The organism is Streptomyces sp. NPDC037271, from assembly GCF_055603605.1.
The window spans coordinates 1-40,949 of record NZ_JBVJVN010000039.1 but is presented as its reverse complement, the minus strand read 5'-3'; the positions used below and the strand labels follow the sequence as shown (position 1 = coordinate 40,949).

Sequence of the window (40,949 nt, the reverse complement as noted above, 5' to 3'; positions counted from 1 at the left end):
TGCGGATGCACGCCCTGCGCCTTCGCCCATTCCGTCAGATTCACACTCTGACAACGACACTCACTCATACATGGTCACGCTCACCTACTCGACTTGGACGCCCAGCAGGTGAAGACCCCTTCGTGCTGCTGCTGAAGGTGGTCAACTCGCAGGCGTACGGCCCCGATGCCGTCGAACTCGTCGGGGACGTGACGCGGGCGGCGACCAGCCCCCTGCGGGCACCGGCGCCGGCATCCCGCAACTCCCACCGGGCCTGAGTCCGGTGCGCAGCTGACCTTCCCCTCGTCCGCTGACGGCCCGACGTGGTGTCCGATCCGCCGCGCGAGCAGTGATCTCCGGCTGCACCCTGCGCATGCCTCTGTACGTTCGTGTGTGCCCTGACCACCGCAACGTATCGGCACAATCGGCATGTATGCCTACGACACGCGCCTTCCGGTCATTAGCCCTATTTAAGGTGCTCGGGGAGTCGAAGGTTCATGCTTCCGCGACTTCTCCGTAGAGCTGCGAGAGTTCGGGCACTCCGTCCTCCGCCCACGCGTGGCCTGACGCCACCACGTCGAACTCCCGGCCGGAGGCGAGGCGGACGACGGGCTGCCCGTCGGACCGGATGGACCAGGCGGCGCCGGGCACGGTGCGCACGATCACGGTGCCGAGGTACAGACCGGCGTCGTTCCCGAGCCAGGCGAGGATCTCCTCGTCGCTCCGCCAGCGGGGCAGCATCTGGTCGAGCTGCTCCAGCGAGACCTCGGAGTCGTCGAGCCGGACCCCCTCCCGCAACGCCTGCGAGCGCAGCAGGTCGCAGTCGGCCAGCAGGTCACCGATGCCCTCGGCGTCATGAGCCCGGGGATCTTCGCGCCGCTTGCCCAGGAAGGGGAAATTCATACCGCCAGACTGTCATTCGTACCGCCATGTGCACCACAGGGCACGCAGGAGCGAGGAGCAACGAGGGGCGAGGAGGGGCGAACGGAAATCCGGAGGGGCGCTGGAGCGGCACGGGAGACCCGGGCGGGGCGACAGCCCGGGCAGGGCGACAGCCCGGGCAGGGCGACAGCCCGGGCAGGGTGCCTACACGTCCAGGTCCACCACGACCGGCGCGTGGTCCGATGCGCCCTTGCCCTTGCGCTCCTCACGGTCGACGTAGGAGTCGGTGACCGCCTTGGCGAAGGGCTCGTTGCCGTACACCAGGTCGATGCGCATGCCGCGGTTCTTGGGGAAGCAGAGCTGGCGGTAGTCCCAGTAGGTGAAGGGGTGGTCGTACTTCAGCGGGCGCGGGACCACGTCGGACAGGCCGGCGCCGCGCAGGGAGGCGAGGGCGGCGCGCTCGGCGGGGGTGACGTGGGTGGAGCCTTCGAAGGCGGCGGGGTCGTGGACGTCGTCGTCCGTCGGGGCGACGTTGTAGTCGCCCAGGATCGCGAAGGGGCGGCTGCCGGCCGCGTCGCCCTCGACGGCCGCGCGCAGCGCCTCGAACCACTGGAGCTTGTAGGCGTAGTGCGGGTGCTCCACCTCGCGGCCGTTGGGCACGTACACCGACCAGACGCGGACGGGGCCGCAGGTGGCGGAGATCGCGCGGGGCTCCTGGACGCCGTCGTAGCCGGGGTCGCCGGGCAGGCCCTTGACCACGTCGTCGAGGCCGACGCGGGAGAGCACCGCCACGCCGTTCCACCGGCCGGTGGCGTGCACCGCCGCCTCGTAGCCCTTCTCGCGCAGCTCGTCGAAGGGGAACTGCTCCTCGGCGACCTTGGCCTCCTGGAGGCAGAGCACGTCGGTGCCGCTGCTCTCCAGCCAGGCGAGCAGCCTCGGCAGGCGGGCGGTGATCGAGTTCACGTTCCAGGTCGCGATGCGCATGTCCCACAACCTACCCGGCGGCACTGACAACCCGGCCCCGGTCCCCGTCTCGCCGGGGCGCCGGGGCGCGCGTCACACCCGGGCGGAGTCCCCGGGGCTCAGGCGCAGGTGCTCCGAGCCTCCCAGCTGCCCGATCTGGCGGTCGTAGATCGGGCGGGCGAGGTCGGTGAGCAGGGCGTCGTGGATGTCGTAGGCGCGCTGCGGCTTCACCTCACGGACGTAGTCGATGACCTCGGAGATCTTGTTCCACGGCGCCATGACGGGGAGCATCAGCGTCTCGACCGGGTGGCCGGGGACGGTGAGGGCGTCGCCGGGGTGGAAGATCTTGCCGCCGTCGACGAGGAAGCCGACGTTGGTGACGCGCGGGATGTCCGGGTGGATCACCGCGTGCAGCTCGCCGTGAACCTGCACGTCGAAGCCGGCGGCGGTGAAGGTGTCGCCGTGGCCGACGGTGTGCACGCGGCCCGGGAACGCCGCCGAGATCTTCTCCGCGACGGACTTCAGCGTCCAGATCTCGGCGGTCGGGTTGTTCTCCATGGCGGCGCGCAGCCGCAGCTCGTCGAAGTGGTCGGGGTGCTCGTGGGTGACGAGGATCGCGTCCGCGCCGAGGGCGGCGTCCTCCTCGCTGAATCCACCGGGGTCCAGGACGAGCGTCCGCCCGTCCTTCTCCAGGCGGACGCAGGCGTGCGACTTCTTGGTGAGCTTCATGACTCCATCCTGCCGCCGCACACCGGTCCCCGGCTCGGCGGGCATCACTCCGGCGGCGTGGTCTCCTCGCGGATGACCTGCTGCGCCACCCGGAAGGCGCCGTTCGCGGCCGGTACGCCGCAGTAGACGGCCGCCTGGAGCAGTACTTCCTTGATCTCGGCCGGGGTGAGGCCGTTGCGCAGGGCGGCCCGGAGGTGGGGCGCGAGTTCGTCCAGGTGGCCGCCGGCGACGAGGGCGGTGAGGGTGACGCAGCTGCGGGTGCGCCGGTCCAGGCCCGGCCGGTCCCAGACCTCGCCCCACGCGTACCGGGTGAGGAACTCCTGGAAGTCCCCCGAGAACTCGTCCGCCTGCGCCAGCGCCTGGTCGACGTGCGCGTCGCCGAGCACTTCGCGGCGCACCTTGAGCCCCGCCTCGTACGGGTCGGGCCGCCCCTGCCCGGGCACCTGCGGAGGTACGGCGGGCGGGGCGATCTCCGCGATGGGCGACGCGGCCTGCGGCGGGGCCAGGGCAGGCTGGACGGGGGCGGTGGAAGCCGCGGGCGCCGCGGAGAGCGCCGGTGCGACGGCGTGGGCGGTCGGGACGGCGATCTGACCGGTGGACGTGTCGTGGGCGGTCTGCCAGGCGGTGGTGAAGTGCCGCACCAGCAGGTCGGTGACGGCCGCGGGCTGCTCGACCGGGACCAGGTGGGAGGCGCCGGGGACGACGGCCAGGCGTGCGTCGGGGATGCCGGCGACCAGGGTGCGGGCCTCGGCGGGGCCGGTGACCTGGTCGTCGGAGCCGACGAGGACCAGGGTCGGGGCGCCCACGCGGCCGAGTTCGCCTCGTACGTCGAACGCGGCGAGCGCCTCACAGGCGGCGATGTAGCAGCCGGGGTCGGTGGTCCGCACCATCTGCACGGCCCACTCGGTGATGGCGGGCTGGGCGGCGGCGAACCCTCCGGTGAACCACCTCTCCGGCGCGCTGCGGGCGATGGGGTCCAGGCCGTTGGTGCGGACGATCACGCCACGCTGACGGAACTCGTCGGCCGTACCGAAGCGCGGCGAGGCGGCGATCAGCGCGAGGGAGGCGAGGCGTTCGGGGTGGCGAAGGGCCAGTTCGATGCCGACGGCGCCACCGAAAGCGCAGCCCGCGTAGCCGAAGCGCTGCACGCCGAGTCCGTCGAGCGTGGCCAGCAGGCGTGTGGTGAGCTCGGTGACGGAACCCGCCGGGTGGGCGGGGGCGCCCCCGTGTCCGGGCAGGTCGAAACGGAAGACCCGCCACTGCTGAGCCAGCTCGGGCACCTGCCGGTCCCACATGTGCCATGTGGTACCCAGTGAGGGACCCAGGATCAGGACCGGGGCGTCTTCTGGCCCGTCAAAGCGGTATTGCAGGGTGTTCGGTGGTGTCTCACTCACGCCCCAGACCCTCTCACGTCTCACGGACGCCCCTATAACGCGGGGGCGCGGGAAACCGGTCTGACCAGGTTGAAGACCTCGCGGGCCGCGTATCGCTTGAGGCATCGGATGATCTCACGGCGGGTCTTGCCCTCCTGGGTGCGGCGTTCGTAGTACGCCTGGGTGCGGGGGTCGTGGCGCAGGCGGGTGAACACGATGCGGTGCAGGGCAGCGTTCGCCTGACGGTCGCCGCCGTAGTTGAGCCGACGCGTGCGCCGTCGGCCGGAGGAGTACTCGATGGGGCTGACTCCGCAAAGGGCAGCAAAGGACGCCTCAGTGTTCAGGCGCTCGGGATTGTCCCCCATGGTGATCAGGAGAGTGGCGGCACTGTCCGGGCCGATGCCCACCGGTACGAGCAGTTGCGGCGCGTGGCGTTCGACGAGCCGGGTCAGGCGTTGGTTCAGCTCGTTGATCTGTCCGGTGAGCTGCTCGATGCGTTCGGCGAGCATGCGTAACGTCAGGTGGGTGGCCTGGGCCACCGCGTCCTCGTCTCCCCCACCATCGGGTGGGCTGAGGGTCGCACAGGTGCGGAACAACTCGGCATTGCCCAAGCTCGACAACCGTTCCCGCAGGGCGGGGTCGGCGATGACCAGGACGGCCTTGAGCTGGTTGATCGCCTGAGTGCGGGCCTTGACCGCGGAGTCCTTGGCGAGCTTGAAGATCCGGGCGCTGTGCACCGGACCGTCGCCGGACTTGGCCCGAGCCCGGGCACGGCCACTGAGCACGGCCCGCGCTGCGGCCTGCGCGTCGAGTGAATCCGACTTGCCGAGCAGACGGCGGGCCGACCGGTCGGGCCGGTTCACTTCGAACACCTGGATCTGCTGGGCCAGCAGGTAACGGGACAGACCCGCACCGAAGGTGCCGGTGCCCTCCACGCCGGCTCGGCGCACCGTCCCCCGCTTGCGGGCCCACACGAGCAGTTGTCGGTAACCGGCCGCCGTCGCCGGAAAGGACTCGGTGCCCAGGATCTTCCCGAGCGGGGAGATCACGGCGGCGACGTGAACCTTGCCATGCGTGTCCACGCCCAGGACGACCTCGCGCCGGACGGGCGGATCCGTGCTTGAGGAGGTGCTGCGCTGTCGGGTCGTCATGATGGTTCGCCTCCCACGTGGTGACGTGATGGGTGGATGGCACCGGCCCGCTCGGGCGGTCTGAACCGTGATGGCGCCTGGAACTCGGCAAGGCCCCTATAGGGACACGCCCTGTGGCTCGGTAGCAGGCAGCATCCCGCAACGGCAGTCGACAGGTCCGTGACTGGACACTTCGGTCAAAGATCTCACGAGTCAGACCTCCGTCCGGAACGGCATCGCGCAACCGTCCCATCGTTCCCGGCGCACCGGCACGTCCCGACCACAGCCGGATGGCTTCGCCCGAACCAGTGCCCAACCTGGCCGGAGAAGGCTGAGAATGAGTTGACTCCTCGCCCACTCGCGACCGGCAATGACAGACAGCCGCCTGGCCCGCCTTACGGTTGTCCTTCATCGACCATCACACGAACGGCTTCGAGTCCTCTTTCTAGTACACGGGGCAGGGGCTGGTGGCAGGTGGAGCAGATGCCGGTCCAGCACCTCAGGAAGCCCTGGAGGCCGTCGAGGATCTGGTAGAGAGTGAGCCCGGTGTGGGTGCTTTTGGGGCCAGCCGCTATTCGGTGAGAAATGCGCGGGCGACGGTCACGAGGGTGACGTGGCGGTGCCGGCCAAGCCAGGACCGGCCTTCGAAGTGGTCCAGCCCCAGGCCGTGCTTGAGCTCGCGGTAGTCGTGCTCGATGCGCCAGCGGACCTTGGCCAGTCGAACCAGGTCGGTGATCGGAGTGTCGGCCGGCAGGCTGGACAGCCAGTATTCGGTGGGCGCCTCGGCGCCTTCGGGCCACTCGATCAGCAGCCAGCAGTCGGGCAGCACCCCGTCCCACCAGCCCTGTTCGGCCGAGGCGGCAGCCCGGATCGGCCGCTCGACGGCTTTGCCGGCCGGGCGGACGCCCACGACGGCGAAGCGGGAACGTAACTCTCCTCGCGGGCCCTGCCGCCAGGTGAGGGAGGTTAAACGCTGCCTGTCCGAGATCGGCGGCAAGGGCTGCCACCGAGGGAGCCCGGTGACGGTAGCGGGGCTGAGGCCGGCCGCCAACAGGACCCTTGCGGTCCGGAGCCACGGACTGGACGTCGAACGGGTGGGCACTCACGTCCGCACGGACGGCCGACACAGATCAGCCGTGATGGGGCACACGCTGAAGCTGTACAGCATCAATTCCACGGAAATCCGCGCCGATGGACCGAAGGGCTCCGGCGGTGTGACATCGGCACAATGTTCCGGTTCAAGGGACTGGAGTACCAGCGGCTGATCAACGCGGGCCTGACCGAAGGGCTCGTTCCGCGTGCGGGCGTGAGTCGGCTGCTGATCGCGAAGCCACGTGCTACCAGCACAAGGTGCAGCGGGCCAGATCCCTGCTCTTCGTGGCCACGATCCTTCGAGCGCCTGAAGACCGTTCTGGAACCCGTCGGTGCCGCAGCCCTGGCCGCCCTCGTGTCCGGCCGCCTGGACCACCGCTCGCGCCGGGTGGGCGTCATCACTGCGGGCGACAACGTGAACACAGATCGCTCGGCGCGTCTGCTCGGCGGCTGATCCGCCGGTCAGTCCTGCCGGCCGAGAACCGCCTCGCCGAGGTGGGTCAGGCGATGCAGGGTCAGGTTGTCCCGGCGTTCGGCCGCGATCAGCCCGGACCTACGCAGCACACCAAGGTGGCGGCTGACAGAGGGGTGGGAGAGGTCGAGCCGACGTGATATGTCACCGATGGCCACGGGTGACCGCAAGGATTCGAGTACGTTCGCGCGTGTCTGCCCGAGTAACTCGCTCAACGCGGCAGCACGGTCGTCCTCCTGCTGCTGCCAGAGTCCGGCCGCGGCGTCGGTTGGAGGCGAGACGTTGTAGACAAGGACGGGCGCGCCCTGTCCGCCCGTCTCCGCATCGACGACCATCGGCTCGGGCGCGAACAGTGACGGGGCGATGACCAAACCTTCGCCGAGAAGGTCGGTCTTCAGTCCTTCCTGATTGTTGTCCACACGAAGGACCGGCGCACTCCAACTCACCGAAGGGTGAAGGTTGTTCAGGACGTTCTTCACGCCGCCGGACAGAACGGCCCGCCCTCTGGCCTCGCGTTCCAGTTCCAGGTAGTTCCGGATGCGCCCCCAGAACGGCTTCACCGCGACCGAGCTGAAGCGGCGCGCGTCGATGTGGAGGGCCGCCCGCGGTTCCCGCGGCGAGCCGCTGCCCGGCGCACCGGAAACACCGGGCCTCCGCAGTCTGCGCCGCACCTTCATGCGCCATTCCGCGAACTCGTCCGGACGGGCGTCCACGTACCTCAGTTCGGCGAACCGGGATTCGAGGTCCGGTCCGAGTGAACCGACGAAGCGGATGCTGGTGAGATCCTCCACCGTGAGATGCAGGCGGACCAAGGCGATGTCTCCTCAACTCGACTCTTGCGCTGCTTGCACTTCGGCGGCACCGGCCAAGGGCCGGACGCGGACTTGACGTCCGCACGCGTCGGGCGGCCGGGGCCTGGTTCAGGGCAGCGTGGGGCGGGACCGGCCACGCCGGACAGAGGGGTCGAGGGGTCCGCCCGCACCGAAGCCGGGAAGCCGCGCCCGGTCCACGTGGACCGTATCCGCGGCGAACTCGCCAGGCTCTGATGTGGCCGCCATTCCGTGATCCCCCTGTCAGCCGGTGTGGCGTTGATGCGTCGACGCGACCGTACGCATGCCCTCGGCGGGCCGCCCCACGCTCCGTGGTCAACGGAGTCGGTGCACGAAGCAATGGACACCCGGCACAGGGGCCGCCGCAAGCACTCGGGACCGTACTCAGCGGATGACAGAGTGTCAACTAATCCGCTGGGGCCCCGGTTTACTGACCCTTACCTGGTCACCGCTGTGCGCGGCCCCCTACACGCCCGTCACTTCCGACGCTTGTCGAGTTTGAGCCAAAGGCCCTCGAAAAGCCGGACGACTGCTTCCAAGGCAGCGGCCAGCCGCCTAAGTTAAGGGCCATGTTCTGTCCGCTGGACATGGAGAACAATCGTGCGCGGGAGTTGGAGACTTGGTCAGTAGCAACAGCGGTGACAGCGGCCAGGCGGACTCGTCACCTTTGGCTCGGCGACTCGAAGACATCGTCAACGCGTACTACCGGGGCAACCGTCCTCCCTACAGCAAGATCGCTGAGGAGATCCGCAAGAGCACCGGGCGCCACTTCTCGGCCACCTACCTGTGGGAACTGGCGACCGGCCGAAAGCGGAACGTGACACGCGAGCATCTCCGCACCCTCGCAGAGCATTTCGGCGTCACCCCGGACTACTTCACCGACGAGGAGGTGTCCGAGAAGGTGAGGCGCCAGATGGAGTTCGCCGTCGCTCTGGCGAACAACAAGGTGCGTACGCTGGCCTTTCGGGCCGATGGGCTGTCCGAAGCGGGCCTCGACGCCCTGCTCGCCCTCGTGAACGCGATGTCCGATGACTCCCAGTCACGGGAACGTCCACACCGCGCCGACCAATAGGACTCATGCGAGAAATCGGGGTAGCAACGACAAGTGAGACCACGAGGGTCACGCCCGCTCACGCAGGCGCCCAAGCGGCTTTCAGCCTTTCCGTCGCCCTGGTCGGGGGGTGACGGAGGATGAGGAAATCAAGCGAGTACGCCGAGTTGCAGCGCCGGTGTGCAGCGATCCTGCGCGATCTCGGAGTGCACCGGTCACTGTCTCTGGACGCGATCCGTGAACGGGTGGAGGAGCTGAGAGAGCGTCCGCTCGTTCTCAAAGAACTTCCCGAACAGGCGGCGGTCGCCGGAGCCTGCGGTCTGTGGCTGGGTACGGAAGATGCCGACTACGTCTTCTACGAGGCCCGCACCGCGCCCCTTCACCGGGAGCACATCATCCTGCACGAGATCGGCCATGTGCTGTGTGACCACCATCGAGGCGTGACCGGACACGGCGAGGAACTGACGGGACGGCTTCTCAGCGACCTGACACCTCATCTTGTCAAGCGGCTGATGGCACGCACCAGTTACACGACAGCCGAGGAGCAGGAAGCAGAGATGATCGCCAGCCTGATACAGAGCGCCGGCACGAGCAGGCGCGCAACCGGACCGCTCGGACGGATCGGCGCGTTCCTCGGAGTGACGGTCGATGTCGACAAGTGAGCTGGCGTCCCAGGTCGGGGTCGGCAGCGTCTTCGCCCTGTGGTTCGCGCTGGTCTGTCGGGCCCGGCCGGCCTTGCGTCAGCCGCACCAACGGGGGCTGTGGCTCACCGTGCTGGCCGCCACCATCGCGATCACGCTGTTCCAGCCCCGGATCGTCGCGGGGCTCATGAACGCCGGCGTGGACCTTCACACGGTCACTCTGACCCGCAACCTGATCGGCGTCCTGAGCGCCGGATTGGTCCTCGTCTCCATGGTCGACACCGCCCACGCTCGTCACCTTCGACGTTCCGTAACGGTCGCCCTGGCGGTGCCCATCGGAACACTGCTGATCCTCGACCTGCTGCAGTTGGGCCGGCCGGGCGACGGGATCATGTCCGTACAAGGACCGGCCGACCCGGCTGTCGCCTACTGGCTCATCCTGATCGTCGCACATCTGATCGGTGACGCCGTTGCCCTCGTGGTCTGCTGGGCGTTCAGCCTGCGTTCGCCGGACCGCGACCTCGTCTGGTCGCTGCGGCTGTTCGCGGTGGGAAGCGTCTTCGCCATCGCCTTCTGGTCCGGTTACCTCTGGCTCCTCTACGACGGCACTGCCGCCATGCTCCCCTATCTGTCACTGGTCATCGGCGTCCACGGCTTCATCCGGGCTGCGTCCCTGCTGGTCCCCATGGTGACTGCTGTCGTTCGGTCGTGGACCGCTCTGCGGGTCACCTGGTGTCTGTGGCCGCTGTGGCGCGACCTCATCCAAGCGGTGCCCCACGTGGCACTCGCCAGCCCGCAGCGAACCCGGTTCCGGGAGGTGCTGCTGCCGCGTTCGCCGTTGGCGCTACAGGCGCACCGGCAGACCATCGAGACGTACGACGCGCTCCTCGATCTCCAGCAATACGTCCGGCCTGGCTCTTACGAGGAGGCGCGCCGGTACGCCCGGCGGACAGGGGTACGGGACGACCGGCTCGCCACTGCCGCACTCGCCGGAGTACTCGACCAGGCCCGGCGCGCCAAGCTCGCGGGCGCCCCGCCGTCCGGCTCCGGCCCTCTGCCCGGCGTGGTGCACGGCAGTCCGGAGACACTGCTCGGGATCGCCCGGATGTGGCCGCCCATGGCGGACGCGCTGCCCGTTCACGGCCAGCCCGCTCCGGCCCGGCGGCCCTGATCCGCCGCGCACGACGGGTCCGGAGCCGGCCGCCGCGGTCGGGCGGTGGCGGTCATGGTGTGTCGGGGACCTCGCTGCCGCGTGGCGCGACGTGGAAGTCGAAAGCCAGCGTCCCGGGGTCCAGGGCCGTCGCCCCGCCGTCAACGGTGAGAACGGCACCGTTCACGTACGACGCCGCCGGCGACAACAGCCAGGCTACGGCCTCGGCGATCTCACGCGGCTCACCCGGTCGCCCCAGTGGCAGCAGCCTGGTCACTTCCTTGTAGGCGGCCCGAGTGCCACCTCCCCCCAAGTCCGCTTCCTCAGCGAAGCGCGTCATGCGACGGTCGGCCATCTCGCTGCGCACCCAGCTCGGGCACACGATGTTGGCTCGTACTCCCTGACGCCCGTAGTCGACGGCGACCGAACGGCACAGCTGGAGCAGGGCCGCCTTGGACGTGGCGTATGGAACGTTGCTCGTGCCGTTACGCAGGGCGGAGACCGAAGCAACGGCGACCACCGCTCCGCTCGACTCCAGCAAGTGCGGGATCGCCGCGCGCAGGAGCAGCAGAGGGCCGGTGACATTGGTACGCATCACCACCTCCCAGTCGTCCAGCGACAGATCGCCGACGGCACCGCCCCGGCCGATGCCCGCGTTGAGTACCACCCCGTCGATCCGTCCGTGGGCGGCCAGCGCCGCTCGGACGAGGCCGTCGGCGGCCTCCGGATCACCGACGTCCGACGGATGTGCGAGTACGCCGATCTCCCGTTCCAGGCGCCGCAACGGCTCGCTCCGCCGACCGGAGACAACCACCTGGTGCCCCCCTTCGCGGAGCAGCCGGGCGGTGGCCTCTCCAATACCCGAACCTCCACCGGTCACGATGACAACTCGCTCGTCAACCACTGCCTTCCTGGCTCCTTTCGGATCGCATGACACGTTTGAGACTAGGCCCCGGTGATTCTTCACTGGCAACTTCGCGCCAGGCTGGCCCTCCGGGCCCCTGCGGTCGGGCCGCTGCGGGGGCCGTCACGCCGCCGCCTCGGTGATGGCAGTAGGGAAAACCCGCCCCCGCACTCTCCTGTCAGGTCTACTGCCTCAACCCTGTCCCCCTGCTGCACTGGGTCGACCTGCTCCCGAGCCTCGACGAGGTCTGACCGACATGTCCCAGTTCACCGATATCCGCCTTCCCGTCGTCCAGTTGGTCAGGGTCTCCGTCGACCACCGCGGAGACACCGGCCACGGGCCTGCCCTCAGCGAGGCCAGTGTGGGCTTCCCGGAGCGAATCCTGACCACGGTCGTGGGGTCCTCCGGCGCGGGCAAGAGCACCCTCCTGCGGTGCGCTTCGGGGGTGGAGCGACCGAGCCGGGGCAGGATCTTCCAAGGCTCACGGGCACTGGAGGCCATGGACGAGCGGGAACTCATGGAGCTGCGCGGGCGTTACGTCCCGCATCCGCCCTTGCTGCCTCCGGCGCTCACCACGTACGAGTACGTGGACCGGAGGGTGCGAGTCACCACCGACCGTACGGCCCGGCGGGCCGCCGTGCTGGAAGCGCTGCGCCACGTGGGCCTGGAGAAGGAGGCCGACCGCAACCTCGCCGGTCTCTCCCCAGAGCAACGGGTACGGGTGGCCATGGCCGGAGCTCTGCCTGCCGGACCACGAATCCTGTTCGTCGACGAACCGACGGACTCGCTCGACGGAGCCGGTGGTCAGCGGATCATGGGTGTGCTGCGCGCCTTGGTGGAGAAGGCCGGACGCACCGTCGTCGTGACTACCCGCGACCCGGTGGTGGCCGCCTGCGCGGACCGCGTGATCTTCCTCGTCGGCGGCCGTGTCGTCGGCAAGATCGACTGTCCGACGGCCGACGAGGTCGCCGCCGAACTCGTACGGCAGCAGCCCTGACAGCAAGCTCAGTCCAACCCGTACGGAGTCCGGCACCCAGGGTGCGCTTCGAGGCGTCAGGCTCATGATGGTGGGGAAAACCCGACCTCCAGGTCTCGACTTGGCTGTCATGACCTGGGGCAACGCCCCCGGTGCAATGGACGGGTGCTGAAACGAGGCGTTCAACTCCGACCGTATACAAACAAGTTGCTGTCCGCGGGTTGGCTTGTGGCTGCCGTGTGGGCCGCCGTCTTCCCGTTGATCACAGCGCCTGAACCGCACCGGCTATGGGGCGCGAGCGCGTGCGTGGGGTATCTCTGCGCGGCGGTCGCCGCGTTGTCAGCGCGCCCCTACGGCCGGTCCGTCTCGGTCGGGTGCGCCGTCGGCGGTGCCGTCGTCGTGCCGCTCGCTCTGCTGCTCCTGACCGGCGCAGCACAGAGCGAAGTCGGCGTGGTCGAGCGCTCTGGTCTGCTGACACTGCATCAAGCGACGCCCTACCTGGCCGATCCCCGGTCAGTGGCTGAGGTCACCCCGTACCTGCCGGGGATGGCGGTGTTCGGTTTGCCGCGTGCGGTGCTCGGCGACAGCGGCCCGTCGGCGGCACTGTTGGGTGACGCCCGGCTCTGGTGTGCCGCGGCCTTCCTGGGCTGTTTCTGGGCGGCTCGCCGGGCGAGCCGTCTTCCGGCCGGCAGCTCGCCAGCGTCCGGCGGGGGCGGGCTGAGCCGCCACGCCATCGGCGCTTTCGTCGCCTCACCGGTCGTCGCGCTCCCGCTCTGCGTCAGTGGTGTGGACCTGCCGTTGACCGGGCTGCTGTTCCTGGCCCTGGCGTACGCGGCACGCCGCCGACCGGTGGCCGCCGGCCTGGCTCTCGCAGCCGCCTGCTCCCTCAAGTGGACGGCATGGCCGGCAATCGCGGTGGCCGTCTCGTTGCTCGCTCACCGGGGCGGCAGCCGGGAGGCTGTGCGCGGGGCGGCCGTTGCGGTGGTGGGCACCGCCCTGCTCGTTCTGCCGAGCGCGCTGCTGGCGCCCGGGCCTCTGATGCAGCAGGTCTTCGCGTTCCCGACCGGGCGTGGGCCGTGGGAGACTCCTGCTGCCAGCCCGCTGCCGGGCCGACTGCTCGCCGACCTCGGCCCAGCCGGCTGGTACGCGGCGGTCGGGCTGCTGCTGGTGGGCGGGCTGGCGGTCGCCGCTTCCCTCCTGCTCCGGCCGCCGGGCGGACTGGTGCCGGCAGCCGACCGGCTCGCCGTCGGCCTGTGTGTGGCGTTTCTCCTCGCGCCGGCCGGCCGCTTTGGGTACCTCGCGCTCCCCGCCGCCTTGGCCGTGCTGGCCCGGATGGCGGCCGGCACCCGTCGAGCGGATCCCGTGCATGGCCGCGTTGTCCGGTGCGTACGGCTCCCGCTCCCGCGCCCGCTCCCTGTTCCAGCGGCATGGAGTGTCCGGTGAAGGGCCGTCGTATCGCGGCGGTGGCCGCTGCCCTGCGGTGGAGTGCCCACCGGTTCCCCTTCGTGGAGGACGAGGTGGCAAGCCTGCGGGCGTTCGTGCCGTCGGGCTCGGTGTGCGTGGACGCGGGCGCCGAGTACGGGCTGTACACCTGGGTGTTGGCCGCCCTGGCCGGGCCGTCCGGCCGGGTGCACAGCGTCGAGCCGCTCCCCGGCCCCTATCGCTGGCTGCGGAATACCGCGCGACTGCTGGGAGCCCGAAATGTGACCGTGCACCGGGCGGCCCTCGGCGCATGGTGCGGACGCGGAAAGCTCAGTGTGCCGGTACGGCGAGGGCTGCCGGTACACGGACGGGCCTACCTCACCGACGGCGCGAACGGGCCGGGTCCCAATGCCGAGTTCCGCGACTCCCGCACCGTCGTGACCCCCGTCCGCACCCTCGACCAGCTGGTCCGCGAGGTCGGCATACAGCGGCTGGCGTTCGTCAAGGCCGACGTCGAGGGTGCCGAGCTCGGGCTCCTTCAAGGCGGTTCGGCCACTCTGCGCAGACACCGTCCCACGCTGTTACTGGAGATCGAGCGGCGTCACCTGGCGAAGTACGGAGCCGAACCGGCCGACGTGCTGCGACACCTACGGGGCATCGGCTACCAGGCCCACCGTCGGAGCCACGGCCGCTGGGTGCCCGTCGCCCGCGTCACGGACGACCGCCGCAACTACCTCTTCACCGCCTGACACCCAATCACCCTCCGTCCCGAAGGCAGCGTTCTCCATGGGCACCACTTTGATCGTCACCAACGACTTCCCGCCCCGCCAGGGCGGCATCGAAACCTTCGTCCACGCCATGGCGATCCGCGTCCCCGGACATGACGTGGTCGTCCACACGTCCAGCGAACCCGGCGCCGCCGCGTTCGACGCCAGGCTGCCGTTCCCGGTCGTCCGGGACCCGGCCCGCACACTGCTGCCCACCCCGACGGTGACCCGGCGCACGCTGGAGATCGCCCGCCGGCACGGCTGCGACCGGGTCTGGTTCGGGGCCGCCGCCCCGCTCGCGGCGATGGCACCGGCGCTGCGGCGCGGCGGAATCCGGCGGATCGTCGCCACGACGCACGGTCACGAGATCTGGTGGGCGCGCACCCCGGGCGCCCGTCGGGTGATGCGGCGCATCGGCGACCACGTGGACGCCGTCACCTACCTAGGCGAGTACACCCATCGCCGCATCGCGCCGGCGCTGGGGCCGCGGGCCGAACTGGTGCGACTGGTCCCGGGTGTGGACCCGACGGCGTTCCTGCCCAAGCCGGACCGGGCCCGGCAGGTCAGAGAACGACACGGACTCGCGGGCCGCAAAATCGTGCTGTGCGTCTCACGGCTGGTCCGGCGGAAGGGTCAGGACATGCTGATACGGGCGCTGCCGGCCGTACGGCGGACCGTGCCTGAGGCCGTACTCGTCATCGTAGGCGGCGGGCCTGACGAGGAGCGGCTGCACAGGCTGGCGCGCCGCCACGCCGACGGTCACGTGGTGTTCACGGGCGGGTTGGACCACGCCTCGACTGCTCCCTACTACGCGGCGGCCGACGTCTTCGCCATGCCATGCCGGACCCGGAAGGCCGGACTGGAGGCGGAGGGCCTGGGCATCGTGTTCCTGGAGGCGGCCGCCGGCGGCCTGCCTGTGATCGCCGGTGACTCGGGCGGTGCGACCGACGCGGTCCTCGACGGGGTGACCGGCGACATCGTAGACGGCACGGACCCAGGAGCCGTGGCCCGGGCTGTGTCGGCGCTCCTGCGCGCACCGGAACGGGCCGCCGCGATGGGCGAGGCCGGCCGCGACTGGGTGGCTTCCCACTGGTCATGGGACACGTCGGCCCGACGCCTGACGCGGCTACTCGGCACCGACGCCGATCTCGCGTCGGTCGTATCCGGCCGGGACGACGGAAAGAGCTGACGGCCTACCCGCGGACCGGGCGGTCTGGTCAGGTTCGCGGGACCTCCCCGCGGAGGTGGGCGAGAACGGCGAGGACGCGCCGATTGCCCTCAGCCGGATCGAGATCCAGCTTCATGAAGATGTTGCTGGAGTGCTTGACCACAGACGCCTCCGTGATGGTGAGCCGTCGGGCAATGGCCTGGTTGTTGAGTCCCTCCGCCATGAGGGCAAGAACCTCACGCTCACGGGGTGTCAGCCGCTGCAACGGCTCCTCAGCGGTCCGCTGCTGGAGCAGTACGCGGACCACTTCCGGGTCGATCACGGTCTGCCCGCCGACGACGCGGTCCAGCGCGTCGAGGAAGTCGGTGACCTCCCCCACCCGGTCCTTCAACAGGTAGCCGAGGCCCCCCTCGACCGGCGAACCCCCCGTGAACAGTTGGGTCGCGTAGGCCGTGGCGACGTACTGAGACAGCACCAAGACCGGCAGGCCGGGGTGCCGCCCGCGCAGCTCGAGTGCTGCCTTCAATCCCTCATCGCGGAAGCCGGGCGGCATCCGCACATCGGTGATGACCACGTCGGGGCGGTCTGCGTCCACGGCACGCGCCAGTTCCGCCGCGTTCCCGGCCGAGGCGGTCACCTCGTGTCCGACCCGGGACAGCAGCTCCACCAGACCAGCGCGCAACAGGACCGAGTCCTCGGCAAGCACTACGCGGAGCACGGCACCTCCACCCGGAGTTGCGTGGGTCCGCCGACGGGGCTGGTCACGATGAGTCTTCCTTTCAGCACGGCCAGTCGGTCCGCCAATCCCTGCAGGCCGGCCCCAGCGACGGGGTCCGCGCCGCCATGGCCGTTGTCGGTGATGAGCAGCACGAGTTTGTCCTCTCGCAGACGGCCGACGACGGTGACCCGGTCGGCGCCACTGTGTTTGGAGGCGTTCGTCAGCGCCTCGGTGACGGTGAAGTACGCCGTCGTCTCGACGGCCGAGGGCAACCGGTCCGGAAGGTCGACATCGACGGTCACCGGGATCGGGTTGCGCAGGGCCAGTTCGGACACGGCCGCCGACAATCCGTGATCCGTGAGGACCTGGGGGTGGATACCGCGCACCAGGGAGCGCAACTGCTCCAGGGCCTGACGGGCCTCGCCTCGGGCTCGGGCGACGAGCGGTGCGGCGCCCGAGTCCTGGTCGCGCAGCTCCAGCTCGGCCAGTCCCAGGGTCATGCTGAGCGCCACGAGCTGCTGCTGGGCACCGTCGTGCAGGTCCCGCTCGATGCGCCGTCGCTCGGCCTCGAACGCGTCGACCAACCGGGCCCGGGAACGCGTGAGTTCGATGACCCGGCTGTTCAAGTCCTCGTCCCGCGCGGACAGCAGAGCCTGTGCGACCCACACCTGGGTGCCGGCGAGCAGTCCGCCCACGTACGCCGAGACGAGCAGCCCGAGCAGGCCGGCGGCGCTTCCCGGCAAGGCGGCGACGGGGTCGGAGACCGTCCGGCCGGGCACCAGCATCACGGTGTCGGGTGCGATCCCCCACACAATGACCGGCGTTGCCGTCAGCAGGACCGACAGGCCGAGCAGGGCGGTGAAACCGATCCCGGTGGCGGTGAAAACGATCCCCAGGGCGAGGGTGTACCCCAGCTCCCGCCAGGTGGCCCGCTCGCGGAGCCGGGTGCGCAACCAGGGCAGGACGCCCGTACCGGGCAGGGAACCGTGCGGGTCGAGGAGCGGTTCTGGTTCGACCAGTCGCAACCGGCGCCGTTCCAGGGCAGCGACGGGAATGCCCAGGACTGCGACCCCCATCAGGATGATGAGCCCGACGCCCACCACGGACAGCCCGATCCCGACGAAGAGGAGGACAGCCAGGAGGAGCAGCACGCCGAAACCCACGACGGTCCCGCTCAGCACGAACGCCCAGCACCGCAGCGGCCAGGCGGAGAGGACGAAACGCAAGGGACGTCTCCGCACGGCCTTCCATACGGCGACGGTCATGGTGCGTGTCCCTCCGGGGCCGTTCACGTGCGGGTCCACCGCCACTCTAACCGCCCGGCGGCCTCCTCCAATGGTAGGGAAAACCCACCCCCCAGGACTCCTTGCAGGCCCACTGACCCGGGCGGTCCGCTCTGCTGGACTGGGAACATGTCACTGCTCACCGACATCCAGCTCCCGGCTATCCAACTGGCAGCCGTCTCCAAGAGCTACCCGGGGCCCGCGGGTCGCATCCCCGTCCTGTGCGAGGTCAGCCTGGGCATTTCACGCCGGGCACTGACCGCCGTGATGGGACCGTCCGGCTCCGGCAAGACGACGCTGCTGAACTGCGCGGCCGGACTGGACAAACCCGACAGCGGCAAGGTCCTGCTCGGGGACACCGACCTCGCTGCCTGCACCGAGCGAGAGCTCACAGTGTTGCGCCGTGGCCGAATCGGCTTTGTCTTCCAGCAGTTCAACCTGCTGCCGATGCTGAGCGCGTATGAGAACGTGGCGCTGCCGCTGCGCCTGCGGCGGCGGTCGGTCAAGCGGGCCCGGGTCATGGAGGCGCTGCGCGAGGTAGGTCTGGCGGACAAGGCCGACCGGCGGCCCGCGCAGCTCTCCGGCGGACAGCAGCAGCGGGTGGCGATCGCACGGACCCTGGTGGCCGAACCGGAGATCGTCTTCGCCGACGAGCCGACCGGCTCCCTGGACCGGAGCAGCGGCCGGCAGGTCATGGACCTGCTGCGCGCCGTGGTGGACCGGGCGGGGCGCACGGTGGTCATGGTGACCCACGATCCTGTGGTGGCGGCGTGTGCGGACCGGGTGGTGTTCCTCTCGGACGGCAAGGTCGTCGGGCGGCTCGACCACCCGACGGCGGACGCCGTCGCCCGCCGACTGAGCGAGTGGGAGCGGTGATGTGGCGGATCTCGCTCCTCTCGGTGCGGCACTACTGGGCCCTGTTCGCTGGTACGTTCGTGGCGCTGACGCTGGGCGTGGCACTCGTCGGGACGTCGGCCTCGGCACTGGCGGCCACCTGGTCGGTACCCACGTCGCCGCAGGCCGGGAACGCATCGGTGACCCTGACCGACGGGACAGGCACGGCACACGTCCTGACCAGCGGTGACGTGGACCTGGGCGGGGTGCAGAGCGTGCTGGCGATGGCAGGCGTGGTGTCCGCGTTCGTCACGGTGTTCGTCGTCGCCGGCACCTGCGCGTTCGGAATCGCCCTGCGCCGCCGCGACATGGGGTTGCTGCGCCTGACAGGCGCGGGCGGGGGGCAGGTGCGCCGGATGGTGCTCGGCGAGTCGCTCGCGGTGGCGGTGCCGGCCGTCCTCACCGGATGCGCGGTCGCCGCCGTGGCCGCTCCCGTCACCGTGGGGGCGCTGAACGGCACGGGCTTGGCACCGGTCGATTTGCGCCCGGGACCGTTGCTCGGACCGCTCTTGTTCGCTGCGGGCAGCGGACTGTCCATGGCCGTCCTGGGAACGCTGGCCGCATCTCGCCGCGCCGCCCGGGTGCGCCCGTCGGAGGCGCTGCGCGAGGCGGACCTGGACGCCAGAACCATGACGGCAGGGCGCTGGGTGACGGGCTTGCTGACGCTGGCGACCGGTGTGGTGATGGTGGTGCTGGCACCCGGCGCCGGGGCCGAGGCGGCGACTCCGCTGGCGCTGTTCGGCACGATGGCGCTGGCCGTGGCCGCCACGCTGCTGGGCCCGGTGTATCTCCCCCCACTTCTGCGGCTGATGGCGCTGCCCTTGCGCTGGGCCGATCCGGTGGCCGGGCGGCTGGCCGCGGAGTCGGTGCGCACGTCGCGGCGGCGCACGGCGTCCCTGGTGGGGCCGGTGCTGGCGATCCTTGCCGTAGTCGGCGCGTTCACGACGGTGCTGTCCACCACCGGAGCGGCGACCGAGGCGGACGACCGGGCGCGCACGATCGCGCAACTCGTTGTGGAGCCCGCTCGGGGCGACACCCTGAGCGCGGACGTCTTGAAGGCGCTGCGGGCCGATCCGAGGGTGGCGGCCGTTTCGGCGCCCGCCGAGCTGGAGGTGGCCATGTCCGGACCACACTCGGTGTGGAAGGAACAGGCGGCGGTCGCGGACCCGGCAACCATGGCCCGTACGCACCGGATCTCCGTGGTGGGCGGATCGCTCGCCCCGCTGCGACCAGGCACGGTCGCCGTGTCACGGGAGTTCGCCGACTGGTACGGGCACCGCGCGGGATCGAAGGTGACCTACGGGGTCTTCGGCGGCCGGCCGGTCCAGGCCCGGGTCGCGGCGGTACTGGAAGGAGGGTCGGCCATGCCGTCGGTGCTCCTGCCGAGCGGTGCGGCGGGCACGGCAGCGGCCCCGTCGCGCGCTTCCGTGCTGCTCGACGGGAAGGCCGTTGACTCGCCGGGGACGGTGGCCGCCGAACTGACCGCGCAGGTGGGCGCCGAACGGGTACGGGTGGTGCCGTCCGCCGAGTGGTTCAGCGAAAAGGCGACCGACCAGGACCGGCTCAACAAGCTGGTACTAGGTGTGCTGACGGTGCCCTCGTCGCTGTACGCGCTGATCGCCGTGGCGGGCACGCTGGTCATGTCGTACAGCAGGCGCGGGGGCGAGATCGCGGGCATGCGGATGCTCGGCGTCAGTGTGGCGCAGGTGCGCCGCATGGCGCTGTGGGAGGCGCTGTCCACCTCCGTTCTGGGCGTACTGGTCGCGGCTGGCGTGGTCGCCGTGGGAGCACGGGCCTACCAGGGAGCACTGGAGGTGTTCGGCGGTGAAGCCCCTCTGAGTGTGGAATGGGGGATGCTGGCGACGCTCACGGCGGCGTGCGTGCTGGTGGGCGTGGTGGTAAGTCTGGCGGCAACAGGACGTTTGCTGCGGCAAGCCGGTGTGAAGATGGTCGCTTCCCGTCAGTAACGGTGTCGGACCGTGGCCACGGGGTGTTCGGCGTAGCGTCGCCGACCGCGCCCCCCTATGCTGATGCCCCCCACACAACTTTTATTGCGTCATCCCTGGGCGGCTACGTGCCCGGCGGCCGGTCGGCACTATCCTAGTAAGCAGGAGTTCCCATGCGCGTCGCGATTGCCGAGGATTCCGCGCTCCTGCGAGCCGGCATGGCGAGGCTTCTGGCGGACGAGGGGATCGAGGTGATCGCTTCACTGAGCGACGCCACAGGGGTGCTTGAAGTCGTCCGGACCAGCCGACCACATGTGGTCATCATGGATGTCCGTATGCCGCCCACATTTACCGACGAGGGAATTCGTGCCGCTCTGGACATACAGAAACTCGGCGCGGACACGGCGGTCCTGCTGCTGTCCCAATACGTGGAACCGACGTACGCCGAGGAGCTGATCCGGAACGCACCGGCGGGAACCGGGTACTTGTTGAAGCAGCGCGTCGGCGACTTCGAGGAATTCCTGTCCGCCGTGCACCGGGTCCAGCGCGGAGAAACCGTTCTGGATTCCGACATCTTCAAGCAGTTCGTCGGCAGTCCGCGGGAGAAACGCGCCACCGAGTTGCTGACACAACGTGAACGCCAAGTACTTGAGCTCATGGCGACCGGGCTGACCAACGGCGGAATCGTGAACCGACTCGGTATATCCGAACGTGCGGTGGAAAAGCACGTCACATCGATTCTCGGCAAATTGCGGATTCCCAACTCCGGGGAGAATCACCGCCGAGTGCTGGCGGTACTGGAATACCTGCGGGGCCTGGAGAGGCTCAGGGACTGAACCGGCTGACGCACCGTGGTCCCCAGTCCCGTGACATTTCCGACTCCTCACCGTGTGACCGCCGGCCTGATCTACCTCTCCGTGGGCAGCCTGGTCGGCCTGCTGCTCGTGCCCCTGCTGGCGGCCTCCCTGGCGCTACGCGCCGCCTCGTGGCTCCTGCTAGTCGGCCTGCCGACCGCGATCCTCGCCTCCATGCGAGGTGCCGCGGCGATCGTCTGGTGGGTCCGTGCTGCGATGATACGGCGACCGCCCGGTGCCGACCGAGCCGCGGGCGGGGTTTTGCTGCAGGTGCCGAAACGGATGGCGGTCCTGCGTGAGGGCATGTCGTTCAGCCTGCCGCTGCTGCACGCCGTCGCCGATCTGGAGCGCCTGCTCGCCCACTCGGTCACCGGCGACCCGGGAGACCCCTCGCACCGGTTCGCCGAGGGCGACCGGGAGGCGGAGCGGGAGCACCGGTCTGCAGAGGCCAGATGGGACGACGTCGGCTACCTCGGGCTCCTGCTGCTCGGCACGGTCTGGCTGCTGCCGTTGGCGGCCCTCGCCTTCCCGGTGGTCACGTTCACCGTGGCCCTGCCCATCGGGCCGCCCGAGCAACTCGCGCTCGGCCCCAGCAACACGCTCCTGGTGTCCGGGGCGTTCACGCGCGCGGCGGTCGCCGTCGCATCCGTGCTCCTCTTCTCGGCGCTGCTGGGCCTGCTCTTCTGGATGGGCAAACTACGGGCCCGCATGGTACGGCGCATCCTCAGCCGGATCGACGAGGCCGAGGCACAACTGAGGGAACAGGCGGCGGAGCGCCAGCGCATCGCGGCTCTGCGGGTGAACGATGCCGACTACCGTCGTTTGGAAAGGGATTTGCACGACGGGGCACAAGCGAGACTCGCGGTTCTCCTCATGCGCCTCTCCCGTGCGAAACACCGCCGGAGCGCCGACGCGGAACACCTTTCGAATCTCCTCGACGAGGCACACCAGGAAATCAGCAGCGCTCTCGACGAGATCCGGGACCTGGTGCGTGGAATTCAGCCTCCCATTCTGAGCGACCGCGGTCTCGACGCAGCCGTCACGGCACTGACGGAGCGTTTCCACGTACCCGTGATCGTCCGCAGCACACTGGATCGCCGCCCGGACGTGAGCGTGGAGTCGACGGCGTACTACATCATTGCCGAATGTCTGGCAAATACGGTCAAGCACGCCTCCGCCACGCGCATCCACGTGAGCCTGGATGAACGCGACAATCAACTCGTGGTCAGCGTGACGGACGACGGCAGGGGCGGTGCGGAGCGCGCGGGCGGATCGGGTCTGCGCGGGCTGGAGGACCGGGCCGCCGCCCTCAACGGGCGGTTGGACCTGAGTAGCCCGCCCGGCGGCCCGACGGTGGTGACCGCCACTCTCCCGTGGTCAGCACACCCCGTCTGAACTGCACGTTTTCTTTAAATCGAAAGCCCTTGCCCTTCTTCGGACTCGTGATCGACGATGTCGAGGTACGGCTACCCGCACCCACAAGGTACGGGTAGCCGTACCCGTGACGTCTATCAAGGGGGAGATGTGGAAGCGGCTCTCGCGGCGGACCTACTGCACGGGCTCGCGTACGACCACTCGGTTCCCGGCGCCCAGTTGACCCTCCACCGGGCCGGGGAAAGCCTGTCGGTGACCACAGGTGTGACACGTGCCGACACGACCCGGACGGTGACCGCGGACACCGCCTTCGCCTTGGGTTCGGTGACCAAGGCGTTCACGGCCACCGTCGTCGCCCAACTCGTAGCACAAGGCGATCTCGAATGGGACGAACCCGTCGCCGACTACCTGGCGGAGTTCGACGGGGCGGTGGACGAGAACATGTCCGCCATCACCCTGAGACATCTGCTCGGTCACACTGCCGGGCTGGTCGCCGACCACGAACTCGACGATGCACAGGAATTCTCCCTGGCACGTTACACGGCGAGCGTCGCAACCACGTCGACCCTCCACGAACCCGGTCACTGTTTCTCCTATTCGAACACCGGTTACAACATTGCCGGACGCGTGATCGAGACGGCCGGTGACATGAAATGGCAGGCGGTGGTCGAGAATTCCCTCTTACGACCGCTCGGCATCCACCCGGTGTTCCTGAGCGGTGGCTCCGCCGAAGGTCTGCGCACGGTCGCCGACGGCCACGCCGTACGGCCGGGCCGCGAGCGCGCCGCACATCCCGTCGGCCTGTATGTGCCGGCCGGCTGGGCCCCGGCGAGCGGCCTGGCCGGCAGCGCCGACGACCTGGTCGTACTCGCCGCCCTGCACCTGGGCACCCACCCCGACGCCGACACCCTGCTCCCCGCCGCGGACCGTGCCGAGATGGCGGCCCTCGATCCCCACGCCGACGCCTTCGGCATGGCCGACGGATGGGGTCTCGGCCTCGCCCACTACGCCTCCCCCGTCGGCCCCTGGCTCGGACACGACGGAACGGCCGACGGGGGCACCGCCCACCTGCGGTTCCATCCGCGCACCGGCACCGCCGTCGCGCTGACCACCAACGCGACCACCGGCACCCTGCTGTGGGCCGACCTCGTCGACACACTGAGGGAGCACGGCATACCTGTGGGCGACCACCGGCCCACGGTCTCCACCGCGCCAGCCGTGACGACGGGCCTCGACCGCTTCACCGGCGACTACCGCAACGGCGACACACGCTTCACCATCCGTACCCGCCCCGACGGCACCTCCCTGTGCCTGACGGACACCACCGGCCTCACCGCCGACCTCGCGCTGCACGGCGACCTGACCTTCACTGCTCGGCGCACGGACACCGACACCGCCCCCTACACCGGCCGGTTCGTCACCGGTCCTGCCACCGGTGACGTGGTCCTCATGCAACTCGGCGGCCGCTCCGCCCGGCGAACACCGACCGTGTAGCCCCTCGCCCGCCGCGAACACACACCGGTCACCCGCCACCGCGCGCCGGCCGACACCGCACCCTCTTCGCTCCGTCTTTCCGACTTCTCCGGCTTCCGCACCCCGCCCTGGCCCACCCGTGCCCGGAAGCCGTCCCGTTCCTGGAGGTACCAACGTGGCTCGCGCCGACGCGCCGGTAAACCGGGCAGTGCCCGACCAGATCGAGTTCTGGCGGGCCCGACTGGACGCCGTCCCGCCGCTGGAGCTCCCGACCGACCGGTCACGACCCGTCGTCCGGTCGGCCGGCACCGCGGTCCACACCCACGAGCTGCCCGACCCCGCCGCCCGTGCGCTGACGGAGCTGGCCCAGCGCCATGCCAGCAGCCGCACCGCCGTTCTCGCAGCCGCCGTCACCGCCCTGCTCACCCGCTACTCCGGGCAGGAGGACGTAGCCCTCGGCACCATCTCCCCGCGCACCGGGCACCCGGTCGTCCTGCGCACCGGCGTCGACGCCGCGGCGCCGTTCGCGGCCGTGCTGCGCGACACGGCCCGCGCCCTGACGGACGCCCTTGCCCACGACGGCGTCCCCTTCGCGGATCTTGTGGAGGCCCTGGCCCCCGCACCGGACACCAGCATCACGCCATACATCCAGGCCATGGTCGTCGATGTCGACGAACTGGTCGGCGAACAGCGGGACTTCGATCCTTTGGACCTGTCCGTCGAGGTCACCACCACCGGGCGGCGCCTGTGTGTCCGGTACAGCACCGCCCTGTTCGACGACGCCACGGCCGCGCGCCTGGCGGGCCACCTCGCGGTCCTGCTGGCCGGCGCCGCCGATAGCCCGGGATCGCCCCTCACCACGCTGCCGTTGCTCACCGACGGCGAGTTCGAGCAGGTCGTACGCGGCTGGAACGACACCGCGCGCGAGGTGCCCAGCGGCACCTTCCCCGAGCTGTACGCCGCCCAGGTGGCCGCCCGCCCCGAGGCCATCGCCGTCATCGACGAACACGGCTCCGTCACGTACCGCGAACTGGACGAGCGGGCCAACCGAATCGCCCATCACCTGATCGAACGCGGCGCGGGGCGCGACCAGCTGGTCGGCCTCTGCGTCGAGCGGGGCGCCGCGATGGCCGCCGGCCTGCTCGGCATCATGAAGGCCGGCGCCGCCTACCTGCCGCTCGACCCGTCCTATCCGGCCGACCGGCTCGCGTACATGCTCCAGGACTCCGGCGCCCGCCTCGTCGTCACCCAGCGGGAGCTGCGCGATCGGCTGTCGGACACGGGTGCCACGCTGATCGACCTCACCGACGACCGGGCCGCCCTCGACGCCCACCCGACCACCGCGCCCGACGTAGCGCTCGCACCGGAGGACCTGGCATACGCCATCTACACCTCCGGCTCCACCGGGCGCCCCAAGGGTGTCCTCGTCTCCCACAGTGGCATCGGCAACCTGGCGGCCGTGCAGGCCGAGGCGTTCGACGTGACCCCCGGCAGCCGCGTGCTGCAGTTCGCCTCCGCCAGCTTCGACGCGGCGTTCTGGGAGGTCTGCATGGGCCTCCTGACCGGGGCCGCGCTGGTGATGGGGTCGAAGGAGACCCTCGCCCCCGGTGAGCCGCTCGCCGTCTACGCCGCCGAACACGGCGTCACCCACGCCACCCTCACCCCGGCCACCGTCGCCGTCCTCCCCGACGGGCGCGGTCTGCCCGACGGTGCCACCCTCGTCGTCGCCGGTGAGGCAAGCACAGCTGACCTGGTCGCCCGCTGGTCCCGCGGCCGGCGCATGATCAACGCCTACGGTCCGACCGAGACGACCGTCTGCGCCACCATGAGCTCCCCGCTCAGCGGCGCGACCGTCCCGCCGATCGGCAAGCCCATCGCCAACTTCCGCGTGTACGTCCTCGACGACGCACTGCGCCCGGTCCCAGCCGGTGTGCGCGGCGAGCTGTACATCGCTGGCGTCGGTCTCGCCCGCGGCTACCACGGGCGTCCCGGCCTCACCGCCGAACGCTTCGTCGCCAACCCGTTCGGCGAGTCCGGAGAGCGCATGTACCGCTCCGGCGACGTGGCGCGCTGGAGCACCAACGGGACACTGGAGTACCTGGGCCGTGCCGACGACCAGGTGAAGGTGCGTGGCTTCCGCGTCGAGCTCGGTGAGGTCGAGAGCACCCTCGCGCTTCACCCCCACGTGGCCCAGGCCGTGGTCCTCACCCATAACACCAACCTGCTGGCCTATGTGTCACCGTCCGGTGCGCGCCGCCCCTCCCCCGAGGAGCTGCACGCCCACCTCGCCGAGAGCCTGCCTGATCACATGGTCCCGTCTGCGATCGTGGTGCTCGACACGCTCCCCCTCACTCCGAACGGCAAGGTCGACCGCAAGGCCCTGCCCGACCCGGCGACCGTCCATGAGCGGGCCGACTCCGGCCGGGCCGCACCGCGCAACGCCATCGAGGAGACTCTCGCCGGTGTGTGGTCCGAGGTCCTCGGCATCGAGGACCTCGGCGTCCACGACAACTTCTTCGAACTGGGCGGCAACTCGATCCTGTCCGTCCGCGCCGTCTCCCGGATGCGCGCCGCGCTCGGCATGACCCTGCCGCCGCGCATCCTCTTCGACAAGCCGACGATCGCGGCACTTGCCGGCCACCTCGCCCCCGACGAGACCGCCGAGGACCCGACAATCCCCGTCGTCCCGCGCGACGGCGTCCTGCTCATGTCGTACGGTCAGCAGCGTCTGTGGTTCCTGGAGGACTTCGACCCCGGCAGCGCCGAGTACCACACCGCGACCGGCCTGCGCCTCACCGGCGCCCTCGACGCCACAGCGCTGCGCGCCGCCGTCGAGGACCTGACGGATCGCCACGAGTCGCTGCGCACGACGTTCGGCGTCGTCGGCGGACGCGGTGTCCAGGTGATCCACCCACGGCTCGTTCCCGAGTGGCGCACCGAGGACCTGAGCGGCCTCGCGGAGGGGCCGCGCGAGGAGTGGTTGCGGGAACTCGTCCGCGCCGAGACGAACCGCCCGTACGATCTGACGGCCGGGCCGCTGGTCCGCGTGCTGCTGGTGCGTCTCGCCGACGACGAGCACGTGTGCGTCCTCGCTATGCACCACATCGTCACCGACGGCTGGTCCATGGGCATCGTCACCGGCGAACTGGGCGAGCTGTACACGGCCCGCACCGAGGGGCGCGAGCCCGATCTGTCGGAAGTCGGCGTTCAGTACCCGGACTTCGCCGCCTGGCAGCGCGGTCGCCTGGAGAAAGGCGGGCTCCTCGACCGGCAGCTCGGCTGGTGGCGCGAGCGCCTCGACGGCATCACCCCGCTGGAGCTGCCCACGGACCGGCCGCGGCCCGGCTTGCGCTCCTCGGCCGGCGCCACATACACCTTCCCCGTCCCCGCCAGCACCACTACCGCTCTCAGGGACCTCGCGCAGCGGCACGGCGCGACCCTCTTCATGGCGCTGACCGCCGCGGTGAAGACCGTCTTCGCCCGCTGGTCGGGCCAGGAGGACATCGCCGTCGGAACCGCCTCCTCCGGCCGCGACCACCGCGATCTGGAGAACCTCGTCGGCTTTTTGGTCAACACCGTCGTGCTGCGCTCCCACATCGACCCCGACATGTCGTACGCGCAGCTGCTGACGCGGCTCAAGGAAACCGTGCTGGATGCCTTCGCCCACCAGGACGTACCCTTCGAGCGCCTGGTGGACGCCGTCGGCGCCGCGCGTGACACGAGCCGCACGCCGCTCGTGCAGGCCATGGTCGTCCTGCAGAACGCGCCGGCCGAGCCCGTGCGGTTGCCCGGCGTACGCGCCGCGGACCACCCGGTGCCGCGGGACGCCGCGCCGTTCGACCTGACGGTCGAGTTCTTCGAGACCGAAGACGGCCTGACCGCCCGGGTGGGTTACAGCACCGCCCTATTCGACGAGGCGACCGTTGCCCGCTTGGCCGGGCACCTGACGACCGTGCTGTCCGCCGCCACGGCCGAGCCCGACCGGCCCCTCGCCACCTTGCCGATGCTGACGGAGGACGAGTACGCGCAGGTCGTCACCGGCTGGAACGGCTCCGTGCGCCCCGCCCCCACCGGCACGTTCCCCGAGCTGGTCGGGGAGGCCGCGCGACGGTGCCCGGACGCGCCCGCCGTGGAGGACGAGCACACCGTCCTCGGCTACCAGGAGCTTGAGGAGCGGGCCAACCGGCTCGCCCACCACCTCGTGTCCCTGGGGGCCGGCCCGGGCACCTTCGTCGGCCTGTGTGTCGAGCGCGGCGTGGAGATGGTCGTGGGCCTCCTCGGCATCATGAAGTCCGGCGCCGCCTACCTGCCGCTCGACCCTGGCTACCCGGCCGACCGGCTCGCGTTCATGCTCCGGGACTCCGGCGCGGGCCTCGTGGTCACCCGGACCGAGCTGCTGGGGCGGCTGCCGGACACCGGTGCCGTGATCGTGGACCTGGCCCGGGACGGCGACGCGCTCGCCACGCTGCCCGTCACCGCGCCCGAGCCCGGCCCGCGTGCCGACGACCTGGCGTACGTCATCTACACCTCCGGCTCCACCGGTACCCCCAAGGGCGTCCTCGTCCCGCACCGCGGCATCGGCAACCTCGCCGCCGCCGAGATCGAGCGACTGGCCGTGGACGAGGACAGCCGGGTCCTGCAGTTCGCCTCGTCGTCCTTCGACGGCGCGGTCATGGAGGTGCTGATGGCCCTCCCGGCGGGCGCCACCCTCGTCCTGCCCCCGCACGGCCCGCTCGTCGGCGAGGCGCTGCAGACGTTCCTGCGGGAGCGCCGCATCACCCACGCGCTGCTGGCGCCCTCGGCCGTCGCCACCCTGAAGCCGGAGGGGCTCAACGGCCTGCGCACCCTCGTCGTCGGTGGCGAGGCCAGCACCGGGGACCTGGTGGCCCGCTGGTCGGTCGGACGGCGGATGGTCAACGCGTACGGGCCGACCGAGTCGACGGTGGTCGCGACCATGAGCGCGCCGCTCACCAGCGGGGCCGTGCCGCCGATCGGCACCCCGCTGCCCAACACCCGCGTACGTCTGCTCGACGCGGCCCTCCAGCCAGTGCCCGTCGGGGTGCCCGGCGAACTGTACATCGCCGGCCCGCACCTGGCGCGCGGCTATCACGGCCGACCAGGACTGACCGCGGAGCGGTTCACGGCGGACCCGTACGGCGAGCCGGGCGACCGAATGTACCGCTCGGGCGACATGGCCCGGTGGCGGGCGGACGGCAGCCTGGAGTACCTGGGCCGCGCTGACGACCAGGTCAAGCTGCGCGGCTTCCGCATCGAGCTGGGCGAGATCGAGACGGCCCTGGGGCGCCACCCGGACGTGCGGAACGCGGTGGTCCTCGTCCACCACGACGAGACCGGCCGGGGGCGCCTGGTCGCCTACCTGGTGGCCGACCGCGAGCTGTCCACCGGTGAGCTGCGTTCGCACCTGGCCGGTTCGCTGCCGGACTACATGGTGCCCGCGCTGTACGTACCGCTGGAGCGGCTGCCCCTCACCCCCAGCGGCAAGGTCGACCGCCGTTCCCTGCCCGCCCCCGACGTGACGGCGATCCGGACCGATACCCACTACACCGCCCCCCGCGACGCCACCGAGGAAACCCTCGCCACCGTCTGGGCCGACGTCCTCGGCGTCGAACGCGTCGGCGTCCACGACAACTTCTTCGACCTCGGCGGCGACTCCATCCTCTCCATCCAAGTCGTCTCCCGAGCCCGCCAGGCCGGACTCCACCTCACCTCCCGCCTCCTCTTCCTCCACCAAACCATCGCCGCCCTCGCCCCCGTCGTCACCACCACGGCACAGCCCGCCACGACGACACCGAACCAGGTCTCCGGCCGCGTCGAACTCACTCCCATCCAGGACTGGTTCTTCACCGAGCACACCGTCAACCCCGACCACTACGCGATGTCGACACACCTGGAGCTCGCTCCGGGCACGGACGCCGCCCTGCTGGAGCAGGCACTCGGTGCGGTCGTCGACCACCACGACGCGCTGCGGATGCGGTACACCCGCGACGGCGACAGCTGGATCCAGGAGTACGGCGACGGTGACGCCGGCGCGCAGCGGCTGACCGTACGGGACCTGTCCGCGCTGACCGACGACGAGCGGGACGCCGCCCTGCACGAGGCGGCCCTCGCTGCGCAGCGCTCCCTCGACCTGGCGAACGGCACCGTGGTCAAGGGCGTGGTGTTCCGCCTCGGCCCGTCGCGGCTGCCACGTCTGTTCCTGGCGGTGCACCACCTGGTGATGGACGGGGTCTCCTGGCGGATCGTGCTGGAGGACCTGTCCACCACCTACGCGCAGCTCACCGAGGGTCGCGCCGTGGACCTCGGTCCCAAGACCAGCAGCTACCAGCAGTGGGCGGAGCGCCTGGCCGCGCACGTCCGCTCCGGCGCCCTCGACCACGAACTCGACCACTGGCGGGACACGGCCGCCGCCGTCCGCCCTCTGCCGCGCGACGGGGACGGGGACGGGAACGCCAACACCTTCGGCGCCGCGGCGGTCACCTCCGTACGGCTGGACCGCGCCGAGACGGAGGCGTTGCTGCAGCGGGTTCCCGCCGCGTACCGCACGCGGATCAACGACGTACTGCTGACCGCGCTCGGCCGCGTCCTGGGCGACCTGGCGGGCGCGCCGGTCACGATCGCCCTTGAGGGCCACGGCCGCGAGGAGTTGTTCGACGACGTCGACCTGTCCCGTACAGTCGGCTGGTTCACCACCATCCACCCCGTCACGCTGGACGTCCCGGAGGGCGACTGGGGGCAGGCCCTGAAGTCGGTGAAGGAACGGCTGCGGGCGGTCCCGGGCCACGGCATCGGCTACGGAGCGTTGCGTCACCTGTCTCGGCCGGGCAGCCCCGCGCACACCTCCCTCGCGACCGCCCCGCAGCCCGAGATCAGCTTCAACTACCTCGGTCAGTGGGGCGGGGCCACCGGTGACAGCGGCCTGGTGCGCGCCCGCTTGGCCGCGCTCGGCGCCGACCAGGAGCCCGAGCAGCCCCGGCCCCACGTCATCGACATCGTGGCCGCCGTCGACGACGGCGAACTGCGCGTCGACTGGATCCATGCTCCCGCCGCACACCACACCACTACCATCCGGCGGCTCGCTGAGGCGTTCCTCGCCGCGCTGCACGGCATGGTGGAGCACTGTCTGCGGCCGGGGAACGGCGGCGCGACACCGTCCGACTTCCCGCTCGCCGGGCTCGACCAAGCGGCCGTGGACCGGATCGCCGGCGACGGCCGGGACGTCGAGGACATCCACCCGCTCACTCCACTGCAGAGCGGCATGCTCTTCCACACGCTGTCCGACCCGGGCGCGTACGCGGAGCAGATGTCCTTCGAAGTCGACGGCGTGAGCGACCCGACGCTGCTCGCCCGCGCCTGGCAGACGGTGTCCGACCGCATCGGCGTGCTGCGCGCCTCGCTGGAGTGGCGGGACGTCGAGCGCCCGCTGATGGTGGTCCACCGCCGGGCGGAGCTGCCCGTCACCCACCTCGACTGGCGTGTCCTGCCGGCCGTCGAGCGGGACGAGGCGGTGCGTCGCCTCCTCACCGATGACCGCTCCCGGCCGATCGATCTGACCACCGCTCCGCTGATGCGGCTCACCCTCGTGCGGTTGTCGGACACGTCGGTGCGGCTGGTGTGCGCCTTCCACCACATCCTGCTGGACGGCTGGTCCGCGTTCGACGTCCTCACCCAGACCTACCTGGCGTACGCGGACCTGGCGGCCGGGCGGGAGCCCGAGTTGCCCGCGCGCCGGCCGTTCGGCGCGTACGTGGAGTGGCTCGAACGGCAGGACCTGGCGGGGGCGGAGACGTACTGGCGGGAGATCCTCGCCGGTTTCCGGGCACCGACGCCGCTTCCCGTCGTCCGGCACCGCGCGCCCGGCCACCGTACGGGCTCCACCGCGCGGATCGCCCGCCGCCTGTCCCCGGAGATCTCCCGCGAGCTGTTCGACTTCGCCCGCCGGAACCGGCTCACCGTGAACACCGTGCTCCAGGGTGCCTGGGCGCTGCTGCTCGCCCGGCACGCCGGCGTCGACGACGTCGTGTTCGGCGCCACCGTCTCGGGCCGACCGGCGGAGCTGCCGGGCGCGGAGTCGATGGTCGGCATGCTGATCAACACGCTGCCGGTCCGTGTCCGCGTCGAGGGGACCGTGCCGGTCACCGACTGGCTGGCCCAGGTGCAGCGGGCACAGGTCGAGGCACGCCAGTACGAGTATGTGCCGTTGCCGCGCGTCCAGGCGTGCGGTGACATGGAAGGCGGCGAGGAGCTGTTCCGCACCCTGGTCGTCTTCGAGAACTATCCGATGGACGACCAGGCCGCCGCCGCCCACGGGCTGCGCGTCCGCGGCCTGACCGGCACCGAGGCGACCAATTATCCGCTGAACCTCATCGCCTACGGCGGCGACGAGCTGGCCTATACCCTCGCGTACGACGCGGAGTTGTACGACGAGGACGCCGCGGCCCGGCTGTGCGGCCACCTGGAGGCCCTGCTGACCGCACTCCCCGCCGCCGGCGAGGCCGCGTCGCCGGTGGCCGGGGTGCCGATGCTCACGGCCGCGGAGGCCGAACTGACCGTACGGGACTGGAACGACACGGCCCGGGACCTGCCCGAGGCGTCCCTCCCGGAGCTGTTCGCCGCCCGGGCCGCCGCGCACCCCTGCGCCGTCGCCCTGGTGTACGGGGCCGAGGAGGTGACGTACGGGGAGCTGAACGAACGGGCCAACAGGCTCGCCCATCACCTGATCGCGCTCGGCGCCGGCCCCGGCACCTTCGTCGGCCTGTGCCTGGAGCGCGGCGCGCACGCGATCACCGCGCTGCTCGCCGTCCTGAAGGTCGGCGCCGCGTATGTACCGCTGGACCCGGGCTATCCGGCCGACCGCCTCACCTACATGATCGGCGACGCCGGGGTGAAGCTCCTGATCACCGAGGAGGGGACGCGCGACCGGCTGCCGTCCTCCGCGGCACGGACCGTCGACCTGGACCGGGACACGTCGGCGGTCGCCGTGCGGCCGGCGACGGCGCCCGCGCCGGGCCCAGGCTCCGAGGACGTCGCTTACGTGATGTACACCTCCGGCTCGACCGGCACCCCGAAGGGCGTGCTCATCCCGCACCGGGCCGTCGTCCGGCTGGTGCACGAGGCGGCGTACACGGACGTCGGCCCGGGCGACACGGTCGCCCAGTTCGCCTCGCTGTCCTTCGACGCGTCGACGTTCGAGGTCTGGGCGGCCCTGCTGCGCGGGGCGCGGCTCGCGGTGCACCCGCAGGGGCTGCCCACGACGGCGGAGCTGGGCCGGTTCCTCAAGGAGCGCGGCGTCACGCACCTGTGGCTCACCGCGGGTCTGTTCCACCAGGTCGCCGACGACGACAACGGCGCGTTCGCGGGGCTGCGGCAGCTCGTCGCGGGCGGTGACCGGCTCTCCCCGGAGCACTGCGCCCGTGTCCTGGACGCCCACCCCGCGCTGCGGCTCACCAACGGGTACGGCCCCACCGAGGCCACCACGTTCACCACGACGCACGACCTGCGCGGCTCGGTGGACGGCGATACCCCGGGCGCGGGTTCCGTGCCGCTGGGCTCGCCGCTGCACAACACCCGGGTGTACGTGCTGACCGAGGAGTTCGTCCCCGCGCCAATTGGTGTGCCGGGCGAGCTGTACATCGCCGGCGACGGTCTGGCCCACGGCTACCTGGGGCGGCCGGGACTGTCGGCCGAACGGTTCGTCGCCGACCCGTTCGGCGTCCCCGGTACCCGGATGTACCGGTCCGGGGACCTGGTGGCGTGGCGGGCGGACGGGACCCTGGAGTTCCTCGGCCGCGCCGACGGACAGGTCAAGATCCGCGGGTTCCGGGTCGAGACGGGCGAGGTGGAGGCCGCGCTTGTGACCCATCCGGCGGTCGGCGACGCGGCCGTCGTCCCGCACACCGACCCGGGGTCGGGCCGTACCGCCCTGGTCGGCCACGTGGTCCCGGCCGGCGGGACGCCGGTGCCCGGCGCGGCCGAACTGCGCGCGCACCTGGCGTCGTCGTTGCCCGACCACATGATCCCGGCTGCGTTCACCACGCTGGAGGCGCTGCCGCTGACCGCCAACGGCAAGGTCGACCGCAGGGCGCTGCCCGCACCGGACCAGCGCCTCGCCACCGGCACGGAGTACGAGGCCCCGGCGACGCCCACCGAGGAACTCGTCGCCGAGGTGTGGCGGGCACTACTCGGCGCTGAACGGGTCGGAGTTCACGACGACTTCTTCGAGCTCGGCGGTGACTCGCTGCTCGCCCTGCGCACGGTGTCGCGGATCAACGCCCTGTTCGGCACCGATCTGTCACCGCGCGCCCTCTTCGAGAGGCCGACGGTCGCCGAGACCGCCGCCGGCGTCGAGGAGCTGGTCCTGGCGGAGCTGGAAGCGGCCGCCGGGACGTCCTGAACCACCTGCCTTCCCCCACCCTTCACCCCCTCATGCGGAAAGGTCCCACCATGTCCAATCCCTTCGAGAAGTCCGACCGTGCGTACGACGTCCTCGTGAACGAGGAGGGCCAGCACTCGCTGTGGCCGGCCGGTACGGCCGTTCCGGCCGGTTGGGAGGTCGTCCTCGCCGACCGGCCCCGTGAGGAATGCCTGGCGTACGTCGAGACGAACTGGACCGACATGCGGCCGCGCAGTCTGCGCGCCTCCGCCGCCTGAGCCGGGCCACCTCTTCCCGGCCACCCGCTCCCGGCCGCCACCCCGACAACGGCGGCCGCCCGTCCGGCCCCCGCCACCCCCTCCGGCGGGGGCCGGTGGGGCCGCCTTCTCGACCTGCTGACCAGCAATCCCCTGGGGGATACCGCCAATGAACACGCCGTCTTCCCGCGCGGACCGGATAGCCGCCCTTCCCGAACGACTCCGCGAGGCGCTCGCCCAGCGGCTGGCGGGCCAGGGCGGGGCCGCCGCGCCGCTGGTTCCCACGGTGCCGCGCGACGGTGAGCTGCGCCTCTCCTTCGGCCAGCAGCGCCTGTGGTTCCTGGAGGACTTCGCCCCCGGCGGGGCCGACTACCACTCGGCGCTGCCTGTGCGGATCAGCGGGTTCCTCGACCCGTATGCACTGCGCAGTGCCGTCCGCGACCTGGTGGCCCGCCACGAGGCGCTGCGGACGACCTTCGACTCCCGCGACGGCCGGGGCGTGCAGGTCATCCATGACCGGCTCGCCCCCGACTGGGTGACCGCCGACGCCGACGACGAGGACGCAGCGCGGGAGGCCGTGCGGGCGGAGACGGTCCGCCCCTACGACCTGCAGTCCGGCCCCCTCGTCCGCGTGCTGCTGGTGCGCCTCGCCGAGGACGAGCACATCCTTGTCCTGGGGATGCACCACATCGTCACGGACGGCTGGTCCATGGGAGTCGTCGCCCGTGAGCTGGGTGAGCTGTACGCGGCCCGCACCGAGGGCCGCGAGCCCGACCTGCCGGAAGTCAACGTCCAGTACCCGGACTTCGCCGCCTGGCAGCGCGCCCGGCTGGAAGACGGCGGACTGCTGGAGACACAGCTCGACTGGTGGCGCGATCAACTGGGGGGCATCGCCCCGCTGGAACTGCCCTCCGACTTCCCGCGGCCCGCCGTGCGCTCGTCGGCCGGCGCGGTGTACGGCTTCGAGTTGTCCGCCGACACGCTCGTGGGGCTGAAGGAGCTGGCCCGTGAGCGGGACGCGACGCTGTTCATGGTGCTGACGGCCGCGGTGAAGGCGGTCTTCGCCCGCTGGTCCGGCCAGGAGGACATCGCCGTCGGCACGTCCTCCGCGGTGCGCGGGCACCGGGAACTGGAGCAACTGGTCGGCTTCCTGGTCAACACGGTCGTGCTGCGCACCCAGGTGGAGCCGGAGCTGACGTTCGCGGAGCTGCTGGGGCGCGTGAAGGACACCGTCCTGGACGCGTTCGCCCACGAGGAGGTGCCGTTCGACAAGCTCGTCGAAGCCGTGCAGCCGGAGCGCGACCCGAGCCGGACGGCGCTGGTCCAGGCCATGGTCGTCCTGCAGAACACTCCCGCCGACACCCTGGCGCTGCCGGGCACAACCGTCTCTCCGTACCCGCTCGAACGCCATGCCTCGCTGTTCGACCTCACCCTCGAGTTCGAGGAACGGGACGGGCGCCTGCACGGCCTGGTCGAGTACAGCACCGAGCTCTTCGACGAGCGTACGGTGGCCCGGCTGACCGGCCACCTCGGCGTGCTGCTGGCTGGCGCGCTGGCCGACCCCGACCGGCCCGTGACGGCGCTGCCGCTGCTCACCGACGACGAGCGCCAGCAGGTCGCCGTCGAGTGGAACGCCACCCGGCTGCCGGCGGGCGACGGCTCCCTGATCCACGAAAGGCTGGCGGCCCAGGCCGCGCGTACTCCCGACGCGGTCGCCGTGATCGCCGAAGACACCACGCTCACCCACCGGGAGCTGAGCGAGCGCGCCAACCGGCTCGCCCACCACCTGATCGCGCTCGGCGCCGGCCCCGGTTCCCTGGTGGGCCTCAGCGTGGAGCGCGGCTCCGCCATGGCGGTCGGCCTGCTCGGCATCCTGCGCGCGGGTGCTGCGTACGTGCCGCTCGACCCGGGTTTCCCGGCCGACCGCCTCGCGTACATGTTGGCGGATTCGGGGGCCCGGATCGTCGTCGGACAGTCGACGGTGCGAAACCGTCTGCCTGCCGGGCAGGGGGTGCGGGTCGTGGATCTGGACGCGGAATGGGACGCGATCGGGCGGCTGCCCACCACCCCGCCGCGTACCGCCGTCGGCGCGACCGACCTGGCGTACGTCATCTATACCTCCGGGTCGACCGGCGAGCCCAAGGGTGTCGCCGTCGAGCACCGCAACGTCAGGCACATCCTCACGGCCTGGGACGAGAGATACGGGCTGGAGGGGCTGAAGCCGCGTTTCCTGTCGGTGTCCAGCCTCTCCGTCGACCTGTTCTTCGCGGACCTGATCCGCTCCCTTCCCTTCGGTGGGGCGCTGATCATCGCGTCGAAGGACGTCACCACCGAGCCGTCGGCACTCCTCGACCTGATAGCCGAGACGGACGCGACGGGCCTGGAGATCGTGCCGTCGCTGCTCAACGCCGTCCTCCAGGAAGTCGACCGCCGTGGTGGGGCGTTCCCGCCGCTCCGGCTGATCTCCGTCGGCTCCGAGGGCTGGCACGTCGAAGACTGCCGTGCCCTGCTGCACCGCATCCGGCACGACTGCGTCGTCGTCAACGCGTACGGCGGCACGGAGGCGACCGTCGACTCGACGGTCTTCGTCCCGACCGAGGAGAGCCTGCACGGCCGTGTGTACGTGCCGATCGGCCGCCCGTTGCCCAACACGCGCGTGTACGTCCTCGACGCGCACGGCAACCTCGTCCCGCCGGGCGTGCCGGGCGAGATCTGGATCGGTGGCGACGGTGTCGCACGCGGCTACCACGGGCAGCCCGAGCTGACCGCTGAGCGGTTCGTCGACAGCCCCTTCGTGCCGGGTGACCGGCTGTACCGCACCGGCGACCGGGCGCGCCGGCTGGCCTCCGGGGATCTGGAATTCCTGGGCCGCGCCGACGACCAGGTGAAGATCCGGGGCTTCCGCATCGAACTGGGCGAGGTGGAGAGCGCCCTGCTGACCCACCCGGACGTGCGGGACGCGGTGGTGCTGGCCTGGCAGGACGCCACCGGCCGGAGACGTCTGGTGGCGTACACCGTGGGCGCGGGAGCAGAAACGTCCGACCTGCGGGCCCACCTGTCAGGGCTGCTGCCGGACTACATGGTGCCCGCCGTCTTTGTCGGCCTCGACCGGCTGCCGCTCACCCCCAGCGGCAAGGTCGACCGCCGTTCCCTGCCCGCGCCGGACCTGTCCGCGGTGCGCGCCGGTTCCGACTACACCGCCCCCCGCGACGCCACCGAGGAAACCCTCGCCACCGTCTGGGCCGACGTCCTCGGCGTCGAACGCGTCGGCGTCCACGACAACTTCTTCGACCTCGGCGGCGACTCCATCCTCTCCATCCAAGTCGTCTCCCGAGCCCGCCAGGCCGGACTCCACCTCACCTCCCGCCTCCTCTTCCTCCACCAAACCATCGCCGCCCTCGCCCCCGTCGTCACCACCACGGCACAGCCCGCCACGACGACACCGAACCAGGTCTCCGGCCGCGTCGAACTCACCCCGATCCAACGGTGGTTCCTCGACGAGCACACCGTCGACCCCGACCACTACGCGATGTCGACACACCTGGAGCTCGCTCCGGGCACGGACGCCGCCCTGCTGGAGCAGGCACTCGGTGCGGTCGTCGCCCATCACGACGCGCTGCGGATGCGGTACACCCGCGACGGCGACAGCTGGATCCAGGAGTACGGCGACCGGCCGTCCGGCCTCCTCACCGTCCGTGACATCGCCGACGGCGAGGACACCGAGGCAGTGCTGAACGGTGCGGCCCTGGAGTCGCAGCGCTCTCTCGACCTGGCGAACGGCACCCTCGTCAAGGGCCTCCTGTTCCGCTTCGCGGACGGCACCGCGCCCCGCCTCTTCGTCGCCGTCCACCACATCGTCATGGACGGGGTGTCCTGGCGGATCGTCCTGGACGACCTGTCCACCGCGTACGCGCAACTCGCCGGCGGACGCCCGGTCGACCTGGGCGCGAAGACCAGCAGCTACCAGCAGTGGGCGGAGCGCCTGGCCGCGCACGTCCGTTCCGGCGCCCTCGACCACGAGATCGGCCACTGGCGTTCGGTCGACCCGGACGGGGCTCCCGCCCTGCCGGTCGACCACCCCGACGGCCGCAATGTCACGGCCGTCGAGCAGACCGTCGAGGTACGCCTCGGCCGCGAGGAGACGGAAGCACTGCTGCACCGCCTGCCGTCGGTGTACCGCACGCAGATCAACGACGTGCTGGTCACCGCGCTCGGTCGCACCCTGGCCGACTGGACGGGCGCCGACCGACTGGTCCTGGGTCTGGAGGGACACGGTCGGGAGGAGCTGTTTGAGGAACTGGACCTGTCCCGCACGGTCGGCTGGTACACCACCCACTTCCCGGTCGCCCTCACGCTGCCCGCCGGGCGCGGCTGGGGCGAGGCGGTCAAGTCCGTCAAGGAGCAGCTGCGGGCCGTGCCGGGCCGTGGCCTCGGTTACGACGCGCTGCGTTTCCTGTCCGCGCCGGGCACGCCCGGTCACGCGCTGCGCGCGGACCGGCTCCCGCCCATCAGTTTCAACTACCTCGGCCAGTGGGACGGCACGACCGCGCGGGACGGGCTGGTCCGCGACCGCCTGCCCGCCCTCGGCCACGACCACGCGCCGGACGAGCCCCGCCCGTACCTCCTCGACGTCGTCGGCATGGTCGAGGACGGCCGCCTCGGCTTCACGTGGATCTTCTCCGGTGAGGTCTTCGACCGGTCGACGGTGGAGCGCGTGGCGGGTGAACACATGGCGGCGCTGCGGGCCCTGATGGCCCACTGCCAGGGCCCGGCGGCCGGCGGCGCGACGCCGTCCGACTTCCCGCTCGCAGGGCTCGACCAGGCGGCCGTGGACCGGATCGCCGGCGACGGCCGGGACGTCGAGGACATCTTCCCGCTCACGCCCATGCAGAGCGGCATGCTGTTCCACACCCTCGCCGAGCCCGGCTCCGGCGCCTACTTCGAGCAGATGAGCTTCGTCCTCGACGGTGTGACCGAACCCGATCTGCTGGAGCGGGCCTGGCAGCATGTCACCGACCACCTGGAGATCCTGCGCGGCGCCGTCGTGTGGGAAGGCGTGGACCGCCCGCTGCTGGTCGTGCGCCGACACGTCGAGACACCGGTCGTCCACCTCGACTGGCGACGCCTGGGCGCCGAAGAGCAGGCCCGGGCGCTGGAGCTCCACCTGGCGGAGGACCGCGAGCGCGGCATTGACCTGTCGACCGCCCCGATAGCGCGCATCGCCATCGCCCGTACTTCAGACACGTCCGTACGGGTGATGCGCACCTCCCACCACGTGCTGCTGGACGGCTGGAGCACCTTCCAGATGCTCGACGAGCTGACCACGGCGTACCGGGCGCTGGCCGCCGGCGAACAACCGGTGCTGCCCGCACGGCGCCCGTTCGGCGCATACGTGGAGTGGCTGGAGCGCCAGGACCTGTCGGAGGCGGAGGCGTACTGGCGGGCGCTGCTGGACGGGTTCGACGAGCCGACCGCCCTGCCGTACGACCGCCGTCCCACCACCAGCCACCGCGCGCAGTCCACGGAGCGGCTGGTGACGCGGCTCTCCGCCGACGCCTCGCGACGCCTGTATGCGTTCGCCCGAACCCACCGGCTCACCGTCAACGCGGTGGTGCAGGGCGCCTGGGCGCTGCTGCTGTCCCGGTACGCCGGTGAAAGGGACGTCGTGTTCGGCGCCACCGTCGCGGGCCGCCCGGTGGACCTGCCGGGTGTCGACTCGATGGTGGGCATGCTCATCAACACCTTGCCGGTGCGGGTGATCGTCGATGGCGACGCGCCGACCGCCGAGTGGCTGACCCGCGTGCAGGAGGCCCAGGTCGATGCGCGTCAGTACGAATACGTGCCGCTGCCGCGCATCCAGGGCTGGAGCGGCGTCGAGCGCGGTACGAACCTCTTCGAGAGCCTGGTGGCGTTCGAGAACTTCCCCGTGGACGGAGACCGCGGCCACTCCGACGGCGGCGTACGGCTCCACGGTCTGGAGGGCGCCGACATCACCAACTTCCCGCTGAACCTCGTCGCCTACGCGGGTGACGAGCTGGCGTACGCCCTGTCCTACGACCCCGAGCTGTTCGACGCGGCCACGGTCGAGCGGATGGCCGGCCACCTGGACGCCCTGCTCACAGGCATGGCGGCCGATCCTTCCCGGCCGGTTTCCGCGCTGTCGATGCTGGCCCCGGGGGAGCGGGAGCGGCTGGTGGGCGATTGGGCGGTCATGCCCGGGGTCACCGCGTG

The 40,949-nt window shown here is 71.0% G+C and carries 26 protein-coding genes and 1 pseudogene; 17 read left to right on the top strand and 10 right to left on the bottom strand.

Features of this window, described 5'->3' with window-relative positions:
* The first annotated feature begins 122 nt into the window (after window positions 1-122).
* Window positions 123-257 carry a hypothetical protein gene (locus ACZ7G3_RS34835; RefSeq protein ID WP_470930609.1) on the top strand — a complete coding sequence of 45 codons (135 nt, stop codon included), beginning with the start codon at window positions 123-125 and terminating at the stop codon, window positions 255-257.
* 217 nt (window positions 258-474) lie between these two features.
* Here the strand turns inward: ACZ7G3_RS34835 and ACZ7G3_RS34830 are convergent, their stop codons facing one another.
* The 6 genes and pseudogenes from ACZ7G3_RS34830 to ACZ7G3_RS34805 form a co-directional block, all read right to left on the bottom strand.
* Window positions 475-882: a DUF6278 family protein gene (locus ACZ7G3_RS34830; RefSeq protein WP_470930607.1), complete on the bottom strand. Its 408-nt coding sequence runs from the start codon at window positions 880-882 to the stop codon at window positions 475-477.
* A 183-nt stretch (window positions 883-1,065) separates the two neighbouring features.
* Window positions 1,066-1,845, bottom strand: a complete 780-nt coding sequence (locus tag ACZ7G3_RS34825; protein ID WP_470930605.1) for an exodeoxyribonuclease III — start codon at window positions 1,843-1,845, stop codon at window positions 1,066-1,068.
* Between the two features lie 72 nt (window positions 1,846-1,917).
* Window positions 1,918-2,553 carry an MBL fold metallo-hydrolase gene (locus ACZ7G3_RS34820; protein WP_470930603.1) on the bottom strand — a complete coding sequence of 212 codons (636 nt, stop codon included), beginning with the start codon at window positions 2,551-2,553 and terminating at the stop codon, window positions 1,918-1,920.
* Window positions 2,554-2,597: 44 nt separating this feature from the next.
* Entirely contained in the window at window positions 2,598-3,947 is a 1,350-nt protein-coding gene (gene pcaDC, locus ACZ7G3_RS34815; protein WP_470930601.1) for a bifunctional 3-oxoadipate enol-lactonase/4-carboxymuconolactone decarboxylase PcaDC, read from the bottom strand.
* Window positions 3,948-3,979: 32 nt separating this feature from the next.
* Window positions 3,980-5,077, bottom strand: a complete 1,098-nt coding sequence (locus tag ACZ7G3_RS34810; protein ID WP_470930599.1) for an IS110 family RNA-guided transposase — start codon at window positions 5,075-5,077, stop codon at window positions 3,980-3,982.
* Window positions 5,078-5,555: 478 nt separating this feature from the next.
* Window positions 5,556-6,183 (bottom strand): annotated as a pseudogene (locus ACZ7G3_RS34805) (transposase); the annotation flags it as partial.
* A gap of 101 nt (window positions 6,184-6,284) precedes the next feature.
* Here ACZ7G3_RS34805 and ACZ7G3_RS34800 point away from each other — a divergent pair.
* Window positions 6,285-6,602, top strand: coding sequence for a hypothetical protein (locus ACZ7G3_RS34800; RefSeq protein ID WP_470930597.1), 318 nt, complete (start codon window positions 6,285-6,287; stop codon window positions 6,600-6,602).
* 8 nt (window positions 6,603-6,610) lie between these two features.
* On the opposite strand, the gene ACZ7G3_RS34795 is transcribed toward ACZ7G3_RS34800, so the two are convergent.
* A complete protein-coding gene (locus ACZ7G3_RS34795) occupies window positions 6,611-7,432 on the bottom strand; it encodes an ArsR/SmtB family transcription factor (protein ID WP_470930595.1) in 822 nt (273 codons plus the stop codon).
* Between the two features lie 637 nt (window positions 7,433-8,069).
* Here ACZ7G3_RS34795 and ACZ7G3_RS34790 point away from each other — a divergent pair.
* The 3 genes from ACZ7G3_RS34790 (at window position 8,070) to ACZ7G3_RS34780 (ending at window position 10,313) form a co-directional block, all read left to right on the top strand.
* The gene (locus ACZ7G3_RS34790; RefSeq protein ID WP_470930593.1) at window positions 8,070-8,522 is read left to right on the top strand and encodes a hypothetical protein; all 453 of its coding nucleotides are present in this window, start codon (window positions 8,070-8,072) and stop codon (window positions 8,520-8,522) included.
* A gap of 119 nt (window positions 8,523-8,641) precedes the next feature.
* Window positions 8,642-9,163, top strand: coding sequence for a regulator component (locus ACZ7G3_RS34785; protein ID WP_470930591.1), 522 nt, complete (start codon window positions 8,642-8,644; stop codon window positions 9,161-9,163).
* Entirely contained in the window at window positions 9,150-10,313 is a 1,164-nt protein-coding gene (locus ACZ7G3_RS34780) for an MAB_1171c family putative transporter (RefSeq protein ID WP_470930589.1), read from the top strand. The genes ACZ7G3_RS34785 and ACZ7G3_RS34780 overlap by 14 nt, the downstream gene beginning before the upstream one ends.
* Window positions 10,314-10,365: 52 nt before the next feature.
* Here the strand turns inward: ACZ7G3_RS34780 and ACZ7G3_RS34775 are convergent, their stop codons facing one another.
* Window positions 10,366-11,196, bottom strand: coding sequence for an SDR family NAD(P)-dependent oxidoreductase (locus tag ACZ7G3_RS34775; protein ID WP_470930587.1), 831 nt, complete (start codon window positions 11,194-11,196; stop codon window positions 10,366-10,368).
* A gap of 256 nt (window positions 11,197-11,452) precedes the next feature.
* On the opposite strand from ACZ7G3_RS34775, the gene ACZ7G3_RS34770 reads away from it, so the two are divergent.
* The 4 genes from ACZ7G3_RS34770 (at window position 11,453) to ACZ7G3_RS34755 (ending at window position 15,550) form a co-directional block, all read left to right on the top strand.
* Window positions 11,453-12,193, top strand: a complete 741-nt coding sequence (locus tag ACZ7G3_RS34770) for an ATP-binding cassette domain-containing protein (RefSeq protein ID WP_470930585.1) — start codon at window positions 11,453-11,455, stop codon at window positions 12,191-12,193.
* A gap of 378 nt (window positions 12,194-12,571) precedes the next feature.
* On the top strand, window positions 12,572-13,615 hold the full coding sequence (locus ACZ7G3_RS34765) for a glycosyltransferase 87 family protein (RefSeq protein WP_470930583.1): 1,044 nt from the start codon (window positions 12,572-12,574) through the stop codon (window positions 13,613-13,615).
* Entirely contained in the window at window positions 13,612-14,343 is a 732-nt protein-coding gene (locus ACZ7G3_RS34760; protein ID WP_470930581.1) for an FkbM family methyltransferase, read from the top strand. The genes ACZ7G3_RS34765 and ACZ7G3_RS34760 overlap by 4 nt, the downstream gene beginning before the upstream one ends.
* 37 nt (window positions 14,344-14,380) lie before the next feature.
* The gene (locus ACZ7G3_RS34755) at window positions 14,381-15,550 is read left to right on the top strand and encodes a glycosyltransferase family 4 protein (protein WP_470930579.1); all 1,170 of its coding nucleotides are present in this window, start codon (window positions 14,381-14,383) and stop codon (window positions 15,548-15,550) included.
* Window positions 15,551-15,578: 28 nt separating this feature from the next.
* Here the strand turns inward: ACZ7G3_RS34755 and ACZ7G3_RS34750 are convergent, their stop codons facing one another.
* On the bottom strand, window positions 15,579-16,247 hold the full coding sequence (locus ACZ7G3_RS34750; protein ID WP_470930577.1) for a response regulator transcription factor: 669 nt from the start codon (window positions 16,245-16,247) through the stop codon (window positions 15,579-15,581).
* Window positions 16,235-17,512 (bottom strand): sensor histidine kinase, encoded by a 1,278-nt coding sequence (locus tag ACZ7G3_RS34745; RefSeq protein ID WP_470930575.1) that lies wholly within the window; start codon window positions 17,510-17,512, stop codon window positions 16,235-16,237. The genes ACZ7G3_RS34750 and ACZ7G3_RS34745 overlap by 13 nt, the downstream gene beginning before the upstream one ends.
* Before the next feature lie 147 nt (window positions 17,513-17,659).
* Between ACZ7G3_RS34745 and ACZ7G3_RS34740 the strand changes: the two genes are divergently transcribed.
* The 8 genes from ACZ7G3_RS34740 to ACZ7G3_RS34705 all read left to right on the top strand — a co-directional run.
* A complete protein-coding gene (locus ACZ7G3_RS34740; RefSeq protein ID WP_470930573.1) occupies window positions 17,660-18,406 on the top strand; it encodes an ABC transporter ATP-binding protein in 747 nt (248 codons plus the stop codon).
* Complete coding sequence (locus ACZ7G3_RS34735) at window positions 18,406-20,391, top strand: FtsX-like permease family protein (protein ID WP_470930571.1); 1,986 nt, start codon at window positions 18,406-18,408, stop codon at window positions 20,389-20,391. The genes ACZ7G3_RS34740 and ACZ7G3_RS34735 overlap by 1 nt, the downstream gene beginning before the upstream one ends.
* A 152-nt stretch (window positions 20,392-20,543) precedes the next feature.
* A complete protein-coding gene (locus tag ACZ7G3_RS34730; RefSeq protein WP_470930569.1) occupies window positions 20,544-21,206 on the top strand; it encodes a response regulator transcription factor in 663 nt (220 codons plus the stop codon).
* A 54-nt stretch (window positions 21,207-21,260) separates the two neighbouring features.
* The gene (locus ACZ7G3_RS34725) at window positions 21,261-22,619 is read left to right on the top strand and encodes a sensor histidine kinase (protein WP_470930567.1); all 1,359 of its coding nucleotides are present in this window, start codon (window positions 21,261-21,263) and stop codon (window positions 22,617-22,619) included.
* A gap of 129 nt (window positions 22,620-22,748) precedes the next feature.
* A complete protein-coding gene (locus tag ACZ7G3_RS34720) occupies window positions 22,749-24,092 on the top strand; it encodes a serine hydrolase domain-containing protein (RefSeq protein ID WP_470930565.1) in 1,344 nt (447 codons plus the stop codon).
* Between the two features lie 187 nt (window positions 24,093-24,279).
* Entirely contained in the window at window positions 24,280-34,482 is a 10,203-nt protein-coding gene (locus tag ACZ7G3_RS34715; protein ID WP_470930563.1) for an amino acid adenylation domain-containing protein, read from the top strand.
* Window positions 34,483-34,532: 50 nt separating this feature from the next.
* Complete coding sequence (locus tag ACZ7G3_RS34710; RefSeq protein ID WP_470930561.1) at window positions 34,533-34,739, top strand: MbtH family protein; 207 nt, start codon at window positions 34,533-34,535, stop codon at window positions 34,737-34,739.
* Between the two features lie 148 nt (window positions 34,740-34,887).
* A partial coding sequence (locus ACZ7G3_RS34705) for an amino acid adenylation domain-containing protein (RefSeq protein WP_470930559.1) occupies window positions 34,888-40,949 on the top strand: 6,062 nt, incomplete at its 3' end.

Coding starts and splice junctions, on each gene's coding strand:
- ACZ7G3_RS34825 (WP_470930605.1), bottom strand. CDS start 1,845: ATGCGCATCGCGACCTGGAACGTGAACTCGATCACCGCCCGCCTGCCG.
- ACZ7G3_RS34800 (WP_470930597.1), top strand. CDS start 6,285: ATGTTCCGGTTCAAGGGACTGGAGTACCAGCGGCTGATCAACGCGGGC.
- ACZ7G3_RS34730 (WP_470930569.1), top strand. CDS start 20,544: ATGCGCGTCGCGATTGCCGAGGATTCCGCGCTCCTGCGAGCCGGCATG.
- ACZ7G3_RS34755 (WP_470930579.1), top strand. CDS start 14,381: ATGGGCACCACTTTGATCGTCACCAACGACTTCCCGCCCCGCCAGGGC.
- ACZ7G3_RS34820 (WP_470930603.1), bottom strand. CDS start 2,553: ATGAAGCTCACCAAGAAGTCGCACGCCTGCGTCCGCCTGGAGAAGGAC.
- ACZ7G3_RS34740 (WP_470930573.1), top strand. CDS start 17,660: ATGTCACTGCTCACCGACATCCAGCTCCCGGCTATCCAACTGGCAGCC.
- ACZ7G3_RS34710 (WP_470930561.1), top strand. CDS start 34,533: ATGTCCAATCCCTTCGAGAAGTCCGACCGTGCGTACGACGTCCTCGTG.
- ACZ7G3_RS34785 (WP_470930591.1), top strand. CDS start 8,642: ATGAGGAAATCAAGCGAGTACGCCGAGTTGCAGCGCCGGTGTGCAGCG.
- ACZ7G3_RS34735 (WP_470930571.1), top strand. CDS start 18,406: ATGTGGCGGATCTCGCTCCTCTCGGTGCGGCACTACTGGGCCCTGTTC.
- ACZ7G3_RS34810 (WP_470930599.1), bottom strand. CDS start 5,077: ATGACGACCCGACAGCGCAGCACCTCCTCAAGCACGGATCCGCCCGTC.
- ACZ7G3_RS34830 (WP_470930607.1), bottom strand. CDS start 882: ATGAATTTCCCCTTCCTGGGCAAGCGGCGCGAAGATCCCCGGGCTCAT.
- ACZ7G3_RS34770 (WP_470930585.1), top strand. CDS start 11,453: ATGTCCCAGTTCACCGATATCCGCCTTCCCGTCGTCCAGTTGGTCAGG.
- ACZ7G3_RS34780 (WP_470930589.1), top strand. CDS start 9,150: ATGTCGACAAGTGAGCTGGCGTCCCAGGTCGGGGTCGGCAGCGTCTTC.
- ACZ7G3_RS34745 (WP_470930575.1), bottom strand. CDS start 17,512: ATGACCGTCGCCGTATGGAAGGCCGTGCGGAGACGTCCCTTGCGTTTC.